At 50.8% G+C, this 57,671-nt stretch carries 49 protein-coding genes and 1 tRNA gene (1 of these 50 running past the window's edge); 42 read left to right on the forward strand and 8 right to left on the reverse strand.

What is annotated here, in order from left to right; all coding sequences use genetic code 11:
* From BUB68_RS09790 to BUB68_RS09815, 6 genes are all read left to right on the forward strand, one after another.
* Positions 1-146 (forward strand): zinc ribbon domain-containing protein (locus BUB68_RS09790; RefSeq protein WP_143188151.1); only part of this gene is annotated, 146 nt, incomplete at its 5' end.
* A 533-nt stretch (positions 147-679) separates the two neighbouring features.
* Entirely contained in the window at positions 680-1,171 is a 492-nt protein-coding gene (gene trmL, locus BUB68_RS09795; protein ID WP_073090743.1) for a tRNA (uridine(34)/cytosine(34)/5-carboxymethylaminomethyluridine(34)-2'-O)-methyltransferase TrmL, read from the forward strand.
* Positions 1,172-1,209: 38 nt separating this feature from the next.
* Complete coding sequence (gene murB, locus BUB68_RS09800; RefSeq protein ID WP_073090745.1) at positions 1,210-2,124, forward strand: UDP-N-acetylmuramate dehydrogenase; 915 nt, start codon at positions 1,210-1,212, stop codon at positions 2,122-2,124.
* Positions 2,125-2,375: 251 nt separating this feature from the next.
* Positions 2,376-3,905, forward strand: coding sequence for a methylmalonyl-CoA decarboxylase subunit alpha (gene mmdA / locus BUB68_RS09805; RefSeq protein WP_073090747.1), 1,530 nt, complete (start codon positions 2,376-2,378; stop codon positions 3,903-3,905).
* A gap of 27 nt (positions 3,906-3,932) precedes the next feature.
* A complete protein-coding gene (locus BUB68_RS09810; RefSeq protein ID WP_014424179.1) occupies positions 3,933-4,088 on the forward strand; it encodes a hypothetical protein in 156 nt (51 codons plus the stop codon).
* A 40-nt stretch (positions 4,089-4,128) separates the two neighbouring features.
* On the forward strand, positions 4,129-4,518 hold the full coding sequence (locus tag BUB68_RS09815) for a biotin/lipoyl-containing protein (RefSeq protein WP_014424180.1): 390 nt from the start codon (positions 4,129-4,131) through the stop codon (positions 4,516-4,518).
* A 484-nt stretch (positions 4,519-5,002) separates the two neighbouring features.
* Here BUB68_RS09815 and BUB68_RS09825 read toward each other — a convergent pair whose 3' ends face one another.
* Positions 5,003-6,118: a tyrosine-type recombinase/integrase gene (locus BUB68_RS09825; protein ID WP_073090750.1), complete on the reverse strand. Its 1,116-nt coding sequence runs from the start codon at positions 6,116-6,118 to the stop codon at positions 5,003-5,005.
* A gap of 48 nt (positions 6,119-6,166) precedes the next feature.
* A complete protein-coding gene (locus tag BUB68_RS09830) occupies positions 6,167-6,718 on the reverse strand; it encodes a helix-turn-helix domain-containing protein (RefSeq protein ID WP_073090753.1) in 552 nt (183 codons plus the stop codon).
* Positions 6,719-6,883: 165 nt separating this feature from the next.
* Between BUB68_RS09830 and BUB68_RS09835 the strand changes: the two genes are divergently transcribed.
* From BUB68_RS09835 to BUB68_RS09855, 4 genes are all read left to right on the forward strand, one after another.
* Complete coding sequence (locus BUB68_RS09835; protein WP_143188152.1) at positions 6,884-7,123, forward strand: hypothetical protein; 240 nt, start codon at positions 6,884-6,886, stop codon at positions 7,121-7,123.
* 14 nt (positions 7,124-7,137) lie between these two features.
* Positions 7,138-7,443, forward strand: a complete 306-nt coding sequence (locus BUB68_RS09840; RefSeq protein WP_073090758.1) for a hypothetical protein — start codon at positions 7,138-7,140, stop codon at positions 7,441-7,443.
* A 155-nt stretch (positions 7,444-7,598) separates the two neighbouring features.
* Positions 7,599-7,952: a hypothetical protein gene (locus BUB68_RS09845; RefSeq protein ID WP_073090761.1), complete on the forward strand. Its 354-nt coding sequence runs from the start codon at positions 7,599-7,601 to the stop codon at positions 7,950-7,952.
* A gap of 1,225 nt (positions 7,953-9,177) precedes the next feature.
* Positions 9,178-9,744 carry a recombinase family protein gene (locus BUB68_RS09855; RefSeq protein WP_073090890.1) on the forward strand — a complete coding sequence of 189 codons (567 nt, stop codon included), beginning with the start codon at positions 9,178-9,180 and terminating at the stop codon, positions 9,742-9,744.
* Positions 9,745-10,476: 732 nt separating this feature from the next.
* On the opposite strand, the gene BUB68_RS09860 is transcribed toward BUB68_RS09855, so the two are convergent.
* Positions 10,477-10,551: transfer RNA gene (locus BUB68_RS09860), tRNA-Arg, on the reverse strand.
* 165 nt (positions 10,552-10,716) lie between these two features.
* Between BUB68_RS09860 and hfq the strand changes: the two genes are divergently transcribed.
* From hfq to BUB68_RS09920, 12 genes are all read left to right on the forward strand, one after another.
* Positions 10,717-10,953: an RNA chaperone Hfq gene (gene hfq / locus BUB68_RS09865; RefSeq protein ID WP_073090767.1), complete on the forward strand. Its 237-nt coding sequence runs from the start codon at positions 10,717-10,719 to the stop codon at positions 10,951-10,953.
* Positions 10,954-11,017: 64 nt separating this feature from the next.
* Positions 11,018-11,476: a dUTP diphosphatase gene (gene dut, locus BUB68_RS09870; protein WP_073090893.1), complete on the forward strand. Its 459-nt coding sequence runs from the start codon at positions 11,018-11,020 to the stop codon at positions 11,474-11,476.
* A gap of 1 nt (position 11,477) precedes the next feature.
* Complete coding sequence (locus BUB68_RS09875; protein ID WP_081371953.1) at positions 11,478-12,827, forward strand: replication-associated recombination protein A; 1,350 nt, start codon at positions 11,478-11,480, stop codon at positions 12,825-12,827.
* A 12-nt stretch (positions 12,828-12,839) separates the two neighbouring features.
* A complete protein-coding gene (locus BUB68_RS09880; protein ID WP_073090772.1) occupies positions 12,840-14,189 on the forward strand; it encodes a PTS transporter subunit EIIC in 1,350 nt (449 codons plus the stop codon).
* Positions 14,190-14,196: 7 nt separating this feature from the next.
* Positions 14,197-15,105 carry an N-acetylmuramic acid 6-phosphate etherase gene (gene murQ / locus BUB68_RS09885; protein ID WP_073090774.1) on the forward strand — a complete coding sequence of 303 codons (909 nt, stop codon included), beginning with the start codon at positions 14,197-14,199 and terminating at the stop codon, positions 15,103-15,105.
* Positions 15,105-16,178, forward strand: coding sequence for a DUF871 domain-containing protein (locus tag BUB68_RS09890; protein WP_073090777.1), 1,074 nt, complete (start codon positions 15,105-15,107; stop codon positions 16,176-16,178). The genes murQ and BUB68_RS09890 overlap by 1 nt, the downstream gene beginning before the upstream one ends.
* 103 nt (positions 16,179-16,281) lie before the next feature.
* Positions 16,282-17,898 (forward strand): MBL fold metallo-hydrolase RNA specificity domain-containing protein, encoded by a 1,617-nt coding sequence (locus tag BUB68_RS09895; protein ID WP_073090780.1) that lies wholly within the window; start codon positions 16,282-16,284, stop codon positions 17,896-17,898.
* A 125-nt stretch (positions 17,899-18,023) separates the two neighbouring features.
* Positions 18,024-20,255 (forward strand): formate C-acetyltransferase, encoded by a 2,232-nt coding sequence (pflB, locus tag BUB68_RS09900; protein ID WP_073090783.1) that lies wholly within the window; start codon positions 18,024-18,026, stop codon positions 20,253-20,255.
* A gap of 1 nt (position 20,256) precedes the next feature.
* Complete coding sequence (gene pflA, locus BUB68_RS09905) at positions 20,257-20,991, forward strand: pyruvate formate-lyase-activating protein (RefSeq protein WP_073090786.1); 735 nt, start codon at positions 20,257-20,259, stop codon at positions 20,989-20,991.
* Between the two features lie 116 nt (positions 20,992-21,107).
* Positions 21,108-23,174, forward strand: a complete 2,067-nt coding sequence (recG, locus tag BUB68_RS09910) for an ATP-dependent DNA helicase RecG (RefSeq protein WP_073090789.1) — start codon at positions 21,108-21,110, stop codon at positions 23,172-23,174.
* 86 nt (positions 23,175-23,260) lie between these two features.
* Positions 23,261-24,055 carry a 4-hydroxy-tetrahydrodipicolinate reductase gene (gene dapB / locus BUB68_RS09915; protein ID WP_073090792.1) on the forward strand — a complete coding sequence of 265 codons (795 nt, stop codon included), beginning with the start codon at positions 23,261-23,263 and terminating at the stop codon, positions 24,053-24,055.
* Between the two features lie 41 nt (positions 24,056-24,096).
* A complete protein-coding gene (locus BUB68_RS09920; RefSeq protein WP_073090795.1) occupies positions 24,097-25,128 on the forward strand; it encodes an aspartate-semialdehyde dehydrogenase in 1,032 nt (343 codons plus the stop codon).
* Between the two features lie 65 nt (positions 25,129-25,193).
* Here the strand turns inward: BUB68_RS09920 and BUB68_RS09925 are convergent, their stop codons facing one another.
* Positions 25,194-26,537 (reverse strand): MFS transporter, encoded by a 1,344-nt coding sequence (locus BUB68_RS09925; RefSeq protein WP_073090798.1) that lies wholly within the window; start codon positions 26,535-26,537, stop codon positions 25,194-25,196.
* A 177-nt stretch (positions 26,538-26,714) separates the two neighbouring features.
* Between BUB68_RS09925 and BUB68_RS09930 the strand changes: the two genes are divergently transcribed.
* Both BUB68_RS09930 and BUB68_RS09935 read left to right on the forward strand, forming a co-directional pair.
* The gene (locus tag BUB68_RS09930) at positions 26,715-27,389 is read left to right on the forward strand and encodes a Crp/Fnr family transcriptional regulator (protein WP_073090801.1); all 675 of its coding nucleotides are present in this window, start codon (positions 26,715-26,717) and stop codon (positions 27,387-27,389) included.
* 108 nt (positions 27,390-27,497) lie between these two features.
* Positions 27,498-29,594 (forward strand): methyl-accepting chemotaxis protein, encoded by a 2,097-nt coding sequence (locus BUB68_RS09935; RefSeq protein WP_073090804.1) that lies wholly within the window; start codon positions 27,498-27,500, stop codon positions 29,592-29,594.
* Positions 29,595-29,674: 80 nt separating this feature from the next.
* Here the strand turns inward: BUB68_RS09935 and narI are convergent, their stop codons facing one another.
* The 4 genes from narI to BUB68_RS09955 are packed head-to-tail and all read right to left on the reverse strand — an operon-like array spanning position 29,675 to position 35,958.
* A complete protein-coding gene (narI, locus tag BUB68_RS09940) occupies positions 29,675-30,340 on the reverse strand; it encodes a respiratory nitrate reductase subunit gamma (RefSeq protein WP_073090807.1) in 666 nt (221 codons plus the stop codon).
* Positions 30,337-30,873 carry a nitrate reductase molybdenum cofactor assembly chaperone gene (narJ, locus tag BUB68_RS09945; protein WP_073090810.1) on the reverse strand — a complete coding sequence of 179 codons (537 nt, stop codon included), beginning with the start codon at positions 30,871-30,873 and terminating at the stop codon, positions 30,337-30,339. Before narJ ends, narI begins: the two co-directional genes overlap by 4 nt.
* Positions 30,873-32,291, reverse strand: a complete 1,419-nt coding sequence (gene narH, locus BUB68_RS09950) for a nitrate reductase subunit beta (protein WP_073090812.1) — start codon at positions 32,289-32,291, stop codon at positions 30,873-30,875. Before narH ends, narJ begins: the two co-directional genes overlap by 1 nt.
* Positions 32,281-35,958, reverse strand: coding sequence for a nitrate reductase subunit alpha (locus BUB68_RS09955; RefSeq protein WP_073090814.1), 3,678 nt, complete (start codon positions 35,956-35,958; stop codon positions 32,281-32,283). The genes narH and BUB68_RS09955 overlap by 11 nt, the downstream gene beginning before the upstream one ends.
* 335 nt (positions 35,959-36,293) lie before the next feature.
* Between BUB68_RS09955 and BUB68_RS09960 the strand changes: the two genes are divergently transcribed.
* The 18 genes from BUB68_RS09960 to BUB68_RS10045 form a co-directional block, all read left to right on the forward strand.
* Positions 36,294-37,076, forward strand: coding sequence for a formate dehydrogenase accessory sulfurtransferase FdhD (locus BUB68_RS09960; protein ID WP_073090817.1), 783 nt, complete (start codon positions 36,294-36,296; stop codon positions 37,074-37,076).
* A gap of 154 nt (positions 37,077-37,230) precedes the next feature.
* On the forward strand, positions 37,231-40,239 hold the full coding sequence (gene fdnG, locus BUB68_RS09965) for a formate dehydrogenase-N subunit alpha (protein ID WP_073090819.1): 3,009 nt from the start codon (positions 37,231-37,233) through the stop codon (positions 40,237-40,239).
* 10 nt (positions 40,240-40,249) lie between these two features.
* Positions 40,250-41,080, forward strand: a complete 831-nt coding sequence (locus BUB68_RS09970) for a formate dehydrogenase accessory protein FdhE (protein WP_073090821.1) — start codon at positions 40,250-40,252, stop codon at positions 41,078-41,080.
* An 18-nt stretch (positions 41,081-41,098) separates the two neighbouring features.
* Entirely contained in the window at positions 41,099-41,878 is a 780-nt protein-coding gene (locus tag BUB68_RS09975; RefSeq protein ID WP_073090824.1) for a 4Fe-4S dicluster domain-containing protein, read from the forward strand.
* A complete protein-coding gene (locus BUB68_RS09980) occupies positions 41,878-42,567 on the forward strand; it encodes a formate dehydrogenase subunit gamma (protein ID WP_073090826.1) in 690 nt (229 codons plus the stop codon). The genes BUB68_RS09975 and BUB68_RS09980 overlap by 1 nt, the downstream gene beginning before the upstream one ends.
* Positions 42,568-43,218: 651 nt before the next feature.
* Positions 43,219-43,533: a hypothetical protein gene (locus BUB68_RS09985; protein ID WP_073090828.1), complete on the forward strand. Its 315-nt coding sequence runs from the start codon at positions 43,219-43,221 to the stop codon at positions 43,531-43,533.
* Positions 43,530-45,092, forward strand: a complete 1,563-nt coding sequence (locus BUB68_RS09990) for a methyl-accepting chemotaxis protein (RefSeq protein ID WP_073090831.1) — start codon at positions 43,530-43,532, stop codon at positions 45,090-45,092. Before BUB68_RS09985 ends, BUB68_RS09990 begins: the two co-directional genes overlap by 4 nt.
* A gap of 224 nt (positions 45,093-45,316) precedes the next feature.
* Positions 45,317-46,108, forward strand: a complete 792-nt coding sequence (locus tag BUB68_RS09995) for an electron transfer flavoprotein subunit beta/FixA family protein (RefSeq protein WP_073090833.1) — start codon at positions 45,317-45,319, stop codon at positions 46,106-46,108.
* A gap of 19 nt (positions 46,109-46,127) precedes the next feature.
* The gene (locus BUB68_RS10000) at positions 46,128-47,321 is read left to right on the forward strand and encodes an electron transfer flavoprotein subunit alpha/FixB family protein (RefSeq protein WP_073090835.1); all 1,194 of its coding nucleotides are present in this window, start codon (positions 46,128-46,130) and stop codon (positions 47,319-47,321) included.
* Positions 47,318-48,721, forward strand: coding sequence for an FAD-binding oxidoreductase (locus BUB68_RS10005; protein ID WP_073090838.1), 1,404 nt, complete (start codon positions 47,318-47,320; stop codon positions 48,719-48,721). The genes BUB68_RS10000 and BUB68_RS10005 overlap by 4 nt, the downstream gene beginning before the upstream one ends.
* Before the next feature lie 195 nt (positions 48,722-48,916).
* Positions 48,917-50,764 carry an FAD-binding protein gene (locus BUB68_RS10010; protein WP_073090840.1) on the forward strand — a complete coding sequence of 616 codons (1,848 nt, stop codon included), beginning with the start codon at positions 48,917-48,919 and terminating at the stop codon, positions 50,762-50,764.
* A 2-nt stretch (positions 50,765-50,766) separates the two neighbouring features.
* A complete protein-coding gene (locus BUB68_RS10015) occupies positions 50,767-51,723 on the forward strand; it encodes a succinate dehydrogenase/fumarate reductase iron-sulfur subunit (RefSeq protein WP_073090842.1) in 957 nt (318 codons plus the stop codon).
* Between the two features lie 2 nt (positions 51,724-51,725).
* A complete protein-coding gene (locus tag BUB68_RS10020) occupies positions 51,726-52,592 on the forward strand; it encodes a CoB--CoM heterodisulfide reductase iron-sulfur subunit B family protein (RefSeq protein ID WP_073090844.1) in 867 nt (288 codons plus the stop codon).
* A gap of 246 nt (positions 52,593-52,838) precedes the next feature.
* The gene (locus tag BUB68_RS10025; protein WP_073090847.1) at positions 52,839-54,173 is read left to right on the forward strand and encodes a YkvI family membrane protein; all 1,335 of its coding nucleotides are present in this window, start codon (positions 52,839-52,841) and stop codon (positions 54,171-54,173) included.
* A 143-nt stretch (positions 54,174-54,316) separates the two neighbouring features.
* The gene (pepT, locus tag BUB68_RS10030) at positions 54,317-55,570 is read left to right on the forward strand and encodes a peptidase T (protein ID WP_073090849.1); all 1,254 of its coding nucleotides are present in this window, start codon (positions 54,317-54,319) and stop codon (positions 55,568-55,570) included.
* 9 nt (positions 55,571-55,579) lie between these two features.
* Complete coding sequence (gene def, locus BUB68_RS10035) at positions 55,580-56,047, forward strand: peptide deformylase (protein WP_073090852.1); 468 nt, start codon at positions 55,580-55,582, stop codon at positions 56,045-56,047.
* Positions 56,044-56,979, forward strand: a complete 936-nt coding sequence (gene fmt / locus BUB68_RS10040) for a methionyl-tRNA formyltransferase (protein ID WP_073090854.1) — start codon at positions 56,044-56,046, stop codon at positions 56,977-56,979. The genes def and fmt overlap by 4 nt, the downstream gene beginning before the upstream one ends.
* 42 nt (positions 56,980-57,021) lie before the next feature.
* Positions 57,022-57,671, forward strand: the 5' portion of a protein-coding gene (locus BUB68_RS10045) for a DUF116 domain-containing protein (protein WP_073090857.1). 166 nt of this gene lie beyond the right edge of the window; only the first 650 of its 816 coding nucleotides appear in the window; it begins with the start codon at positions 57,022-57,024; its stop codon lies off the right edge, out of view.

Below are 57,671 nucleotides of genomic sequence, written 5' to 3' on the forward strand. Positions count from 1 at the left end.
TGTGCCATGTTTGCGGCTACCAAAATAATGAAACCAGAGACTTATCAGTGCGGGAGTGGGATTGCCCTAAGTGTGGTAGTCACCATAACCGTGACAAGAACGCCGCAATAAACATTCGAGAAGAAGCTAGGCGAATATCTGCCTGACGTAACTCATAAAATACCGTGGGTCGCACGGGAATCTACGCCTGTGGAGAGAGTATAAGTCGCCGCAACTCTTCGGAGTATGCAGTGCTGTTCTCGTTGAAGCAGGAAGCTCCCGCCTCTATAGGCGGGGGTACGTTCACGCAGCGGCGGAAAAATTCGATATATAAATATAGAGGATTTTCCCTCTGGCTGGAGAATTATACCAATATAATTATTGGCAAAGGACTCTCAGGATGCCGACAGCAAGCAGCGTATGTGGTTTATGGTGGGAAAGGTTTTCTGACCATCCACGAATAAGGCTGAGAGAAAATAATTCAAATGGGCAGTTTGACTTGTCAAATGTTGACAAGTCAAGCTGCCTGTTTTTGCTTTTATCCCATAATGCGTATCCGATAGGTCAACCAGCGTCCATGGGGAGTGAGGTGCGTTAGCAATGGATTCGCTTTTTTTTGTGGGATTTGCAGAGTTTTATTGCCCTTTTGGTTATAATTCGCTATAATAGGGGCGTTGAAAAAAATTCGAGGTGTACGAGATTGCATATTGTATTGATAGAGCCGGAAATCCCCGGCAATACGGGCAATATTGCCCGACTTTGTGCCGCTACCGGCATTGAACTCCATCTGGTCAAGCCCTTGGGCTTTTCGACGGATGACAAGCATTTGAAACGAGCTGGCTTGGACTACTGGCATCTGGTCAAGGTTCATTACCATGAGAATTTTGCCGAAGTGTTGGAAAAGTATCCGGACCATAATTTCTACTACTGTTCCACGAAAGCGCCTCATGCCCATACAGAAGTCCAGTATACTTCTGAGGATATGCTGGTCTTTGGCAAGGAGTCGGCAGGAATCCCCGAGGAAATATTGAATGAGCATTGGGATTCCTGCGTGCGCATTCCCATGATTGAGGATGCCCGTTCACTGAACCTGTCCAATGCCGTGGCAGTGGTGGCCTATGAAGCCCTGCGGCAGTTGGATTTTGGCCAGCTGGCAGAAACCGGCCCGGGCCTGCGCATGTGGAAAAAGTAAGAACATCAAAGCAAAGAAGATAGGAAGAGAAAGCAATCATGATAAACGAAAAATTCCTGGCGGCATGCCGTGAATTCCTCCAGCCGGAACAAATCATGCTGGACGCTCCCATGAGCGAGCATACCACCTTTAAGATTGGCGGCCCTGCTGACTGCCTGCTGAAACCGGCCAGTCTGGAGGAAACGCAGAAGATTCTCCAGTTGGTCAAGAAATATGAACTGCCTCTGACTTTCGTGGGCAATGGTTCCAATATGCTCGTGCGGGACAAGGGCATCCGTGGGGTAGTGGTGAATTTTGCCGATACCATTGCGGACATCAAGGTGGAAGGCACGAAAATGACAGCAGGGGCCGGTGCTTTGCTGAAGGATGTAGCTGAGGCCGCTGCCCAGCACAGCCTTGCCGGCATGGAATTTGCCTGCGGCATTCCGGGAAGCATTGGCGGAGCAGTATTCATGAATGCCGGCGCCTATGGCGGTGAGACCAAGAGCGTGGTCAAGCTTGTCCACGCTGTTACCCGCGAGGGTGAGATCAAGACCTACACGCTGAATGAGCTGGAACTGGGTTATCGTCACAGCATTTTCCAGAGCAATGGTGAGGCGATTGTGGAAGTAGAACTGGAACTCACCCCCGGCAATGAGGCGGAAATCCGGGCCGGCATTGCTGATTATACCAACCGGCGGGAAAGCAAGCAGCCTTTGGAGATGCCCAGTGCTGGCAGCACCTTCAAACGTCCTGAAGGCTACTTTGCTGGGACGCTTATTGATCAGACAGGATTGAAGGGGTTAACCGTAGGTGGTGCCCAGGTATCCACCAAACATGCTGGTTTCGTGGTAAACAAAGGCGGCGCTACGGCAGCTGATGTGGTAAACCTCATCCATGAAGTGCAGAAGCGCGTCAAAGATGCCCATGGCGTAGAACTGCAGCCGGAAGTCCGGATGATTGGCGAAAAATAAAATAAACGTCGCGCGAAACTGTGAGAAAGCAACCGGCAGGAAACTTTTTCACAGTTTTTTATGCTCGTTGCCTTTTTTTACATGTTCCAGTAAGAATTTTGTGGATTTTTCGGTTGATTTTGTTGGATATCGTAAGGAAAAAAGGCTAAATAAAAAATATTTAACCTAAAATAGCTGGATTTTATAGTCGACATAGACTATAATATACTTTGTGACACGGTAGTGTAAAAAACCGTCATAGGAGGTATACAATGGCTACTGTTCAAGAGAAAATCGATTTAATGCATGCTAAGAAAGAACATATCATGCAGGGCGGCGGTGCGGCCCGCATTGAGAAGCAGCATGCCAAAGGTAAGCAGACGGCGCGTGAGCGTATCGCCAAGCTCTTTGATGAGGGCACCTTTGTGGAACTGGATATGTTCATGAAACATCGTTGCACCAACTTCGGCCAGGAAAAGAAAGAGCTCCCGGGCGAAGGCGTAGTAACCGGTTACGGCACGGTTGACGGCCGTCTGGTTTATGCTTATGCTCAGGATTTCACGGTTGAGGGTGGCTCCCTGGGTGAAAAGCATGCCCATAAGATTTGGAAGGTAATGGATTTGGCCATGAAGATGGGTGCTCCCTGCATCGGCATCAATGATTCCGGCGGTGCGCGTATTCAGGAAGCTGTAGATGCCCTGTCCGGTTATGGTGGTATTTTCTTCCGCAACACGGCGGCTTCCGGTGTAATTCCGCAGATTTCCGTTATCATGGGGCCATGCGCAGGCGGTGCTGTATATAGCCCAGCAATCACGGACTTCATTTACATGGTCAAGAACACCAGCCAAATGTTTATCACCGGTCCGGCGGTTATCAAATCCGTTACGGCTGAAGAAGTGACGGCAGAAGCTCTCGGCGGCGCAATGACGCACAACACTCGCAGTGGTGTAGCACATTTCGCAGCTGAAGATGAAGACGACTGCATCCAGCAGATTCGTTACCTGCTGTCCTTCCTGCCCTCCAATAACATGGAGGATGCACCGGTTGTGGAAACCGGTGACGATCCGGACCGTCAGGATGAAAGCCTGAACACGGTTATTCCGGACAATCCGAATGCGCCGTATGATATGAAGGACGTTATCCGTTCTATCGTTGATAATGGTGAATTCTATGAAGTGCATGAGCACTTTGCCACGAACATCATCTGCTGCTTTGCCCGTTTCGATGGCCGCAGCGTTGGTATCATCGCCAATCAGCCGAGTGTGATGGCTGGCTGTCTTGATGTTGATGCATCGGATAAATCTGCACGTTTCATCCGCTTCTGTGATGCGTTCAATATTCCTCTTGTCAACCTCGTTGATGTACCGGGCTTCCTGCCGGGCGTCGATCAGGAATACAATGGCATCATCCGTCACGGTGCTAAGATGCTTTACGCATACAGTGAGGCTACTGTACCTAAGGTTACGGTCATCACGCGTAAAGCGTATGGCGGTTCCTATATCGCTATGTGCTGCCGTGAACTCGGCGCTGACCAGGTTATGGCTTGGCCGACGTCCGAAATCGCAGTTATGGGTCCGGCTGGTGCAGCCAACATCATCTTCCGCAAGGATCCGGACAAGGATGCCAAGACGGCAGAATATGTGGACAACTTCGCTACGCCGTATGTAGCTGCTGAACGCGGTTATGTTGATATGGTCATTGAGCCGAAGGAAACGCGTCCTTACATCATTACGGCCCTGAATGCTCTTGCCAGCAAGCGTGAAGTTGGCCCGGCTAAGAAACACGGGTGCATTCCGCTCTAAGCTGTAATTTTTCGGAGGTCTTTTACCATGAAAACTGAAGCAAATGGCGCTTCGCCAGAAGTGGTAGCAGCTATTACCGCTGCTGTCCAGATGATGATGGGTAACAAGGTCATTGCTGTACGCATCAAGCGCAGTGATGTCTGGGCTCTGTCTGCCCGCGGCGGCCTGGCTCGCCCGTTCTGATGCTTGTTATCGCGACAAATCTACTATGGGGGAATAACGAATGAAAAAGTTCAATATCACGGTTAATGGTACGGCTTATGAAGTAGAAGTCGAAGAAGTGAAATCCGCTGTTGCAGCTCCGAAAGCTGCTCCGGCTGCACCGAAAGCAGCACCGGCTCCTGCAGCACCGGCTGCACCGGCAGCTCCGAAGAAGGCTGCTGTAGCCGCTGGCGCTGGTGAGCATTCCATCGATGCTCCGATGCCGGGCAAGATTGTGAAGCTCGTAGCTAGCGAAGGTCAGGCTGTCAAAGCTGGCGAAACGCTGCTGATTCTCGAAGCTATGAAGATGCAGAATGAAATCGCAGCAGATGCTGACGGCGTCGTCAAGAGCTTCAATGTGGCTGCTGGCCAGAGCGTAAAAGCTCATGAATCCTTGGTTATCCTGGGTTGATTGAATTAATGCATGAAAAAAAGAGGCTGGAATCAGCCTCTTTTTTGTTATAGAAGAAGATCATTTCTTTTTGCAGTGTGAGATAAGGTAGCATGGATCATATGTGTGAAAGAAACAAAAACACCCTCCGTCAAGAGGGTGTTTCTCATTCCTAAGTCAACTTTTGGTCAACCTGCTTTTTACTAAATATCGCATTTTATAAACCGTGACTGACTTTGACGAATCACGGGAAGATACAAAAATGGTGCGCTCGGCGGGAGTCGAACCCACGCTTTCAGCTCCGGAGGCTAACGTCCTATCCACTGGACTACAGCTCCGTTCACAGTCTACCTATGCTATACACGGTTCATTCTTTGGTGTCAAGCAATGTGGGCAGCTTTGATTGCAATTTACCGATAATGATAAGTTGTCATAAGCCCTATGTATGGATTAGCAATGCTTATACACCGTCTGACTTATGACAAAATCACAGGTCACATCTAGGTCACATCGAAAAAATTACCTTTTGCATGGCCTTAGTAGCGGCCTCATCGGTGCTATGTGCATAGACGTATAGCAATGTCTTTGGAGTGCTCCATCCGCCTAATCTTTGTACCGTTGGTATATCAACGCCCCCGGCGATTAGTTCCGTGGCGAACGTATGACGAACACAATGCAAGGTCAATTTTTCGTCAATGTTAGCTAATCGTCGAATAATGGCAAAAGCATTGTTGACACTTGATAGGGACACCCACGGCAGCTTTGAATATACTTTGGGCTTAAATACATAGCTGCTCGGTAAGGGCTTGTATTTATCGAAGTTTTCCTTTAGTACCTTTATTGCTTGGTCAGATATAGGAATAAGGCGAACACTCTCGGGCGTTTTCGTTTCCCCTACAAATTCCGTATACAGGCCGTTGTCATCCCCCCGGCAGATGGCTTTGTTAATGCTTATACGCTGGTTGAGAAAATCCACGTCCTCCCATTTTAGGGCTACAAGTTCGCCCCTACGGCATCCGGTTTGAAAATACATGAAAAACAAGAAGTACCATTTTTGAGAATAGCTTTTTGCCGCTGCAAGGAATTTCCTTTTCTCTGCCTGTGTAAACGCCCTGCGCTTGCTTATAGGTGTCTTATGCAGGTCTATGTGATATAACAGGGGATTTTCTTCTATTGCCCCCTGTTCTACGAAATAGGCATACATGGCACGAAACCGCCGTATCCCTGCCCGTATGTGTTCCTTGCTATTCTGCCGTTGTTCCTGTACCGACAATAAAACATCTTGCCATAACTGGTGGTCTATATGGTCAATCTGTACATTGCCCAATATACCGCCTATTTTTCGTGCAAACACTTGGAAGTTATAGAGGGTAGAGGGCTTAACCTTGGCTCTGTACCGCCGTTCTATGAATATCTCAACGGCTTCATTAAGGCGTGGCACATGGTCAAAATGTTCCGTTACCCTGCTCCTTGTTCTCTTTACAAGCAACATATTGCGGTAGCTTATGGCGGTTTCAAGGCTGACAAAAGATTTATACACCTTTTCCCCGTTTACCGTCATTCTAACCGCATAGAGCCTTTTTTCTTCCCTGTATGTAATGTATTTGTAATCTGTTTGCATTGTTTTTCCTTCCCTTCACATAGTAAGGGATTGAGTTTTACACGCCTGTTACTTTGGTTGAACCTCAAACGCTTCATAGTCTATATCCTCATTTGGGTTATACTCTACTTCCTCAAATTCTGGAATCTCTGGGGGCATAAGAACAGGGCTTTGGTTACGTTCATAGCACCCACGGGCATACAGGTTAATAAATGGCGGTTTTATGTCGTTGTGAAAATTCCTTGGCTCTTTTTCTGCCCCCTTGCAAAGTTCGACAAATTCTTCTCTGGTCATAATAACCGCCGGGGCAAATGGCGGGGAATCAAGAATATTAAGGGTTACTAAAACCTTACCGTGTTTACCCTCTTTGATAGTTCCTATACCGTCAACATTGAATTTCTTTACATAGTATTTGAACCAATCTATTTTTCTTCCTAAGAGTACATCAAAGGAAACATTAAGGGTTTCAGCTATTTTGTATAAATTTTCTTCACTTGTCCATGTGCCTTTGGTTTCATAGTTTACATAGGTCTGGTATGGAATCCCCGCAAGGGTAGCAAATTGCTTTGCCGTGTACCCTGTCGATTCCCTACACTTCTTCAAGTTATCCTTTAGGCTCATATCAAGGCCCCCTTTCTGTTTTTGATTATATCACGATAAAAGATTTATGTAAAATACTTATTGTCAGATATTGATTTTGTTGGCATGTAATGATATTATAATAATTGTCGGTTGGCGGAATATGATTTTAAAAGGACTGAAGGTATTGACAAAGAAGAACTAGAAGTGGTATCCCTGGTTGCTGACTGTATAGCCGTGGAGGGATACAAAGGCAAGCAAGGTGGACGATTAGTATGGCTTATGGATTGCCTAAACACCATAGCTATACAGATGAATGAGAGTGACGAAAAAGCCGCCGTGGAATCTATGACGGGTATCATGGGTAGCCTTAGTGACCGGGAGGACTTCGCTCTGCCCTTGCGCTTCATTGGTCACAGGTTGAACGATATAGCGGTGACTATGTAAAGGAGAAATGACACATGGGAAAAATTTATGATTTTGTAACACGCAATTTTACAAAAGAAACACCGATAACATTAAAAGCATTAGAAAAAGAGTTGCCCGAAGTAGCTAAGTTAGGAATTCTTTTTCCTGATAGGATGGAATATTCTTCATTTGAAGAAATGAATGAGAAGGTAAGTATTCCTAGATATGAATTTGATTATCTCACGGAAGCGCTTGATAAACTGGTGTGCTTAGCAAAGAGAGGTAATTTTATTGACGAGGAAACTTTTAAGGCTAATATTTTAATGTGCATGGGTATTACCGAAAAAATATATGGATAATACCGCTCGCCCCTGCTTCTGGTGGGGGCTTTGGTCTATCTATGAAAAAATGAACGTTCAGAATCGCCTGTAAGCGTTGTGTACCCATAAGGGTATACATGGTATAGGGCAAAGTAGAAAAAGCCCTTCTAGGGTCAATTAGGAGGTTTAACCGTATGACTAAATTCACAAAGTACACTGCACCTAAGGACATTATAAAAGCATTATCGCCGGGAGCCTGCAAAGTTCTGTTACTACTAATTCAAAATAATAATCTGCGCGGGAATAATGCAATAATGTTCCGCAATAACAGTAAGCCGGTGCCTCAATGCTATATAGCTGAAACATTGGGCGTGAGCAAAAGTCGCATTAGTAAAATATATTCAGAATTAGAAAATATAGGCGTTATAGCAAAAGGACAGACTAATGGTAAGCAATGTTATTATTTGAACCCTGCTATAGCCACCACCAAAGCAGAACTTACCATAGAGGACATGAAAAATATGCCCATATTCAAAGAAAAAGTTTAATATTAGGGTTGCAAAGGATAAAAGTTTCCTATGGGGAAAGTAAATAGTTTCTTATATGTAAACATTTTTAAGGAAAAGTTTCTTTTGAGTCAACCCAGAAAAACCGTCGAATCCCTTGTGCAAGTAAGGAAAGACGGTTATTTTTTATTACTTTGTCTATCTTATTTTATGGAGGGCAAACCCGAACATAAAACTTGTACATCGGTGGGTATAGGGATTACTATGGTTATTCTATGGAGTATCACAGGATAATACAAAGAAAAATACTTGCCGATAGGCAACAAAACACCGGTAGGTGTACCCCGTGAAGGGGGCAGGGGCATTGCTTTTCCTTGGTTGGGCGTTAGTATCACACGGTAGGGGCTATGGTATAACAATGTTTACCCTTCATTGAATTTCATAGAAAAACCGTACAGACCAACGGAAACCAAGCGACTAACAATGTTAGTCCCCCTCCCCCTCGCTTCGCTCGTTGCGCTGGGGCGCATATAACCGTGTGAAACCTTTTTCTTTTCCCTCCCTGGCTGGTGCTTTGGTTATCTATGTATTACTATGATGTGCCCAAAATTGGGCTCATGTCCCCCACAAGGCTATAACTAAGATACACTCAAAAATGAGTAAAAGTACCGTTTTGGTATCTTTGAAAAGCTGATGACTACAATGTAGTGGTCAGGTCTGACGGTGGACTTTTGGGGAATCCGTGAAAAGTTCCGTGGGGAACAATCTTCTCCACAGGTCAGTACATTGTTTCTTGTTTTCCCTATGGCACGATACCACGGAAACACCATATTTTAGTTGCGGTTATCAATCGTTATCCCTTGTCATTACTGGGGCAGGACTATTGATACACACATGGTACAACAACGCCCCCGTAACGCCCTGTAACGTACTTATGCAAGGCAGGGTATATACAAGGTATAGCACGGTAGCAAAAAAGGCTTACACAGGCTCACAGGCGGTCACAGGGCGTATAGGGCTTATTTTTTGTACGGTAAAGAAGTTTCGCAGGCGGCTCTGGTACAAAGATTGTTGGTATCAGGAGTATACAAATTTTCAGCAGCGAAAGACTGTGCATTGAAGTATACTTGAAAATACATATTTTGACATGGCCTCAACTATGTTTATCAAAGTCAAAAACAAAATAAATATACAAATGTTTCACGATGTTATTGACTTCAAAATACACATGTGGTATTATAAGGTCAAAGAAAAGGAGGTCATGGCAATGGCAAACATCGGTTATGTACGAGTATCAACCGCCGAACAAAACACAGGCAGACAGTTCGCAGACTTTTGCGAAAAAGGAATACACCTTGATAAAGTCTTTGAGGAACACATAAGCGGCAAAGACAGACAACGCCCTCAACTGGCTGCAATGATTGATTATGTACGAGAAGGGGACAAGGTATACATTGAGTCCTATTCAAGGCTTGCTAGGAACACAAGGGACTTATTGAACCTGGTTCACGAACTGGAAGAAAAGGGCGTGACCGTGGTAAGTCTTAAGGAAAACTTTGATACTTCGACACCGCAAGGGCGACTGATGGTTACATTCATGCAGGGCATAGCACAGTTTGAACGTGACATGATAAAGGAACGGCAAGCGGAGGGCATAGCAATAGCAAAGGCACAAGGCAAGTTTAGTAAGCCCATTACACCGAAGCCCGACAACTGGAAAGAATTGTATAACCAGTATAGGCAAAGGGAACTAACGGCGGTATCCTTGGCGAACAAATGCGGGATAAGCCGTTCCCTGCTTTATAAATGGATTAAAGAGGAAAAGGAGGGCTGACAATGATACATATTATTTGCGTTACAATCGGTGTATTCTGGTTGCTACTGAAACTTTGAACATACAAATTTACCCCCTGTCAATCACGGCAGGGGGCTTTGTTATGCTCTGGTAAAATATGAACGTCATAAACTGGCTACAAGGGCGTTATAGGTGCATGGGTATATAAAGTGTTGTACGGTGGTCTAAAATGGCTTGTACAGGCTTACAGGAGGTCACAGGGCGTATAGGGCTTATTTCTGTACATCACAGGGGCATGGGTGCGATTTTTTCTACCAATGGCGGGAACATTTATAGCTTTGGTGGGGGCATGGTTGACCGTGCGTAACGACGGTATATTGAAAGTTTTTGACGGCGGAAAATTCCGCTACGAACCTTAACGGTATTAAGGTTGGTAATACCCTTGGTATCGCCAATTTTGGCCACACCTTTTTGGTTGCTGAAAATTTAGCAGCGAAATTTTCCGTAGGTAACAATCTTACCCACGGCATCACATTCCCATTTTGGGATTGACTTTGCCCCTTTGGGTGGGAACATTGTTCCACACAAGTGTGGAAACTATTTTATACAATAAAAAACACCTGCATACTATGAAGTACACAGGTGTATAAAACTCAATCCCTTACAATTCACTGACTTCTTAGGTCACATTTAGGTCACATCGAATTTCAACAAAATATCGTATTTTATAAACCGTGACTGATTTTGACGAATCACGGGAAACCGCATAAATGGTGCGCTCGGCGGGAGTCGAACCCACGCTTTCAGCTCCGGAGGCTAACGTCCTATCCACTGGACTACGAGCGCAACAACAGGTATTATGATAGCATACATATTATTGATTTGTCAATACTAATGGACAAGTTTGCTTAAATTTTTTTGGAAATTCCTTTATTCGGGACAGATAAGGTGAGATATGATATAATGACAGGGGATACAGAATGAATCGTATATCACATGGAGGGGTTATTTATGCCAGTAAAAGCGATTAACTTACAAGACACATTCCTCAATCAGGTGCGGAAGGAAAATATTGAAGTAACCATTCACCTCGTCAATGGGTTTCAAATTAAAGGCAAAGTAAAAGGTTTTGATAATTTCACAGTAGTTCTCGACGTTTTAGGGAAGCAGCAGATGGTTTATAAGCATGCAATTTCTACCATTACGCCGGCCAAGCCTGTGAATTTTGCGGCAAAAGAAGAAGGTTGAGTTGAAAACGGGCCTTCCCCCCAGCGGGGAAGGCTTTTTCATTGATGGTTTGAGGGAGTTTTGCATGAAATTACGAGGTTTTGAGGTTGTCAGCAGTTGGCGGGAAAAGGATATCCATTTACCGCAGAGGAAGACTGCAGCCAGTGCTGGCTATGATATAGAGGCAGCGGAAGATATAACAATCAAGGCTGGCGGGACGGTTCTGGCAGCTACGGGGCTGAAAGCCTATATGCAGGCTGGCGAGGTTTTGACCCTTAACATCCGTTCCAGCATGGCCGTTAAGCATCAGTTGATCTTGAGCAACAGTGTGGGCATTATCGATGCGGATTATTATGACAATCCGGACAATGAAGGTCATATCATGGTGGCACTGACCAACCTGGGGCAGGCGGATTTCCAGATTCATAAGGGTGACCGGATTGCTCAGGGGATTTTCCTGTCTTATCTGACCATAGATGATGATACGGCAGGTGTCGGTGCGCAGCGTCAGGGCGGTTTTGGCTCTACGGGTACAGGTGATTGAGATGGCAGAGGAACTTGATTTATTTTCGGCCGCAGCGGCCAGCAACAGTGGCAGTGCCAGCGGGGCAGGGCAGCGGTTTGCACCCCTGGCCCAGCGGATGCGTCCGCGCAATTTCCAGGAGTTCATCGGTCAGCAGGAGGCAGTGGGCGGCGGCCGTTTCCTGCGGCAGATGATTGAGAAAGACCAGATTTCCTCCATGATTTTCTATGGGCCGCCGGGCACAGGGAAGACCACTTTGGCTCAGATGATTGCGGGCATGACAGGCAGTGAGTTCAAGAAGCTCAATGCGGTGGCCGCAGGCATCGGCGATATCCGGCAGATTGTCAAAGAAGCGGATGAGGCCCGGAAGTTTTATCAGAAGCGCACGATTGTGTTCATCGACGAAATCCATCGTTTCAACAAGAGCCAGCAGGATGTGCTGCTGCCCTATGTGGAGGATGGGCGGCTGATCCTGATTGGTGCCACTACGGAAAATCCGTTCTTTGAGGTCAATCATGCGCTGCTTTCGAGAGTGCGGATTGTACGGCTCTATCAGCTTACTGATGGGCAGTTGGTCAAGATCTTGCGGCAGGCATTGACGGATAAAGAGCGGGGACTGGGAACCCAGGCGATAACCGTCAGTGATGAGGTGATGCTGGCCATGGCACAGATGGCTGGCGGTGATGCCCGCATGGCGCTGAACATCCTTGAAGGCACGGCTTCCATGCTGCCGCTTACAGGCGGAGAAATCACGCTGGACATGGTGCAGGAGATTCTCGGCCAGCGGGTACAGCGCTATGATAAGACTGGAGACAACCATTACGATACGGTGTCGGCCTTCATCAAGAGCATGCGAGGGAGCGATCCGGATGCGGCACTGCATTATCTGGCACGGATGCTCGCTGCCGGGGAAGATGTGAAGTTCATTGCCCGCCGCGTGGTCATCTGTGCGTCGGAGGATGTGGGCAATGCCGATCCCATGGCGCTGGTGCTGGCTATGAATGCGGCCAATGCCGTACAGTTCGTGGGCATGCCGGAAGCCCGGATCATTCTGGGGCAGGCAGTGAGTTATATCGCTTCGGCACCCAAGAGCAATGCGGCTTATATGGCCATTGATGCGGCTCTGCAGGATGTGCGCAGCAGGAACTGTGGAGCGGTGCCCCTGCATCTGCGGGATGCGCATTATAAGGGAGCGGCCAAACTTGGTCATGGGACGGAGTATATCTATCCCCATGACTATCCGGGGCATTTTACGGAGCAGGTTTATTTGCCCAAGGAAATTCAAGGCGCCCATTACTATCAACCAAGTGACAACGGCCAGGAAAAGCGCATGGGGGATTATCTGCGCCAGTGCTGGCCCAAGCGGTTTTAGGGAGTGTAATGAATGAAGCATGACGAGTTGGGGAAAAAGTTATTTGCGATATTAGGCGGCCGGGAGAATATCACCCATGCCTATAATTGCATGACGCGGCTGCGGGTGCAGCTGAAGCAGAAGGACGAGGCACTGCTAGCGGCTGTCAAGAATGTGCCGGGGGTCATGGGAATCCATGATGCTGAGGAAGAACTGCATATCATCCTGGGGCCGGGAACGGCCACGCAGGTAACAGCTGTGGTCAATGAACTGCTGGGGGACAGCCCTAAACCGAAAATCGGTGACGGCAAGGAACTGCATCAGCAGATTCGGCAGCGCAATGCCACGCCGGCAAAATTGATGCTCAAAAAGATTGCTGGCATCTTTGTGCCGCTGATTCCGGGATTTATCGCCTGTGGTCTGCTCACTGGCATCTTGGGCGTTATGGCGAAAATCTCGCCAGAGGTAACGGCTTCGCCCATCTGGCAGCTGGCGGCAGTGGCAGGCAATGCGGTGTTCTGGGGCATGAACCTCTTCGTGGGTTATAATGCGGCCAAGGTCTTTGGCGGCACGCCCATCTTGGGCGGGGCACTTGCGGCCTTGATCAGCCATCCGGGGCTGGCCAATGTTACCATCGCCGGGGATAAACTGGTTCCTGGCCGGGGCGGCGTGATTGCCGTGATATTGGTGGCCTTTATTGGGGCCTGGCTCGAAAAGCATCTGCATCGTTTGGTGCCGACGATTTTTGACTTGTTCCTGACGCCGTTGCTTTCCTTCCTGTTAGCTGGCATGGCGGCGATTTTTGTCCTGCAGCCTTTAGGCGGCATGATTTCCACCGCTATCGGAACGGCGGCCACGGGAGCAGTGGGTTCCGGCGGTGCTGTGGTGGGCTTCATCTTGGCTGGGATGTGGCTGCCGCTGGTGATGATGGGCATACATCAGGCTCTGACGCCTATCCATGCGGATTTGATTGCCCAGTATGGCGTGACCATCCTGCTGCCAATCCTGGCCATGGCAGGGGCTGGTCAGGTAGGCGCGGCGGTAGCGGTCTATGTCAAGAGCAAGAATCAATTCCTCCGGAAAACCGTGGCCTCGGCTTTGCCCGTTGGTCTGATGGGTGTCGGTGAACCTTTGATTTATGGCGTTACCCTGCCTTTAGGACGTCCTTTCATTGGTGCTTGCATCGGTGGTGCCTTTGGCGGTGCTGTGCAGGCACATTTCATGGTCGGTGCTTCGGCTATGGGGATTTCCGGTTTGCCTTTGGCGGGGACGACCAATAACATTCCGATTTACTTATTGGGAATCCTGATTGCCTATATTGCTGGGTTTATCGCCACCTATCTGTTGGGGTTCGATGACCCCGCTGAAGAAAGGGAGTCGTAATCATTTCATGATAGATTTGCAGAAATTAAGTACAGAAAAACGCAATCCGGCCACGACCCATATCGATGAATTATCCACGTTAGCCATGCTGCAGGTTATCAATGAGGAAGATCAGAAGGTTGCATTGGCGGTGGAAAAAATCCTGCCGGAAATTGCCAGCGCCGTGGACGTGATAACGGACAGGCTATCCAAGGGCGGGCGGCTCTTTTATATGGGAGCTGGCACCTCCGGGCGGCTGGGCATTCTCGATGCTTCGGAATGCCCGCCCACCTACGGTGTGGAGCCGGAACTGGTGCAGGGGCTGATAGCTGGGGGAATCCCGGCTATCTTCAAGGCGCAGGAAGGGGCTGAAGACAGCCCGGAGCTGGCGCAGAAGGATTTGCAGGAAAGGGATTTTTCAGCTGAGGATGTACTGGTGGGAATCGCTGCTTCCGGGCGCACGCCTTATGTCATTGGCGGCCTGCAATATGCGCAGGAAACAGGTGCGGCGACGATTGCTCTGGCCTGTTCGCCAGAACCTGCCATCGGTGCCTTTGCCGATATCGTGCTGACGCCTGTTACCGGGGCGGAGGTGGTTACAGGTTCCACGCGCATGAAGGCGGGCACGGCACAGAAATTGGTGCTCAATATGCTGTCCACAGGTACCATGATCAAGTTGGGCAAGGTCTATGGCAATCTGATGGTGGATGTCAAAACCTCCAACAAGAAATTGGAGGAACGGGCACGGCGCATCGTGATGGAGGCCACGGGCTGCAGCCGGGAGGAGAGCATCGCGGCGCTTGCAGAAGCACAGGGCAATGCCAAATTGGCCATCTTTATCCATCTGACGGGGACGGATTTTGCCACGGGTCAGGCAGCTTTGGCCAAGGCTCAGGGCCATTTGGGTGCAGCTTTGCGGCAGAGGGGGTTAAGCTGATGGAAAATGGTATTTCGCTGTATCCGGGACTGGACAATACGCTGGCGGAGAATCTGCAGCTGTTGGAGACGGCGGCTGCCTGTGGCATTCGCCGAGTGTTCACATCCCTGCATATTCCCGAAACCGACACGGATGTGCTGAAAAAAGAACTGGCCACCATCTTGCAGGCCGCCAGAGAACACGATATGGAGATCATTTCCGATATTTCTCCGAGGACTTTGGATATGCTGGACATGCCGGAATTCAGTCTGGAGGCGTTCCAGAAGCTGGGGATTACTACCTTGCGGCTTGACTATGGTTATGAAGCCGGGCAGATTGCGGAGCTCAGCCATAATACGCTGGGTATCCGCTTGCAGCTCAACGCCAGTACTATTACCGAGGAGATACTAACGGATTTACAGGCGGCTGGGACGGATTTTTCCCATATCGATGCCCTGCATAATTTCTATCCCCGTCGGGGGACGGGGCTTAGCGAGTCGGCCCTGTGCAAGAAAAATACCATGCTCAAGCAGGCAGGAATAAAAGTGGGCGCCTTCGTGCCCAGTCACGGCAAGCAGCGTGGCCCTCTCTTTGAAGGCCTGTCCACGTTGGAGGCTCATCGCCTGTGGCAGACGGATAGGGCGGCCCGGCATATGGCGGCCTTGGGGATGGATTCGGTATTCCTGAGTGACAGTCTGCCCTTGCCATCAGAATTGCAGGCTCTGGGTAAATTGCGTGCCGATGAGGTGGCCGTAGAGGCTGTCTTCCTGACCGAAGACGAAGGGCAGCGGGAACTTCTGCGGCACACCTTTACGGCCCGGGAAGACGAAGCCCGGGATGCCATCCGTGCGCAGGAGAGCCGTGGCCTGTTGAAGGGGACGGTGGTAGAACCGGAAAATAACAAGGAGCGCCGGCGGGGAGCCATCACCATCGATAACAAGGATTATCTGCGCTATATGGGCGAACTGCAGATCATCAAAAAATCCCAGCCCCCCGATACACGGGTGAATGTAGTGGGCCGGGTGTCCGAATGTGAACTGTTCATGCTGAAATACATCACGCCAGGACGCAAGTTCTCTTTTGTATGGGGATAAAGCAGGATGAAAGGGTTTTCTGCAATCTGAGGAAGACAAAAGAAGGAAAAATCCACTTCTTTACGGAATTATTACTATATAAATCCGAAAGGAGTGGATTTTTATGCGTTTGGAATTTTTAGGCGCAGCTCATACCGTGACGGGGTCCTGCTATCTGTTGGAAACGCAGGAACGGCAATTTTTGGTAGATTGCGGGATGTTCCAAGGTTCAAAGCGGATCCGTGAGTTGAATTATGAGAATTTCCCTTTTAATCCGGCGGGGATTGAGGCCGTGATTTTGACACATGCCCATGTAGATCATTGCGGACTGATTCCCAAATTAGTAAAAGATGGTTTTAAGGGGACGGTGTATGCTACACAGGCTACTTGTGATTTAGCACAGATCATGCTTCCGGATTCTGCATTCATCCAGCAATCTGATGCGGAGTCCTTCAATCGCAAAAACCAGCGGCGGGGCGAAGAACCGGTGGAGCCGATCTATTCCTTGGAAGATGCGGCTGAGGCATTGAAGCATTTTGTTTCTGTACCCTATGAACAGGAATTCATGTTGGGGGATAATGTGAAAATAAAGTTCTTTGATGCGGGGCACATTATCGGTTCAGCCATTGTGGACTTGCAGATTACAGAGGGAGATAAGACAACCAAACTGGTCTTTTCAGGGGATTTGGGCCAGCCCAAGCAGCCTATCATCAAAGATCCTGCCATAATCAATGGAGCAGATTTTTTGGTGGTAGAATCCACTTATGGTGACAGGCAGCATAAACTCTATGACAAAGAGACCAAATTGTTGGAGATTGTCAATGACACTATGGACAGGGGCGGCAATGTGATTATCCCCTCCTTTGCAGTGGGTCGTACGCAAACCTTGTTGTATTATTTTCATAATCTTTGGAAACAAGGGCGGCTGGATGGTGATATTCCCATCATCCTGGATAGTCCCCTGGCTATCAATGCCACGCGCATTTTTATGAAGAATTTCCAGGACTTCGATGAAGAAGCGCTTCAGATGTTTGGTGATAATGGCGAAAGATTGACGGAATTCCCGCAGCTCAGGATCTGCAAGACGCCTGAGGAATCGAGAGCACTCAATAGTTCAGAAGGCTCGGCAATCATCATCTCCGCATCTGGCATGGCTGATGCAGGCCGTATCCTGCATCATCTGAAACACAACCTCTGGCGGCCGGAATCTACCATCTTGTTTGTAGGCTATCAGGCTGAAGGCAGCTTAGGACGCAGGTTGGTAGAAGGAATCAAGAGGGTCAGGGTTATGGGCGAGGAAGTGGCTGTAAAAGCCCAGATCCAGGTACTGAATGGTTTTTCGGCCCATGCGGATACCAATCAGCTGATGGAATGGATCGATAATTTCCAAAAGCCTAAACCAGCGAAGATTTTTATTGTCCATGGCGAAGCACAGGGACAGGAATTCTTGAAGAGCCGTATCCAGAAGGAGTATCAGGGAGAGGCTTATATTCCATTTCGGGGAGATGCAGTAGTGATCCATGGCCGGGCTTGTGAATTGCAGCCGTCCAATATTCCGGAAGTATCTGTGGAAGTGGAAATGGAGGAACAGCTTGCCATCTTTGATGCAGAGTATCGCAACCTACGTCATAAGGTCCTGCAACTGGCCGTTCGTCAGCCCAAGACAATGGAACCGCTGTTGAAGGCCATCACGAAAGGATTCAATTATCTCAAGAAACTTTTTGCACCATTCAATATATGAACGGCACATGAAAGCCCTATTTGTGCGATATCTTGTATAGGATATCGCACAAATAGGGCTTATTGACAGAGAAGAGGGGGATGCGTATAATTAGTAGCAGGTAATAAAACAGGAGGATTTTTTAAATGAACGAGATTTGGCAGGGATTCCGTCCCGGAAAGTGGCAGACAAAGATTGATGTGCGTGATTTCATCCAGAAGAACTACACGCCTTACGAAGGGGGAGCAGACTTCCTCGCCGCTGCTACGGACAACACTGCAGAAGTTTGGGAAACATGCAAGCAGCTGCTGGCTGAGGAACGCAAAAAGGGCGGCGTGCTGGATGTAGATACCGAGACGGTTTCCACCACCATTTCCCATGCACCGGGTTATATCGATAAGGAACATGAGACTATCGTTGGTTTGCAGCTGGATGCACCTTTGAAACGCGGTCTGATTGTCAACGGCGGCCTGCGCATGGCACAGCAGGCCGCAGCTGCCTATGGTTATAAGGTCAGTGATGAGATTACGGAAATCTATTCGAAACATGTGAAGACGCATAATGAAGCGGTATTTGAGCTCTATACGCCGGAGATGCGCAAGGCGCGTCATTTGGGCCTGCTCACTGGCCTGCCTGATGCTTATGGCCGCGGCCGTATCATCGGCGACTATCGCCGGGTAGCGCTCTATGGTGTAGACCGCTTGCTGGAGCAGAAGAAGCTGGACAAGGAAGAGATGTTCAGCGGTGCTATGGATGCGGAGAAGATGCGTGCCCGCAGCGAGCTTGCCCAGCAGATCAAGGCGCTTAATGACCTCAAGAACATGGCTGCCAGCTATGGTTTTGATATCAGCGTACCGGCGAAGAATGCAAAAGAAGCCGTGCAGTGGGTGTATTTCGGCTATCTGGCTTCGGTCAAGGAGCAGAATGGTGCAGCTATGTCCATCGGCCGCGTGTCCACGTTCCTGGATATCTATATGGAGCGTGATTTGGCAAATGGTGTCATTACAGAGGCTGAAGCGCAGGAACTTATGGATCAGCTGGTCATCAAGCTGCGTATGGTGCGCATGCTGCGTACACCGGAATACAATGAGCTCTTTGCTGGTGATCCCATCTGGGTTACGGAATCCGTGGGCGGCATGGGGGAAGATGGCCGTACATTGGTCACGAAGAACTCCTTCCGTATCCTGCATACGCTGGAAAACCTCGGTCCCTCTCCGGAACCGAACCTCACGGTGCTCTGGTCCAAGCGCCTGCCAGCTGGCTTCAAGAAATATGCGGCAGAGATTTCCATCAAGACCAGCGCTATCCAGTATGAGAATGATGAAGTGATGCGTCCGGCTTATGGCGATGACTACGGCATCACCTGTTGCGTATCCGCCATGAAGCTGGGCAAGATGATGCAGTTCTTCGGTGCCCGTGCCAACTTGGCAAAATCCCTGCTGCTGGCCATCAACGGCGGTAAGGATGAGAAGAGCAATGAACAGCTGGCTCCGGAAATCCCTCTGCCGACGGGCGAGGTGCTGGATTATGCAGAAGTCCGTCATAAGTATTCGCAGGTGTTGGCATGGCTGGCCAAGCTCTATGTGAATACCATGAATGTGATTCATTATTCCCATGACCTGCATGCTTATGAAGCTGGCCAGATGGCCCTCCATGACAGCAAGATCGAACGTCTGATGGCCTTTGGCGTGGCCGGCTTGTCCTGTGCTGTAGATTCCCTGTCGGCTATCAAGTATGCCAAGGTAACGCCCATCCGCAATGAATTTGGCGTAGCTACGGATTTCCAAGTGGAAGGTGACTTCCCGAAATTCGGCAATAACGATCCCCGCGTAGATGAGCTGGCTCATGAGCTGACGCATGAGTTCATCACAGAACTCAGAAAACATAAGGCATATCGCGGTGCGGAACACACCCTGTCCATCCTGACCATCACGTCTAATGTCATGTATGGCAAGAAGACCGGTACTACGCCGGATGGCCGCAAGCTCGGTGAGCCGCTGGCTCCGGGGGCGAACCCCATGCACGGCCGGGATAAGAGCGGGGCGCTGGCTGCGATGAAGTCCATTGCCCATCTGGATTATGCTGACTGCCGGGATGGTATCTCCTATACGTTCTCCATGATTCCCTCGGCTCTGGGCAAGACAGAGGAAATCCGCGTACAGAACCTTACGGCGATGTTGGATGGTTACAGCGGCTATGAAGCCCATCATATCAATATCAATGTGCTGGACAGAGCGGTATTGGAAGATGCTATGGAGCATCCGGAGAATTATCCGCAGCTGACCATCCGCGTGTCCGGTTATGCCGTGAACTTCATCAAGCTGGACCGTCCGCACCAGCTGGAAGTGATTCAGCGTACCTTCTACGAAGCAATGTAAGATGGTAAAGGGATTTTATCATTCTAAACTGAGCTTTGGCACGGTGGATGGCCCGGGAATCCGTTATGTGCTGTTTCTGGCCGGCTGTCAGATGGGCTGCGCATTTTGTCATAATCCTGACACCTGGGCGAAAGGACAGCAGTTGATTACGGCGGAGGAAGTATTGCAGGATGTGGAGGATTATCGCCAATTCTACGATTCTTCAGGGGGCGGTATCACCATTTCTGGTGGAGAGCCGCTTCTGCAGCCGGAGTTCGTGGCTGATCTGCTGGGCAGGGCCAAGGCCCGGGGGCTGCATACGGCCATTGATACCTGCGGTCTGGCCAGCAAAGAGGCCATCATGCAGGTGCTGCCGCACGTTGATCGGGTACTGTTTTCGCTGAAAGGCAGTACGGAGGGCAGCTATCAGGCTTTGACCAAGGCAGGATTGCAGGATATCCTGGGGAATCTGCGGCTGATTGCGGCCCGCAAGCCGGTGACTTTACGCTATGTGCTGATTCCTGGCTATACAGATGGCAAGGATAGTCTGTCCGCTCTGATTGGTATCGTGCGTGCTTTGCCGCAGACTGTGGAATTGGAAGTCTTGCCCTATCATACCATGGGCATTGCCAAGTGGGATGAACTCGGCTGGGATTATACGTTGCAAGATGTACCTGAACCAGCTAAGGGTGAGGTGGATGCTTTCCGTCAGTCCCTGCGTCAGGCTGGGATAAGGCTGGCCGCTACAGAAAACTGAGGAAATGAAGCGAAGCTGTCTCATTATGGGGCAGCTTTGTTTTATTTGCGGTGACAGAGGCAGACGTCTATAATAGTAAGGGAATACTATGTGAAAAGAATTTTGGATGTGATTATTTGCAACTGACGGATTCGATACAATATGTGAAGGGCGTGGGCCCGAAAAAAACAGCGGAGCTCAAGCGACTGGGATTACATACGGTGTACGATTTGCTGACGTATTTTCCCCGTACGTATGAAGATCAGAGTGTGCTGACGAAAATAGCGGATCTGCAAGCCGGAGAAACCGCTACCGTAGGGGGAACAATCACGAATGTTTCCGAACGGCAGGGCGGGCGCAGGGGAATGACAATATTGACAGCCTTGATTGGTGACGGCACTGGGATCCTGCAGGTTACGTGGTTCAACCAGAAATATCTGAAAAACAAGCTGAAAGTGGGCAGAAAGGTATTTGCGACCGGCAAAGCTGCCTATGCCTATGGCGGGCGGGGGCAGTTTGCCATGAGCCAGCTGCATAGCTTTGAGATCCTGGATGAAGAAGCAGAACCAGCCAGCCGGACGGGAATCGTGCCGGTTTACCCGGCGACGGAGAAGCTCAATCAGAAATTCTTCCGCAAGGTCATTGTCGGATTGTTCGAAGAGGAGCTGGCTATCCATGATCTGATTCCCCAGCGGGTGATGAGAGCTTATGGATTGCTGACGCGGCAACAGGCGCTGCAGGATATGCATTTTCCCGCAGATTTCACGGCATTGCAGGCGGCCCGGAAGCACTTGGCCTTTGAAGAACTCTATCTGATCCAATGCGGTCTGTTGCTGCTCAAACGACAGGCGCGGGAAAACAGCAAGGGCATCCGGCATCTGCTTAGCAGTGAGCTGGTTGCCAAGGTCAGGGGCGCCTTGCCGTTTCGGCTGACGGATGACCAGGCGCGTACCTGGCAGGAAATCCAGCGGGATATGGAAAGTCCGTTGCCTATGCGGCGGCTGGTGCAGGGCGATGTAGGCTCGGGTAAGACGGTCATTGCTATGCTGGCACTGGTCAAAACGGTAGAAAACGGCTATCAGGGTGCATTGATGGCTCCGACGGAAATCCTGGCCAGCCAGCATTATGAAGGTTTCCTCCGCCAACTGGAACCGTTGGGGATTCGCATCGGCTTTCTTTCGGGGAGACTCACGAAAAAGAAGCGAGAGGAAATGTATGCGCGGATTGTGGCGCAGGAGGTTGATATCGTAATCGGGACCCATGCATTGATACAGGAGGGCGTGTCATTTGCCAAACTCGGCCTTGTGGTGACCGACGAGCAGCATCGTTTCGGCATTGCCCAGCGGGCGGAGCTGGAGAAGAAGGGACATTTACTGCCGGATGTATTGGTCATGACAGCGACGCCGATTCCGCGTACGATGACCCTGACTGTTTATGGCGATCTGGATGTATCCCTGATCCAGCAACTGCCGCCGGGACGCCAGCCCATCCGCACTTTTGTCAGGAAGCCGGACCGGCGGGAACTCATATACGATTATGTTCATCAGCAACTCGCGGCCGGACGGCAGGCCTATGTGGTCTGTCCCCTGATTGAGATGAATGAGGAAAGTGATTTACCCTCAGCGGAGGAAGTTTATGATGAACTGCGCTACGGAATCTTCCGGGATATGCCCTGCGGTCTTGTCCATGGCAAGATGAAGGCGGCAGACAAGGAACAGGTGATGCAGGACTTCTACGAGGACAAGATAAAACTTTTGGTATCCACTACGGTAATCGAAGTGGGTGTCAACGTCCCTAATGCCAGCATCATGGTAGTGGAGCATGCGGAACGTTTTGGTCTGGCACAGCTGCATCAGCTGCGGGGACGCATTGGCCGCGGGCAGTATAAGTCCTATTGCATCCTCGTATCGGAGATGAAGACGGAAAACGCCCGGGAACGGCTCAAGATCATGGCAGAAACCAGTGATGGGTTCAAGCTGGCCGAAGAAGATTTAAGACTGCGGGGCCCGGGGCAGTTCTTTGGCTCCATGCAGCATGGCCTGCCTGATTTGAAGGTGGCGGATGTGCTGGGGGATATGGATATCCTTCTGAAAGCCCGGCAGGCAGCGCAGGAAACCGTGGCGAGCCGCGAGGAACGGCAGGACATCCTGCCCATCCTGGCACTGCAGTATAAAGAGCAGTTTGAAAATATCACGGACATTTGATGTATTTTTGTCAAGAACATCTTGACATAACACGTAGACATAGTATACAATATTTTCAGCTTAAACATGCATAGGAGGCGTGTATCTTGGTAACAGTATTGGTGAATGGTGCCTGTGGCCGTATGGGGCAGGCTGTATTGAAAGCTGTGCAGGAGGCAGAGGATTTGCAGCTGGTTGGCGCTGTGGATATTCACGGTGGGGCTGACTGTGGCGAATTGGTCGGTTTGCCGAAAAGCAATGTGACGGTGGAAACGGATCTCACCGCAGCGTTGGAACGGCTCAAGCCGGAAGTCATGATTGACTTCACTCGCCCGGATGTGGTTTTTGGCAATGTGATGACAGCACTCAAGGCAAAGGTCAGTCCGGTGGTAGGCACGACAGGGCTTAGCGAAGAACAGAAGGCAGAAATCCGCAATCTGGCAGAGGAAAACGGCACGCCGGCTTTCATTGCGCCGAATTTTGCCATCGGTGCGGTCCTGATGATGGTTATGGCCAAACAGGCAGCCAAATACATGCCTGAGGTGGAGATCATTGAACTCCATCATGACAATAAACTGGATGCTCCCTCAGGCACGGCTGTGCAGACGGCAGCGATGATTGCTGAGGTGCGGGCGGCACATAAGCAGGGTCATCCGGAGGAAAAGGAAAAGATCGCAGGTGCCCGTGGCGCAGACTTCGAGGGCATGCATATCCATAGCGTACGCCTGCCGGGCTATGTGGCACATCAGGAAGTCATCTTCGGCGGTCTGGGGCAGACACTTACGATCCGTCATGATTCCCTGAACCGGGAATCCTTCATGCCCGGTGTTGTGCTCGCAGCACAGAAGGTTCGCAATCTCAAGGGCTTGACTGTCGGTTTGGATAAACTCCTGGAGTTTTAAATAACACAAAAAAGGCATAAGCAGCGAAAGGATGAAGGCTAATGAAAAAGTATAATGTGGCAATCTTGGGGGCAACGGGTGCCGTTGGTCAGGAATTCCTGAACCTTATCGAGGAACGCAATTTCCCCTTTGCTGATTTGAAGATGCTGGCTTCCAAGCGCAGCGCTGGCAAGAAAATCCAGTTCATGGGCAAGGAATACACGGTAGAGGAAGCTACGGTGGATTCCTTCAAGGATGTGGATATCGCCCTGTTCGCAGGCGGCAGCGCCAGCAAGGAATTTGCGCCGGCAGCTGTAAAGGCTGGTGCCGTGGTCATCGACAACTCCAGCACGTTCCGTATGGACCCGGAAGTTCCTCTGGTTGTTCCTGAAGTCAACCCGGAAGCCATCGCCCAGCACAAGGGAATCATTGCCAATCCGAACTGCTCGACGATTATCATGGTAATGGCCTTGAAGCCGCTCTATGATATTTCCAAGATAAAGCGTGTGGTCGTTTCCACCTATCAGGCAGTATCTGGCGGCGGCAAAGAAGCAATGGCAGAACTTGAACAGCAGGTGGCCGATATCGTAGCGGGCAAGCCTGTTACGGCCAATATCCTGCCGGGTGCCGCACTCAAGAAACATTATCAGATTGCCTTCAACCTGCTGCCGCAGATCGACGTCTTCAAAGAGAATCTTTATACCAAAGAGGAAATGAAGATGATCGATGAAACCAAGAAGATCATGAGTGATGACGATATGCGCATCACAGCTACGACGATCCGCGTACCGGTATACCGCAGCCATGCGGAATCCGTCAATGTGGAATTCGCTGATGAAGTCAGCCTCGAAGCTGCCCGCAAGGCACTCGAAGCATTCCCGGGCGTAGAAGTTGTGGACAATCCGGATGAACAGCTTTATCCGCAGCCGCTGGAAACCTCCGGCAAGAATGATGTAGCTGTGGGCCGTCTGCGCAAGGACTATTCCATCGAGAATGGCCTCAACATGTGGATCTGCGGTGACCAGATCCGCAAGGGGGCAGCACTCAACGCCCTGCAGATTGCCGAATACATGATTGAACATGATATGGTGTGATTGGTAATCCTTGAATATGAAAACAGCCATCCTTATAAAAGGATGGCTGTTTTTTCATGGAAGTGTCAGCAATGCTGACCAGAATTCTTGCGGTCATAAAAATACCAGGTAATCAGGATGGTGATGGCAGTGAATGCAATCAAGATATAGAATGCAGGAGCAACACTTTGGTAGCTGGCGTAGGCCCAGCCAAAGATCTTAGGAATGAGGAAGGCCCCATAAGCGGCAATCGCGGCGGTAAAGCCTGTAACCAGCGAAGCGTGGAATGGATTGTTGAAAATATAGGGAATCATGCGGAAAGAGGCTCCATTGATGAATCCTGTGGTCAGGAATAATAGCAGGAAGGAAGCGAAGAACATGACGAAATTATGTGCCTGGATGCCCATAAGCGTCACAAGACTGGCTGCTAACATGACAAAGAGAGAAAGCAGGGTGACACGTGAGCCACTATTCATCTTGTCAGCCAGCCAGCCCCCGATAGGACGTACACCTGCGCCGATAAAGGGGCCCAGGAAGGCTGCCATGGAAAAAGATACTTCAGGGAATTCTTTCGCAACCAGCAGGCCGAGTGCGGCTGAAAAACCAATGAAGGAGCCAAAGCCGCAAGTGTAGATCCAACACATCAGCCAGGTGTGTTTATTCCCGAAGATGGACAGGATACTTTTGGGGTTCTGCTTTGGCAAGGGCAGATTATCCATAAACAGCCAGATCAGTGCCAGGGTGATCACCGTGGGAATCGCCCAGAAATAGCAGACATTTTGCAGATAGACCATACTGCCATTGCTGTTTACGAGACCATCTCCAAAGAGCGCGGACAAGTTCCAGCCCAGGAGCAGAGGCGCGGTCAGATAGATAAGAGATACGCCCAGGTTGCCGACCCCTGCATTGATGCCTAGTGCCAGGCCTTTATTGGCTTTGGGAAAGAAGAAGCCGATATTGGCCATGGAGGCCGAGAAGTTCGCTCCGGCAATACCGATAAAGGCGACCAGCAAAACAAACGTATCGTAGGAAGTGGAGGTATCCTGAAGTGCATGGCCTAAGCCGATGATTGGCAGCAGCAGCAAGGCTGTAGTGATGAAGGTGGAGGTCTTGCCGCCTAAGATTCCCGGCAGATACGTGTAGAAGAGACGTCCTGTGGCACCAACCAGTCCGGGAAGAGCTGCCAGGGTGAAGATCTGCTCATCACTGAAGTGGAAGCCAACGGTATTGAGCTTGGCTGCAATGGTGGCCCAGAGTGTCCAGACCACGAAGGATAATACCAAAGCCCAGGTGGAAACCGCTAGATTCTGATTGGCAATTTTCTTGCCATATTGCTGCCAAAAATCGGCGTTTTCCGGGTTCCAGTTCTGCAATATCTCTCGTCGAGAAGGATTTTCGCTTAAGATAGAGAAGTCTTTAGCTGTTGACATTTGTTAATCACCAGTCCTTTGTTAGCACAGTATTATTGATCTGTATTAAGTATAATTGAAAATTATCAATATGTAAGTAACAAAGCTTACTGAACCTGTAACAATTCTCACAGTTACAGAAGGGAATTTTTAGTATGCTAAGGGGAGTATACAGATAATAAGAGAGGTAATAAGGTCATGGAAACATTGGTTCGTCAGTTGTATGAGATTCCTGGCAAGGTGATTATGCTGCATGATGGTGAATATCTATTCCGCGAGGGCGATCCGGCAAAGTATTTTTATATTGTGCGGACGGGACAGATCTTTATCACAAAATATGCTTCCAGCGGGCGGGTTCTCTCCCTGAGGTTGGCTGCACGCAGCAGCATAATAGGGGAATTGCCCTTGTATGAAGAAAATCCTACCTATATCTTCAATGCGATTGCGCAAAGTGCAGCAGAGGTTTATGCGATTGAGTTTCCCACCTTGCAGGATTATTTGGAAAAGCGGCCGCATCTGGCTGTGAATATCCTGCAGATCATCAGCGCGCATATGCGTAAACAGCATACAAAATTTCGGGATCTATTGCTTTATGGCAAGAAGGGGGCACTCTATTCCACATTGATCCGGCTGGCAAACAGCTATGGCAAGGAGATGGATGACGGTATCCTGATTTCTGTCCCTTTGACCAATCAGGAGCTGGCTAATTATTCGGCTACTGCCCGGGAAAGTCTTAATCGCATGTTGGGAGAACTGAAGAAAGCAGATGTCATCGAATATAGAGGCCATCTTATTTTCATCAAGGACATAGATTATCTAAAAGAGGCCATACAATGTGAAAATTGTGGTCGTGAGGTATGTAACATTGAATAGATAAAAATATGAAATCATAAAATTATGAAAATACAGCAGGAAGTTTCACTTTTTCGTAGAAATATTTTGTAGAAATATTTAAACTGAAGACAACGAGGAGTGGGATTTATGTCGAATGAATTTACCGGAACATTTCACAGCGTAAAACTCAAGATGTGTCTTTCCCTGCTTCCTCCAATCATCATTGGTCTTACTGTCCTCACAGTCCTGGTGGGATACAGCAGCTATGACAGTATTGCCAATCTGACGGAGCAGAGCACGTATCAGACCATCAAGGCAAACGCCTTGGATATTCATGAACGGCTAACGCGCATGAGGATGGTTTGCGAGAATTTGGCAGGGAACATAGAGACCGACTGTTTGAAGAAAAACCAGGAGGAACTGGCTAAGGAGATGGCAGACGGTCTGAAAAATGAAGAGATGGCCAACGGCGGCGGGGTATGGTTTGAACCTTTTGCCCATACGCCGAATACGAAATATGTCTGCCCATTCATTTTCCGGGAAAATGGTACGTTCAAGGTTTCCTATGACTATGTGGCCGAAAGCGGTGATTACCTGCCTACTGACTGGTATAAAATGGGTAAAGCAGCACATCATGGCGAGGCAGCGATGACGGAACTGCCGTACTATGATCCATCAGCCAAGGTCATGATGGTTACGTATACGTCTCCGCTTTACACGAGCGGTAAAGATGGAAAGTTTATCGGTAATGTGACAGTTGACATTTCCTTGGCTTCAATTGCAGAGATGGTCAGTGGGATTACGATTGGCGGAAAGGGATACGCAATACTGACCGCGCCAGACGGGACTTATATTGCCGGTGTAAGCCAGGAAAAACTCAATGGCGAGACCAATGCCATACAGGATGAAAATGCTTCTTTTGCGGCAGCGATGAAGCAGATGGTTTCTTCACAGGAAGGGAAGACTCAGTTTGAGGACGAACATGGCGAAGAAATGTTTGTCTATTACCAGACGGTACCTGATCTTAACTGGCATTTCGGTGTTATCATTCCCCGGTCTGAGCTGTATGCGGATGCCAATCATCTGATTATGATGTTGGCGGGAATTGCGGTGCTGGTACTTTTCCTGCTTATGTTGATGGCTTATCGTACGGTTTCCAATTTTGCAGAACGCATCGGCATAGACCAGAAGTTTGCAGAAGACTTGGCAGAGGGCAATTATGCCCGTTCGGAGGCCGTGATCCAATCCAATGACGAAATCGGCCGTCTGGGCGATGCCATCAATCGTATGTTCCGGCAGACGAAAAAAGTACTCCATGCTATTTCTGACCATTCGAGCAATATGAATACCTCCAGCAGGACTTTGGAGGTATCAGCAGAGAAGCTGACGAAGGGGATAGATGAGATCCAGCACAAGATGACGTACATCAGCGATGCCATGATGAACGCCAGTTCCGCCACAGAGGAAGTCAATGCTTCTGTGGAAGATGTTGCCTCGGCGGTAAACCTGTTGTCGAATGAAGCTGCCAATGGGCTCAAGCAGGCGGAGGATGTCCGTCTCAGAGCAGAACAGGTAGAGAGAAACTCTGTTGAAGCCAGCCGCTCAGCAGAAAAGCTGGCCAAGGAATTCAGCGCTAACCTTGCTGCCTCGATTGACAAGGCAAGGACTGTAGAACAAATCGGCACGATGGCGGCAGCAATTTCCGGTATCGCCGAGCAAATCAATCTGCTCTCCCTGAATGCCTCTATTGAAGCGGCCAGAGCCGGTGAGTCTGGACGAGGCTTTACGGTCGTGGCTATGGAAGTGGGCAAGCTGGCCAAGGAGACAGCTGATACGGTGGAGGAAATCCAGCAGAATATCCACTCTGTACAGGAAGCTTTTGCCAGCCTTTCCGATGATGCCAAGGCAATCCTGGGCTTCTTGAACGATACGGTAGCTCCTCAATATGATGAATTCGTCGGCATTGCTGAACAGTATGGAGCTGATGCCGAAGTTTTCCGGACGGTTTCGCAGAAAATCGCGGAAACCAGCCGGAATGTCAATGATACGATGGAGCAGGTCAGCAAGGCCATGCTTCAGATTGCCAATTCTGCTGAAGAGACTGCGGCACTCTCTGTGGAGATTTCCGGTTCGGTCAGCAATGTATCGGAGTCCGTGAAAGATGTCGATACGATCAGTCAGCAGCAATCCTCCATTGCGGAGAGTTTGCTTGAAGCGGTCAAACATTTCAAATTGAAGCAGTGATTCGCACAAAAAGAGAACCTGTGTTATCTTGCCATGATGGCGGGATAACACAGGTTCTTTCTTTTTGGTAAGAACGAATATTATTTTTTACGGTAGATGATATTGCTCCTGAGCAGGTATTCCAAGGGGAAACTCAGGCAATGTACCAACCGGGTAAAGGGGAACAAGATAGCGGTCAGCATCCATGTCAGCATATGGACTTGGAAAACGAGGGGGACGTTTTCCATCAGGCTCACATCCGGCTGCAGCATAAGCAGTGAGCGAAACCAGGGGGATATGGTTTCGCGGTAATCAAAGCCGCCGGGAATATTGCTGACCGTACCAATCGTACCAGAGACGATAGTCAGCAGCAGTACGAGATAAAGCAGCTTGTCTATGCCGCTGGTATTCACCTTCATGCGGTCATTGCCGGCAAAACGCCGCTGGCAGAGCCACAGGAAACCGCCGAGGAAGAGTACCGCTGCCGGCAGGCCGCCTGCGAGGCTTATAAGATGATACATATGCTCATCCGTGCCTGCTGCCTCGGTCACGAACTTTGGCACAAGGATGCCGACGCAGTGGCCGCCAAGGGCCATCAGCAGGCCGATGTGGAAAATAGGGTTCGCCCATTTCAGGTCGCGTTTGGAGAGAAATTCACTGGATTTTGTCGTCCAGTTGCGTTCGTAGATGGTGTAGCGCATCATGGTGCCGCCCACGAAAATTGTCAGGGCGATATAGGGCAGCACTCCATACAAAAATTCATTCATGCGGTTGCTCCCTCCATTTCATCTGTTTCCGTCAAGATTACATCCAGCAGGAAAGTATGGGCAAGTCTTGCCTCAACAAACCGCTGGCGTAGCAGTTCAACCTTAGGCTGCATTCTGGCCAGTACCTTGCATGCCTCTGCAGCAGGCAGATGAGCAGCCAGTTCCAGCAGAGCAGGAAGGAAATCGGGCAGTTCCTTGTTCAGGTCATAGCCGTTATCCAAAAAGAGATTCTTGAATTCCAGCATTTCCCGGGCCTGCTTGCCGAAGTCCGTGCGGTCATGCATGGTCAGATAAAGATTGGTGTTATTGGAAAACTCGAAGGTGCGGACATAGAGTTCTTCGTATTCTTTATGCCCCATGACTTCGATATAGTCCAAAGTGTCCAGGATGATCTGCCTGTTCTGTGGGTTAGCAAGGCTGTCTGCTGTCTTACGGCAGTAAGGAAGATTGTCCCACCACTCATCATGGGGATAGGCAAAGAGATGGGCCACCAACGACAGCGTTTTCGGATATTCTGTTGCCTGGGTCATCATCAGCACCCCCCTGGACAGTTATAGCCGCAGGAGCCTTGCAGTTCCCGCAGTTTATCTTCCGCCTGTTCCTGCAAGCCCGCAGGGATGTTGAAGCGGTCTTTATACTTGGCAATGCCCATCAGGCGGTACATGGCTTCATAGGTCTCTACGTCATATTCCAGCTGGCGGGTGAGTTTTTCGCCGGTGTCCTTTGTGCGCATGACCATGCGCATATCCAGGAGCCGTTGCAATACGTTCTCCACCACGGTCACATTGCCTGCGGCAAAGAGCTCGGCAATATAGGAGAGGGGAATACGCATTTCCTGTATGTTCGGCAGGTAGACATCCGCTTCCGCCCGTCGGGTGATAGGGGAGAGCGGCGGTACATACCAGACCATGGGCAGGGTGCGGTATTCTGCATGCAGGGGCAGAGCCACCTGCCAATCCTTGATTAGCCTATAGACCGGGGACTCCTGGGCTGCCTTGAGCCAGTTGGCAGGAATGCCAGCTGCTTTCGCCGCCTTGATGACCTCCGGATCATGGGGGTCCTGGATGATATCCAGCATGCTGTGATAGATTTCACCTTTATCCGGCGTTGACGCCGCATCTTTGACTTTATCCATATCATAGAGCAGTACGCCCATATAGCGCAGGCGTCCTACACAGGTGTCGGCACAGACGGTCGGCAGGCCGTTTTCGAGGCGCGGGAAGCAGAAGATGCACTTCTCGGCCTTATTGGTCTTCCAGTTGAAATATACCTTCTTATAGGGGCAGGCCGGAATGCAGTGACGCCAGCCGCGGCAGCCGTCCTGAGAGACCAGAACCACGCCGTCTTCATCCCGCTTGTAGATGGCACCGGACGGGCACGCAGCCACGCAGGCGGGATTCAGGCAATGATTGCAGGTGCGCGGCAGGTACTTCATGAAGAGGTCATGGAATTCTAACGTGATATCTTCGGCGATATTCTTGAAATTGTAATCCTGTCGGGCGCTTTCGCCTGCAGCCAGATCGTCTTCCCAGTTCGGGCCCCATTTGATTTCCATGCGTTTTTGGGTAATCAGGGAGCGGGGACGGGCAATGGGCTGATGATTCTTGCGCTGGGAGGTGATCAGGGTTTCATAATCATAGGTCCAGGGCTCGTAATAATCATCCATTTCTGGCTGGTCGGGATGGTAGAAGAGCTTGGCAAGCCGTTCAACCTTATTGCCAGAACGAAGCTGCAGATGGCCGTTCTTGAGTTCCCAGCCGCCTTTCCATTTTTCCTGATTTTCCCATTGCTTGGGGTAGCCGATGCCGGGTTTTGTCTCCACATTGTTGAAGTACATGTATTCCGCACCAGGGCGGTTGGTCCAGACATTCTTGCAAGTGATGGAGCATGTATGACAGCCAATGCACTTGTCCAGATTCATGACCATGGAAATCTGTGCTTTAATCTTCAAGCCAATCTACCTCCTCCAGCTTGCGGGCCACCACATACATATCCCGCTGGTTGCCTGTGGGGCCATAATAATTGAATCCATAGCTTAATTGTCCATAGCCCCCGATCATATGGGTGGGCTTCATATGGATGCGCGTCGGCGTATTGTGTGTGCCGCCGCGGGTTCCGGAAATCTTGCTGCCCGGTACGTTGATATGACGGTCCTGGGCATGGTGCATATAGACCACGCCGCGGGGCAGGCGCGGGGAGACCACGGCTCTTGACGTCACCACGCCATTATGGTTGTAGAGTTCCACCCAGTCGTTGTCCTTGACGCCGATTTCAGCGGCATCCTTTTCATTGAACCAGACGGTCTGGCCGCCACGGAAAAGCGTCAGCAGCTGCTGGCTGTCAAAGTACATGGAATGGGTGCTCCATTTGTTATGGGGCGTCAGATACTTCAGGGTGATTTCCTTCGTGCCGCCCAATTTATTCTTGATGGGCAGATAATCGAGGATAGGCTTATAAGTAGCCATGGATTCACCCATCTCATGGATCATCTCATGGTCGAGGAAGAAGGACTGGCGCCCCGTGATGGTACGGAAGGGGACAAGTTCTTCTACGCTCGTGGTGAACGGCGTATAGCGCCGGCCCTGATTGCTGCCCGTAAAGGTCGGGGAGGTGATGGTTTCCCTTGGCTGCACGGCAACCTGTTCAAAGGTAAAGCGTTCATCTTCGCGGTCCTTGGCCAGCTTTGTGAGGTCATCAAGGCCGGTTTCCTTTTCCAGGGATTTCCAGGCCTTGACGGCGACTTTGCCGTTGGTGGTCGTGGAAAGGCCCAATACCGCATCAGCGGCCTGTTTGGCATCTTCAATGGAAGGCATGCCATAGGAGATATAATCCTTGTTCTGGATCGTGCCATTGCGCTGCCCGATTTCTGTGTATTCCGCAGAAGAATCCCAACTCATGGTCAGGCTGCCCATCTTTTCCGATACGCCGGGGCCAAGGGCAATCCACTTTTCGTAGACCTTGGTGAAATCCAGTTCCGTTTCAATGAGGTTCGGCATGGTCTTGCCGGGGATGGGGTCACATTCTCCCTTGCTCCAGTCGCGGATGCGGCCTTCGGCCTGTGCTGTTTCGCCTTCGCTGTCATGCTGGATAGGCATGGCCACTACATCATGGTAAGGTTTGACATTGGCTTCCTTAGCCACTTCCGAAACCTTTTTCGCTAAGGTCTTGAAGATTTCCCAGTCGGTTTTGGCCTCCCAAAGAGGATCGACTGCGGCCTGGAAAGGATGTACGAAGGGGTGCATATCCGTGGAGGACAAATCATCCTTCTCATACCAGGTGGCCGTGGGCAGTACCACATCGGCATAGAGGGCAGAGCTGGCCATGCGGAAGTCGAGGTCAATCAGCAGATCCAGTTTGCCGTTTGCGGCACCGTCCGGCCGATGGAGTTCCTCGTCTTCGCGCCATTTGATTTCCGCAGGACGCTGAGGGCATTCTTCTTCGGCGAACAGGCCGTTTTTCGTGCCCAAAAGATACTTCAGGAAGAATTCGTGGCCTTTGGCCGATGAACCAATCAGATTGTTGCGCCAGATAAAGAGATTGCGTGGGAAGTTGGCCGGATTATCCGGATCTTCCACGGCAAATTGCAGGCTCTTGTCCTTGAGGCTGTTGACGATATACTTTTTCACATCCATGCCGGCGGCTTTGGCCTCGTCATGGAGCTGCTGGCCGCCCTTGTTGAAGGTGGGGTAGGAGGGAAGCCAGCCCATGCGGGCCGCCAGCACGTTGTAGTCACCGGCATGGCGGTAACGGGGCTTTTGGCCTGCGGCTGTGAGGTCAGCTATGTCGACTTCCTCACTGCGCCACTGGTCGGTGGCAAAGTAATAGAATGATGTGCTGTTCTGCAGGCGGGGCGGTTTCTTCCAGTCAAGGCCTGTCATGATGCGCTGCCAGCCTTCTGCCGGACGCAGCTTCTCCTGACCGACATAATGAGCCCAGCCGCCGCCATTGCGGCCTTCGGCGCCGACAAAGAGGAGCAGGTTCAGGATGGTGCGGTAGACCACATCGGCATGGAACCAGTGATTGATGCCGCCGCCCATGATGACCATGGTACGGCCCTTGGTCTTGAGGCTGTTATCGGCAAATTCTCTGGCCGTATGGATAACCGTTTCCATAGGTACGCCCGTGTATTTTTCCTGCCATTTCGGCGTATAGGGAACATCATCCTCATAAGAGGTAGCTGTTTCGCCGCCAATTCCCCGGTCGATGGCATAGTTGGCCAGCGTCAAATCATAGACGGTGGTTACCAGGACTTCACCCTTGGCGGTTTTGATGCTCTTAGCGGGAACCGCTCTGCTCAGCAGCCGTTTTTCCCGTTCATTGCCGAAATAGGGCAGCTGGATTTCCACTACTTTATCCATGGAACCTAGGACGGAGAGCTGCGGCGTAATGGCATTGCCATTATCGCTGTTTTCTTCTTTGAGGTTCCATTTTTCCTTGCGGTCCCAACGATCACCCATGGTGCCATTAGGCACGACAAGCTTGCCTGTCTTTTCATCAATCACATAGTGCTTGAAATCGGCATGCTTATCCTTGCGGCCCATATCCTGACCATTCAGGAAGCGGGTTGCCTGATACTTGCCGTCCTTTTCTTCCAGACGCACGAGGAAGGGGAAGTCCGTATACTTGCGCGTGTATTCTACAAAGAACTCTGCCGGTTCGCCCCAATAATATTCATTGAGGATGACATGCCCCATGGCCATAGCCATCGCCGCATCACTGCCGACTTTCAAGGGAATCCATGTATCGGCAACGGTCGTGGATTCGGCATAGTCCGGGGCGATGGAAACGACTTTGGTTCCCTTGTAGCGGGCTTCCACTAAGAAATGAGCATCCGGTGTGCGCGTCAGGGGCACGTTGGAACCCCAGGTGATGATATAACCGGCATTATACCAGTCCGAAGACTCCGGCACATCGGTCTGATCGCCCCAGACCTGCGGGCTGGCGGGCGGCAGATCCGCATACCAGTCGTAGAAGGACAGGCCAGCACCGCCCATCAGCTGCATGAAGCGCAGGCCGCCGGCATAGGACAGCATGGATTTTGCCGGAATCACGGAGAAGCCGAAATTTCGGTCCGGGCCATATTTTACGGCAGCATGGATCATGGAAGCCGCTACGATTTCGGAGGCTTCTTCCCAGCTGGAACGCACAAAACCGCCGAGCCCACGAACTTCCTTGTACTTTTTCATCTTGGCCGGATCATTGGCGATACTTTGCCATGCTTCGAGCACCGTCTTGTGATTTTTCTTCGCTTCCCGCCAAAGCTCGGCCAGCTCACTGCGCAGGTATGGATACTTGATGCGGTGGGGACTGTAGAGATACCAGGAAAACGAAGCGCCACGAGGGCAGCCACGCGGTTCAAAATCCGGCATATCCGGCGCTGTTTCCGGATAATCGTGGATTTGATTTTCCCAGGCCACCAGACCATTCTTTACATAAATATTCCAGCTGCAGGAACCTGTGCAGTTCACACCGTGGGTGGAGTGCACACACTTGTCAAAAGACCAGCGGTCGCGGTAGGTATTCTCCCACTCACGGCCGCCTTCGCTCAGTTGTTGATGTCCATCGCCAGAATGCTCTTTCGGAATAAGATATTTGAACTTCTGAAAGATATTGCTCACGTTAACATCCCTCCCCAAAATTTAATAACACGATATAATGGTTATTATTTTATCGGATTGTTATTTTCTTTCATGTGACAAACATCACTCCTGGATATTTTGATACAAAACAAAAGTGAAATACGGTATAAATATCATTAAGTTTATGAATAAATTTTGATTATAATAGACATTTTTAGGCATAAATGGCAATCTTGCCATAGGGAATAATTTTTGTTAATATGGCGTTGTCAGATGATTATTGTTTTGTCCTGTGACATAAATCATCGATATGAATAAGAAATAATGAGATAATAGGCGCAATCTTGCGAATAATGTTACAGGGAGGGGTACTGATGGAGCCGCGCTGGGAAGAATGTGAATTTATGCCTGTCCGGCGTTATGCAGCAGGAAAGGGGAGATGGCTGGAGGATAGCAAGGCGACATCTGTTGAACAGGTGTTGCGGATTGAGCTGAATGGTGAGTCGGTTGCGGAAATCCTTTGCTCGCCAGGAGATCAGCTGGATCTGGTTGTCGGTTGGCTGGCACAGAAAGGAGTTTTGCAACGGAAAGCTGACATCAGCCGTTGGGGGATCTTTCATGGCACAGCCCGATTGGAAACCACCGATTTAGCGCAGGCACGGGTTGTTCATAGCCTGGCTGACCCTCGTTATTACAGCTTGTCCAGATTGCGAGCTTGGCAGCAGAAGCCTGTCATGCCGGATGATTTGCGTGTAAAGGCCATGAAGATGCTGCAGACAGCCAATACGCTTTTAGGTGAGTTGGCAGCTACGCACGAGCGTACCAATGGGGTACACAGTGGTGTGATCTATGATCCCGCTGCCGACAGGATACTCGTTTTTCGGGAGGATATTGGCCGGCATAATGTTTTTGACAAGCTTTGCGGCTGGGCAATCCGCAATGAGATATCTTTGCTGGATAAGGCCATAGTTTTCAGCGGCCGCTGTTCCACGGAAATGGTGCTGAAACTCTGGCGGATGGGCTGCAGGATGGTGCTGGCCAAGTCTGTACCTACGACACTTTCCCTGGAATTAGCAGAGAAACTTGGCATTACTTTGATGGCCAGACTGACAAAGGATGGGTTTTCAGTTTATACCCACCCGGAGAGAGTAGATTAAAAAAATTATCCTTTTCCGATACTTTTTTTACATAAAATCATAAATTATTTTTATATAGCTATGTAACAATGATTAGTTTTGCGAATAATAGGCTGTATAAAGATCCTATGATTTTGATAAATAAGCAATGATTACCATGAAGGAGGAAATTTTGATGGATTTAAGCAGACGCGACTTCTTGAAAGCCACGGGGCTTACCGGTGTGGGGGTGGCCCTGGCAAGTTTGGGGCTGGATATGCCCCGCGTGAAGGCTGCTGCCAAGGAATTTAGGCTCAAGGGGGCCCGGGAGTTTACCTCCATCTGCCATTTCTGCGCCTGCGGCTGTGGGGTGATTGGCTATGTGAAGGACGATAAGCTCATCAACCTCGAAGGAGCCAGCGACAATCCTGTGAACCGCGGCGCCCTTTGCTCCAAAGGGCTGGGCTATGGACAGATCCCCAATTCTGACCAGCGTGCGACCAAACCGTTGTACCGTGCACCGGGCAGTGACCATTGGGAGGAAATCAGCTGGGATGAGGCCATCGATAAGGCGGCTAGGGCCATGAAGAAGGCACGCGACGAGAACTGGAAGCAGACAGAAGTCATTGGCGGCGAGACGGTGGATGTGCACCGCACAGACGCTCTGGGCTTCATCGGTGGTTCCCAGATCAACAACGAGGAGTGCTATCAGAATATCAAGATGGCCCGCGCTCTCGGCGTGACCTATATCGACAACCAGACGCGCGTCTGTCATGCCACGACGCCGCCGGCCATGAACGCTGCCTTTGGCCGTGGTGCCATGACCAACCATTGGGGCGACCTCAAGCATGCCAAGCTCATCTGGATTGAGGGTTCTAATATCGCCGAATGTCATCCCATGGGCCTCAAGAATGTCATGAAGGCCAAGAATAACGGGGCGAAGATCGTGCATGTGGATGTGCGCTATACGAGAACCTCCAAGATTGCCGACCACTTCTTCCAGCTGCGTCCTGGCACAGATATTGCTTTTTTGGGCTATATCATCAGCCATATCATTGAGCACAAGAAGTATGATGAATCCTATATCCGCCGCAATACCAATGCTTATTGCATTTTGCGGGACGATTATCAGTTTGAGGATGGCATTTTCTCCGGCTATGATGCAGAAAAACACAAATACAACATGGAGACCTGGGGCTATGCCCTGGGGCCTGACGGCAAGCCGCAGAAGGCCAATGATCTCTTTGCGCCGAACACGGTCATGAGTCGTATGAAGGAGCATTTCTCCCGTTATACGCTCGATAAGGTGTCCGGCATCACGGGCATGAGCAAGGAAGATATCGAGCTGGCGGCCCAGATTTTCTGTGAGCATTCGCCGACGGTCATGATGTATGCGCTGGGCATGACGCAGCATACCGTGGGCGTGGAAAATATCCGTTGCTTTACGATCTTGCAGCTTCTGCGCGGCAATATTGGCGTGCCAGGCGGTGGCATCGATGCCATGCGCGGCCAGCCCAATGTGCAGGCTTCCACGGACTTTGGCATCATGTTCCAGTATTTCCCGGGCTATCTCTCCTTCCCGACGGAAAAGACCAATACGCTGGAAAAATGGACGAAGGCTTCGGGGACATTCCGCGCCAAATGGCTCAAGAATATGCTCAAGGCGTGGTTCGGCGATTATGCCACTCCGGAAAATGACTATGGCTTCAACCTGATTGGTGTGCGCAACAGCAGCCATAACGATTCCATCTACGGCCTGTTCGAGGATGCTTATCGCGGTACGGTCAAATGCCTCTATCTCTGCGGCCAGAACCCCCATGTGACCAATGCCAACGCCGGCATGGTGCACGATGGCCTCTGCAAGATGGACACGGTGATTGCGCAGGATATCTTCGTCAACGAAACGGCGGAATTCTGGAACCGTCCCGGCGATAATCCGGCCGATATAAAGACCGAGGTCATCTTCCTGCCGGCCTGCTCTTATCTGGAACGTCGCGGCACGATCACCAACTCCATGCGCATGATCCAGTGGCGCATGGAAGGGCCGAAGCCTTTGGGCGATTCCAAGCCGGACTACGAGATCAACAATCTCCTGTGGCGCAAGATTCGCGAGCTTTACCAGGATTCTACCGATCCGAAGGATGAAATCATCAAGCGTATGACCTGGAACTATTCCGATGATCAGACCGTGGAAGATATCCTCAAGGAAATCAATGGTTACGACCTGACCACGGGCAAGCTGGTGACCGGTATCGGCCAGCTCAAGGACGATGGCACGACAAGTTCCGGCATGTGGATCTATGCCGGTGTCTATGGCGATGGCGAGCACAAGGCACAGCGTCGTGGGCAGGAAGACGAGGGAGGCCTTGGCATCTATCCGAATTTCGGCTGGACGTGGCCCGATAATATCCATCTGCTCTATAACCGTGCTTCCTGCGATGAGAACGGCCAGCCTGTGGATCCCGACCATAAGATTGTCTGGTGGGATGCAGCCAAGGGCCGATGGGATGGCTATGATGTGCCTGATGTGGGCAATCGCAGCGCCGCACCGGGCACGCCGGATGGCAACAAGCCCTTCCGCATGACCGGTGAAGGCTATGGCCGTCTTTTTGCCGCCGAATACAGTGACCTCAACCCAGACGGCATGACGCGTGACCATTCCTATACGCCGGTGGATGGCCCGTTGCCGGAATTCTATGAGCCGGTGGAAAGCCCCACGAAGAATGCCCTGCATGAGGATACACGCGCGCAGTTCAACCCCTGTGTGGTCTATCCGCGCCTGCCGGAAAAACAGCGCATCGGTACGAAGGATGAATTCCCTTATGTGCTCTGCAGTTCCGGCATTGCCGAGCATTGGTGCTCCGGTACGGTCACGCGCAATATCCCGTGGCTCAATGAACTGGTCAAAGAACCGTTTGTGGAAATGAGCCACAAGTTAGCCGATAAATTAGGCGTCAAGATCGGTGATAAGGTCAAGGTCAGCTCGGCCCGCAGCGAAGTCACGGTCAAGGCCATGGTCACCGACCGTGCCCAGCCGCTGACCATCAACGGCGAGGAGACACATATGGTCTGGATGCCCTATAGCTGGGGCTTCAAGGGACTTTCCAAGGGCCCTTCCACCAACTATCTGACCATTGATGCCCTTGACCCCAATGTGCAGGAACAGGAATTCAAAGCCTGTCTGGTCAATATCACCAAGGCATGAGGAGAATGTTATGAACGCAATGGAAAAAAATATACATGCGCATCTGGAAAAGCACCCCTTTCTGGCAGAAACAGCTCTGCTGCATATGACAATGGCTGCCCGGGTAAGAGCGTTGGTAAAGCCGCTGGATTGGGAACTTACGGCAACAGAGGCAAAGACACTGCAAGAACCGCTCCTGCAGCAGGCAAAGTGGCAGCAGCCCATAGTTGAGGCGGCTGCTGCAGCCCTGCCAGCAGTGCTGCCCACGCTGGAGAATATCGGCTATCCTGCCCGTCTCGTGGAAGCCATTGCCGCCTTCAACACATGGGTGAAGCAGGCGGATAAAGATACGCGGAAAACATTTTTTGTCCACCTGCTGCAGGGCGGGGGAGCACTGCCGGAACTGAATCCTGCGCTGTTGGGCATTTTAGGCTGGCAGATACTGGAAGCGCTGATTCCCGCACCGCTGAAAGACCATGCATTCTGGCAGCAGGCGGGCTGGACGAAGAACGCCTGTCCCGTCTGTGGACGTCAGCCCGTGCTGGCCCATCTGCGCAAGGAAAAGGAAGGCCGGGCAAGATTCCTGACCTGCGATGGCTGTCATACGGAATGGCCCTTTGCCCGGATTGGCTGCGCTTATTGTGGCAATGAGGACCTTACGCAGATGCATATCTTAGAGCCTGAAGGCCTGCCGGCCATGCGTATCGACGTTTGCGATGCCTGCAGGAATTACCTCAAGACCTATAACGAGGAAGGGCAGGAAGATGTCTACCTTACGGACTGGGCCACCTTGCACCTCGATATGTTAGGGGAAGAAGCAGGATTTACGAAAAAAGGCAGCATTTTGCTGGAGAATAGTTAAGACGAGAGGAGAGCAACTATGGCTCAAGAAATAACGATGCTCCATGATGTGGCGCGCTGCAGTGCCTGCCGCGCCTGCATGGTGGCCTGTAAACAGTGGCATGACCTGCCCGCCGATATGTCCACGTCCTTTGAAGGGCAGTATCAGTCCCACAAGGATCTGACCTCCCATACCTGGAATCTGATTCAGATGCAGGAACGCATCGACAGCAAGGGGAGGTTCCATTGGGATTTCTTCAAGAAACAATGCATGCACTGCGGCGACCCTGCCTGTCTGAACGGTTGCCCCGAAGAGGCCATCGAGAAAAAGCCTTCGGGCGCAGTGGTCATCAACGAGGATAAATGCGTGGGCTGCGGCTACTGCACGACCAACTGTCCCTTCGGCATCCCCAAGGTTGATGCAGACCGGAACAAATCCACCAAATGCGACCTGTGTTTTGACCGCATCGAGCAGGGCATGCAGCCATCCTGCGCCAAGACCTGCACGGCAGATGCCATCCTCTTTGGTACACGGGAGGAAATGCTGCAAAAAGCTGAAGAGCGTTTGCGGATGGTCAAGGCAGATCATCCCGATGCCAACATCTACAATCCGCAGGGCGTGGGCGGCGTGCATATGATGTATGTATTGCCGGAAAAACCAGCGGTCTACGGTCTGCCCGAGACCCCCGCAACCCCGTCTTCCATCAGCATTTGGAAAGACTTCGTGCGCCCTGTAGGTCAGCTGGCCAGCGTGGGGGCTATCGCAGGCGTGTTAGGGCTGACGGCCCTGACTGCTATGCGCAGAAAGGGGGATAAATGATGCTTGTCAACAAGAAATATGTCAAACGCCATGCGAAAGGCTTCGTGTATCTGCATTGGATCAACGCCATCTGCTTCTTTATGCTGTTTTTGACGGCGTTGCCGCTCTATGCCGATACCTTCAGATTCCTCTATGATATGTTTGGTGCGAAAACCCTGCAGAATGCGCATCGCTTCTTTGCTGTTCTCTTCGTGCTGAATCCTGTTATCGGCCTGTTCACCGCCAGAGGCGGCATCTGGCGCATGTTCTCCGAAGTCTTTAAGTTCAACGGCAAGGATGTGACCTTCCTGGTCAAGTTTCCCCTGGAACTCATCGGCAAGCACCCCGAGGGCATTCCCAAGCAGGGCTTCTATAACGGCGGCGAACGCATGAACATCGCCCTGCAGCTGGCCACCTGGGCTGCCCTGGTTGTTTCCGGCGCTCTCCTGTGGTTTGGTGACGGCCTTATCGATAATAGCATCCGTGCCTGGATGATACCCATCCATAGCCTTTGCGCCGGCATCGGCTTTGCCGGCTCCATCGGCCATATCTACCTGGCCCTTGTCGCCAACCCCGACTCCGTTCACGGCATGCAGGACGGCACCATCAAAGTAGACTACGCCAGCGCCCACCACGGCGAATGGATTGACGATATGGTGAGGGAAGGGAAGATCCGGCAGAAAGACCTTGACGAAGTACTGAAACCATAAAAAGGAAAAATTGCAGTTTGTAGTTTAGTTCGTGCTGAAGGTATCCCGTTCATACGCAGCAGGGGTTCACGGGGGAGTGCTTTTTCTGTTTCCGCTAAACGACCCTCCCTGTAAGGTTAGAGCTGTTTAGCTGGATTGCGCCGGGCAGGCCAGCGGCGCGTTTTTCAGCGTGCTCTTTAGCTGCTGTCTGCGTCGGGCCGGTCTTCGCTGCGCTCAGACGGTCGCTTCCACAGAAAAAGCACTCCCCCGTTCGCCCCCCGTCACGATTTTGGCAATTGACACGAATTCGGTTCTCCTGTAACAAGAACATCGATGTGCTTGCACCTTACAGTCGGAACATAGCAATATACTCAAACGTAACGGTGGGTGGAGGTGGGGATGCTTTTTCGCCGACGGAACGACTGTCCGAACGAAGTGAGGACTGGCCCGCAAACAGTATATGCTTGACGCTTCGTTGACAGGAGCGCCGCCGGCCTGCCCGGCGCAGGTAGCTGGAAGATGCGTAATTCTGCTGGCGGGTCATTTAGTGGAGCGGCGAAAAAGTATTCCCACCGCCGCCCCACTGCTTTGTAACGAATTGTGTTCCAGCTCGCACCAACAAACTGCAATTTATGGTGCGGATAATTAGATAGTAAAAACAAAGAAGGCGTGTTGAGTGGAAATGACTCAATACGCCTTCTTTTTGAGCAGGTGCATGAATTCTGGCTTGCCGATAGCAGGATTTTGGGCGGCTTGTGCAGAATTAAAGCGGAAAGCAGCCGCACTCAGAGCCGCCAGCAGGGCGAGTCTTTCCAGATATATAGGAAAAACTCCTTCTTTTCCGAAATCATATTCTTAATTAGAAGGTGTTCTGGCGGTGAAAAGAGCCACGTCATGGTGGCCCGAAGGATGGTAGAATATTGGGACTGGGGAATTTTTGTGGGAAATGCTGAGGATGTTGTTACAGGGAAGGAAGTGTTAATGTGAATGAGCAAGAGACGATTGCCGGTTTGATCAAGAAACTGCTCAAGCAGATTTTCGTGATGGTGGTGGGGGTTGTGGCCATTGTGGGGGTCAGCCTGTTCCTGTTCACGAGTTATGTAGCTCTCGTCAATGACGCCGGCGTGGTGCGCGGCGGCAGCCAGCGCGTGGTGAAGCAGGTATTGGCCGGGGCGGATGCCTCTAAGACCACGGCCATGGTCGAAGGGCTGCTGACGGACATGAAGGGCCGCATGCATCTCGGCAGCTTCCCGAGCCGCCGGGATGAGGTCGAAGCTTATTGGCAGAGCGAGGTCAAGCCCGCCATTGCCGATTATCAAAAGACGAAGAATCCGGCCCATCTGCTGGAAGTCAGCGAGACGTATTTTGGCAAGACCAATGCCATGGTGGATGCAGCCCAGACCATGGTGGATGTGATGGCCGTGATTCTCTATCTTTTGCTGGCAGCATTTATCGGGGCCGTGTTTATCGTGCTGAAGCGCGTGACGGGGACTTTCGAGGAGCGGGTAGTCCAGCCGCTCTCTGCGCTGGAAGGCAGCGTGAATCAGCTGGCCAAGGGGCATATGTCCCAGAAGCTTGCTTATCCCCGCAAAGATGAGATTGGCGCGCTCTATGACCTGCTCAACGAGATGCGTCAGGAAATCTTAGGCTATGTGCAGGATATTGAAAAGAATCTCGATACCATGGCCAGCGGTGACCTTGTGAGCACCACGGACATGAAATACATCGGGGACTATGCGCCTATCCAGCAGAATATCAATCATATCCGCCAGACGCTCTGTCAGGAAATGCAGAGCATGGGCGAGATGGCCAGCATGGTGGCGGTGAGTGCCGGGGAAGTTTCCAAGGTTTCCCAGAGCCTGGCTGAAGGCGCCATGAGCCAGAACGAGACAGTGCAGGATCTGCAGACCAAGATTGGCGAGGCCATCGAGGAAAATGCCAAAGTGGACACGCTGGTGGACAATGCGCTGGCGGCCCGGATGCAGACCAAGGATGGCATTGCGGCTACGCAGGAGCAGATGGACAACGTGGTGACGGCCATGCAGGAAATCAGCGATGCTTCCAATGAAATCCGCTCTATCCTGGGGACGCTGGACGAAATCACGGGACAGACGGCACTCCTGTCCCTGAATGCCTCTATCGAAGCAGCGCGGGCGGGCGAAGCAGGCCGGGGCTTTGCCGTGGTTGCCGAAAATGTCCGCAAGCTTGCCGAGCAGTCTGCCGACTCCACCCAGAATATCCAGCAGCTCATCAGCCGTGCTTTGGCCGCTATCGACCGGGGGACCAAGGTGGTCAATACCGCCGCGGAAGCTCTGTCCAGCACGGGAAAGAATACGGAAGTGGTCGACGAAGCGTTCCGCAAGCTCAAGGAACAGAGTGCTGCCCAGCAGGTGAAGATGGAAGCGGTCAATTCCTTGTCCAGCGACATCCTGGGTGTGGTTACCGACAACAGTGCTGTATCTGAAGAATGTGCGGCATCCAGTACGGAGCTTTCGAATTTCTCCGATTCCTTGAAGGAAAGCGTGAACAAATTCCGTACATCATGATTCGATGCCAATCGGGTTGAAACGAGATATAGAAATAGATAGGCAGAAAACCAGCAGGGGAGACCTGCTGGTTTTTTGTTGTTTGGCTATGATTGTAGGAGCTGTTCGGGAGCATTCTTTATAGTTTGTTCTTTATTTCACAATATAAAGAAAATTTTATTCAATTTTTAGCAGGAAATAAAAATCATATGACGAATTCATATAGACAAGGAGGGTGAATAGCGATGAATATTCTTGTGTGTATCAAACAGGTTCCAGGTTCTAACAAAGTTGAGGTTGATCCCGTGACTGGTGTGTTGAAGCGTAATGGTGCGGATGCGAAAATGAATCCGTATGACCTTTACGCCTTGGAAACAGGCTTACGCCTCAAGGAGCAGTATGGTGGCACGCTTAGCGTATTGACGATGGGGCCGCCGCCGGCAAAAAAGATTCTTTATGAAGCCTTTGCAATGGGGGCGGATAAAGGCGCACTCATTACGGACCGTAAATTCGGTGGTGCTGATGTGTTGGCTACCAGCTATACTCTTTCTCAGGGAATCAAGCGCTTTGGTGATTTTGACCTGATTCTCTGTGGTTTGCAGACTACAGATGGTGATACCGCACAGGTTGGTCCGGAAGTTTCGGAACAGTTGGGGATTCCCTGTGTATGCAATGTGAAACAGGTAGAAAAGGTGGAAGGTGATGCCATCCTGGTTGATATGGAAATGTCCGAGGATGTGGAACGCCTGAAAGTAAACTTCCCATGCCTGCTGACTGTGCAGAAGGATATTTGCGAACCGCGTCTGCCTTCCTACAAAAAGTCCAAGGAGACAGCTGCCCGTGAGATTGAAACGTATACCTTGAATGACATGGCGGATGTAGATGAACATCATTATGGACTCAATGGATCACCTACACAGGTACAGCGTATTTTCCCGCCGGAAACACATAAGGCCCGGGAAACCTGGCAGGGAAATGGCGAGGAATTAGCTGATCGCATGTATGATCTGTTGAAGAGTCAGAAGTTTATTGCATAACACCGTGGGAGGTTTCATAATGGGTAAATTAGTTGTACATCAGGATAAAATTCAGGATATCAAGGCATTGATGGCAATTTGTCCTTTTGGTGCCATGACCGAAAACAATGGTAAAGTGGAAATCTCTGCTGCCTGCCGTTTATGCAAACTCTGCGTAAAGAAAGGCAATGGAGCCATGGAATTTGTGGAAGATGAGCCCAAGGTACAGATCGATAAAAGCAAGTGGCAGGGGATTGCCGTTTATATCGATCATGTAGATGGCCGTGTGCATCCTGTCTCTTATGAACTCCTGGGCAAGGCCCGGGAACTGGCGGATAAGATACACCAACAGGTTTATGCTCTTTTCATGGGGCATGACATCGGGAAGGCTGCTGAGGAAATACTTCATTATGATGTGGATAAGGTTTTTGTCTGCGATAAGGAATCCTTGGGACAATTCAATATGGAATCGTATGCCAAAGTCTTTGAGCATTTCATCAACCAGGTGAAGCCTGCGGCTATTCTCGTAGGTGCAACGCCGGTAGGCCGTCAGCTGGCTCCCCGTGTAGCGGCCCGTTTCCACACCGGACTCACTGCTGATTGCACGGTGCTGGATATCCATGAAAACTCAGATCTGGTACAGATCCGTCCCGCTTTTGGCGGCAATATCATGGCTGAGATCCTGACGCCGAACACGCGGCCGCAGATGGCTACGGTGCGTTATAAGATCATGGATGCACCACAACGCAGCGAGACGACGCACGGTGTGATCGAACACTTTGATCTGCCGGATGCTTCCTTGAAATCGCGTATTGCGGTGTTAGGAATTACCAAGAAGCCTAAGGAAAAGAGCATTGAACATGCAGATGTGCTGGTAGTGGCTGGCCGTGGCATCAAGAAAAAAGAAGATTTGGAACTGGTATATCAGCTGTCCGAAGCATTGGGCGGTGATTTTGCCTGCACCCGTCCGCTGATTGAAGCGGGCTGGATGGACCCGCGGCGGCAGATTGGTCTTTCCGGGCGTACGGTAAGACCGAAGCTGATTATAACTTGTGGTGTTTCTGGTGCCATCCAGTTTGTTGCCGGCATGGAGCATTCCGAAGAGATTTTTGCCATTAACAGTGATCCGAAAGCGGCGATTTTCAAGGTGGCCAATTATGCCGTAGTAGGAGATTTGTATGAGATTGTACCACAGCTGATTGCCGATATCCAGCAGGGGAGGAAGATCGCATGATGGAATATAAACAGATCAAGCAAGAGGATTTAGAGGTTATTGCCGGTTTTATCGATAGAGAACGTCTGTTGTTCGGTGAGGAAATCAACGAAGAATACAGTCATGACGAATTGGCCAGTGAGCGTTCCTATCCCTCTCTGGTGGCCCGGGTTATATCTACAGAAGAAGTATCGAAGCTGATGGCTTATGCCAATAAAAATCATATCGCTGTGACGCCCCGCGGGGCTGGCACGGGACTGGTGGGAGCATCCGTAGCCGTGGAACATGGCATTATGATCGATACGACCTTGATGAATCATGTGTTGGAACTCGATGAAGAAAATCTTACGTTGACTGTGGAACCGGGCGTGTTGTTGATGGAACTGCGGAATTTCGTGGAAGAACGGGGCTTTTATTATCCGCCTGATCCAGGCGAAAAGTCGGCAACCATTGGCGGCAATATCAGCACAAATGCGGGCGGCATGACGGCTGTGAAATATGGTGTTACCCGTGATTACGTGCGTGCACTGGAAGTCGTGCTGGCAGATGGTACCATCATGCAGCTTGGCGGCAAGGTAGTAAAGAACAGTTCCGGTTATGACCTCAAGGATATGGTGATTGGTTCAGAGGGTACATTGGCATTTGTCACGAAGGCCGTTCTGAAGCTCCTGCCGTTGCCGAAGAAGAATGTAACCCTGCTGGTTCCCTTTCCCACGCTGGAACAGGCCATTGGCACTGTACCGCTGATCATTCAGGCAAAATCCGTACCTACGGCCATTGAGTTTATGGAGAGAGAAGTCATTCTGGATGCAGAAGAATATCTGGGGCGGAAATTCCCGGACAATCAGGCGGATGCTTATCTGCTGTTGAAATTCGATGGCAATACGATGGAGGAAATCGCTTCCTATTATGATGAAACCGCGCAGATATGTCTCGATCAGGGAGCCATCGATATCCTTATTGCGGATACAGAAGAACGCAGCCTGCCCGTCTGGAAGACCAGAGGCGCCTTCCTGGAAGCAATCAAGGCTTCTACCAGCATGATGGATGAGGTGGATGTAGTCGTACCCAGGAATCGGGTCAATGACTTTGTGGAGTTTGTCCATCAGCTGCGGCAGGAAATTGGTATCCGGATCAAATCCTTTGGTCATGCGGGGGATGGGAACCTGCATGTTTATATCCTGCGGGATGATCTGCCGAATGAAAAATGGCAGGAGCTGTTGGGCATTGCCATGAATCGTATGTATGATAAGGCACGTGATTTGCGGGGGCAGGTCTCTGGTGAACATGGCATAGGGCTGGTAAAGAAACCGTATCTCAATGAGTCATTGCCTGAAGCCAGCCTGGTGCTGATGAGAGGAATCAAGAAGGTCTTTGATCCCAATAACATCTTGAATCCGCACAAGGTTTGCCAGGCTTAAAGAAACTTCAGATCAGCAATCAATGGAAGAGGAACGATGTGGTCATGGTTCCTCTTCTTTTATATTGGATTTTCTAATAAGGCGTATAAGAAGTATGTATTTTTCTTATAGCATTTATTTATATATAATAGATTTAGTTAATCTCGTTTGGGATGAATTGAGAAAGCCTATTTTATTTTAGGAGGGAAAAGAAATATGGCAACGGAAATTTCGCGCCGCACATTCATCAAAGGAGCGGCAGCGGCCGGTGTTGTACTGGCAGCAGGCTCGTACTTTGCCTGGGATGGTAAGAATATTCCGGAAAAAGTGAAGACGGGTGATGTAACCTATGATGTTCTGGTAATCGGCAGTGGTGGTGCCGGCATGCGTGCCGCTCTCGCTGCAGCTGAGCGCAAAGACCTGAAAGTGGCTGTGATGACGAAACTGGTTCCCACCCGTTCCGCATCCACTATGGCACAGGGCGGTATGAACGGCGTTACGGGTGTGAGCGACCCCACGGACACCGTCGAGTCTCATGTCTTTGATACCATCAAGGGCGGTGACTACCTTTGCGACCAGGATGCGGTGGAATATTTCGCTGAACATGCTGGCGAAAACATCTATGAGATGGATTATATGGGCTATCCTTATAACCGTCAGAAGGATGGTGCTTTCCATCAGCGCAAGATGGGCGGTCACAGCCATCCCCGCGCTTCCTACTTCGAAGACCGTGCTGGCCATGCGATGGTGCACACCCTCTTCGAGCAGTGCCTGGAAAACAATATCGACTTCATTTCCGAATGCCAGATGCTGGAAATCAGCATGGATGGCGATAAACTCAACGGTGTTATCGCCATGGATATGCGCAGCGGCAACCTGATTGGCGTGCCGGCAAAATCTATCATCATCGCCACCGGCGGCTATGGCCGTGTTTACTGGGTGCGTACTTCCAATCCGTACAGCTCCACTGGTGATGGTATCGTAGCTGGTATGAATGTAGGTATTCCGTTCAAAGATCCGGAAATGGTGCAGTTCCATCCCACGGGTCTGGCTGCCAACGGCGTACTGCTGTCCGAGTCCAGCCGTGCAGAAGGTGCTCTGCTGGTCAACAAGGACGGCGAGCGCTTCATGGCTAAATACGCACCGGAAAAGATGGAACTGGCTACCCGCGACATCGTAGCCCGTGGTATTGCCACGGAAATCGAACAGGGCCGTGGTGTAGGCGAAGGCATCCATGCTGGTGTATACCTTGATTTCACGAAGATTCCGGCTGAGCGCATCCATGAGCGTCTCGGTCAGGTTTATGATCTGTCCCGCCGCTTCGCTGGCGTTGATATCACCAAGGAACCCGTGCTGATCAGCCCGACTTGCCATTATTCCATGGGCGGCCTCGAAATGGCGGACTACAAGACTGGTGAAAGCCGTGTCAAAGGCATCTATGTAGCTGGTGAATGCAGCTGTGTATCCGTACATGGTGCGAACCGTCTGGGGGCAAACTCCCTGTCGGAAGTGCTGGTCTTCGGTCATACGGCTGGTGATGGCGCTGCTGAATTTGCCAAGGCCAACAAGTATGAGGGCAATCAGGACAGTCTGGCCAAGGCCTGCGAGAAGTGGAAAGAAAGATTCGATACGGCGACCAACCGTGGCAAGGAAGGCAACAAGACTGTGCCGGAAATCCGCGATGCCATGATCAATACCATGTGGTACAAGGCCGGTGTATTCCGCGAGGAAAGCCAGCTGCTGGCTGCTACTGCCGAGTTGGAAGCATTGGATAAAGAGTATGAGCATTGCTATGTAGGCGATAATTCTCATGTGTATAACACCGCTTTCGAGCAGTATGTAGAGCTGGGCAACCTGCTGCAGATCTCCCATGCCATCGTGCAGGGGGCCCTGGCCCGCAAGGAAAGCCGCGGTGGTCATTCCCGTCGTGACTTCCCGAAACGTGATGATGCAAACTTCCTGAAACACACCTTGATTTTCAAGGACAAGGATACGGGCAAATATCGTGCCGAGTATAAAGATGTCGTAATCACGAAATACCAGCCGAAAGAAAGGAAGTATTGATCATGGATGTGAAACTTAGAATCCATCGCTTCGTAGAAGGCAAGAAATGGGAACAGGACTACACCGTAACCATGAAAGTCGGCATGACCGTCCTTGAAGCCCTGATTGAAATCAAGGAAAAGCAGGATCCGACGCTGTCCTTTACGTGCTCCTGCCGTTCCAGTATCTGTGGTGCCTGCGCCGTTCGTGTAAACGGCAATGCAGAACTGGCCTGCGAGATTCTCGTGGAAAATCTCGTGAAGCGCTATGATACCAATGAACTCACCATTGAGCCGCTGGGCAACTTCAAGGTCATCCGCGACCTGATCGTGGACTGGGATCCGAAATATGCCCGCATCAAGAAGATCAAACCCGTGGTGCATCCGAAGGATGAGTTTTCCAAAGAAAAGGGCTGCAAGCAGTCGCCGGAGGACTTCAACAAGTATAAGAAGTATGCTGGTTGTATTCTCTGTGGCTCCTGTGTATCCGAATGCAACAAGAACACCCTGAACCAGGATGACTTCCTCGATCCGTTCGTGTTTGTCAAAGCAGAAAAGATCGTGGCCGACAGCCGCGACAAGAGTCCTGAGGAACACCTGAAGGCAGTTGTAGACGCCGGTCTCTGGCGCTGCTTCAACTGTCAGGAATGCACAGCGAAATGCCCGAAAGGGTTAGACCCTGCCGGCGCTATCGAAAAGCTCAAGGAAGCTACCTTCAAGAAAGGTCTCGATGATAATGTCGGTGCCCGCCATGCCAAAGCCATCTATGAGGATATCAGCGAATCCGGCACGCTGGATGAATCCAAGCTGAACATCAAGTCTGAAGGCTTCTTCATGGCCGGCCTCCGTGCGCCGATGGCTATCCGCCTCATGCGTGTCGGCAAAATGAACCCGCTGGACAAGCATCCAGTGAATCCCGAAATCGAAACCATCCGTAAGATTGTGAAAAATGCCGAAGCGGCAGCGAAGGAGGCTGAATGATTATGAAGTACGCATTATTTCCGGGCTGCGTGCTGGAAGGTGCAGCAGCTGAAGCCTACACTTCGCTGAAGAAGGTCTGTGAGAAGTTAGGCATTGAAGTCGAAGATATCCCCAACTGGACTTGCTGCGGTGCATCCCATGCCCAGGGCGTCAATGATTTTGCCGCGCTGGTGGTCAACGCCCGCAATATTTCCATTGCTGAGAACATGGGGCTGGATATCATGACGGTCTGCAACACCTGCACCCTGCAGCTGCGCACCGCCAAAGCCCGCCTTGATAAGGATGCCAAGCTCAAGGAAAAGGTCAACAAGGTCCTGAAAGAATCTGGCCATCCTTATGAGTACAAAGGCACCAGCAAGGTGACGCACTTCCTCTGGATTCTGGATGATCATCCGGAACTTCTGGATGGCAAGGTGGTCAATCCCCTTACCGGCGTCAAGATTGCCGGCTACTATGGCTGCCATATCCTGCGCCCGCAGGAAGTCATGAATCATGGTGACGGCAAGCACCCGGAATATCTGGAACGCCTGATCCGCAAGCTGGGCGCAGAACCGGTCTGGTTCGATGCCAGCCGCAAGTGCTGCGGTTTCCATGCCCAGCTGGCTGCTGAACATGATGTACTGACCGTGACTGGCCAGATCGTGGACAGCGCTGACCGAGCAGGGGCAATGGCCATTGCCACCCCGTGCCCGCTGTGCCAGATGCAGCTGGATATGTACGAGCCGGAAGGCCGTGAAGCGGTTCATTCCCAGGCTCAGGTACCCATCCTGCACTTGCAGCAGCTCGTAGGTTTTGCTCTCGGCATGACCAAGACGGATATGGGCTTTGACCGCCATGTATCCGCTCAGGAAAAACTGAAAATCGGCTGATATCGTCGAACAGCAAAATTAGCGAGGCCTGACCGGTCAATTGACTGGTCAGGCCTCATTTCTCGTTGCTTCATCCTGTCCTGTTATCTTTTTTGAAACTGTTTCTGGTTTTGCAAAATTCAATGCAGGATATTGTAGTTTTTTGCCGAATAGGCATATTAATTTAGTAAACTGATTTGTCATACTATATAAAATGTGTTATAATTTATTAATATAAATGCTGATTTTATTATAGGAGGCGATTGAATGAATCGATTGCATATAAGTAAGGAAGCATTGTCTATTGCTATGGCTTATGTAGGTGTTTTGGTAGGGGCAGGACTTTCTTCTGGTCAGGATCTGCTGCAATATTTCCTGTGTTTTGGTGAGATGGGGCTGGTCGGGGTAGTGCTTTTGGGAATCCTGAATGTGATTTTTGGCCGGATCATCGTGACACTGGGTTCACATTATCAATCGACTAATCATCAGGAAGTGCTGGAACAGATTGCTCATCCAATCATCAACCGTATCATTGATATAACGTTGGTGATTTCCTGCTTTGTGGTGGGGTTCGTGATGGTGGCCGGTGCCGGAGCCAATCTGCAGCAGCAATTCGGCCTGCCCAGCTGGTTGGGAGCGCTCCTTTGTTCTGTGTTGGTGGCTGTCATTGCGTTTTTGGATTTTGATAAGATTACCCGGGTCTTGGGGGTGTTCACACCTGTTATCGTTGTGATGATCCTGGTGGTAGCTGGTGTTACGTTCTGGGGCAAGTCCTATGATTTTGAGGCTCTGGATATGGCTGCTGCGACCATAAAGCCTGCAATGCCCAATGTATGGCTGTCCGTGGTGAATTATTTCGCGCTTTGTGCGATGAATGGTGTATCGATGGCGTTGGTATTGGGAGGCTCTGTCGTTCGTATCGGTGATGCGGAAAAAGGCGGTGCTTTGGGGGGAATCATCATTGGCTTGATCGTAAGCTGTGCAGCATTGGCCTTATTTGCCCATCTGGACACGGTCAAAGATGCCGAGATCCCCATGTTGATGATCGTCAATCATATTCATCCGGCGTTTGCTTTCGTCTATGCGCTGGTTATCTTCGCCTTGATTTTCAATACAGCCTTCAGTCTGTATTACGCTACCGCCTGCCGGTTCGGCGGTGATGATATGAAGAAGAAGCGCCGTCTGTTGATTGGGATTGTGGCTGCTGGTTATGTCTGCAGTTTCGGTGGTTTTACCACGCTGGTGTCTTATATGTATCCTCTGCTGGGATATATGGGGATCCTGCTGCTGGTGGTGCTGTCCGTAGCTTGGGTTGAAGAACGGGAAAATATCATCAAGGAAAAATTCCTGCGCCGCAAGATGATGCGTCTGCTGTTCCGTAAATATGATGATGATTATGAATTTACGGCAAAGCACAAGAAAACCTTTCAGAAACTGGGAGAAATGTCTGCTGCGGATACGGAGACATTGAAGGAAGATATCAAGGCCTATGTAGAAGAGGTGGTGGAAAACCATGATGACCTGCAGGCCTATGCCAAGGAACATCTTTCTATGGAAGGTTCGCCATTGAAAAAAGAATTGGAACCGAAGGACAAGAAATAATAAATAAGATGAAAAGCTGCTGACAGGGCGGCTTTTTTTCTGGGCAAATGGCAGAAGCATAAGGAAGGTCTTTTTTACTATAGACAGTTATGTTATAATAAAACGTTGTATGATAGAACAAAATTTATTTCGAGGTGTTTTTCATGGAATTAAGCATGGATATTTTGGTGAAACGGTTCAAGGATTATGTAAGCTTTGATACCCAGTCTGATGAGGACAACGACAAGGCTTGCCCCAGTACGCCGGGACAGCTGGTGCTGGCAAAGCACTTGGCCGAGGAGCTGAAGGAAATCGGGCTTAGCGAAGTGGAACTCGATAATCATGGCTATGTGATGGCCACCCTGCCTGCCAATGGTATGGAAGAAGCGCCAGTGGTAGGTTTTATCGCGCATGTAGACACCAGCCCGTCGGCTTCCGGCAAGGATATCAAGCCGCAGATCGTCAGAGATTATGATGGTAAGGATATCGTGCTCAATCCGGAACAGAACATTGTGTTCTCTACGAAGGCTTTTCCAGAAGTGCTGAAATATAAAGGGCAGGACATCATGTTCACCGATGGTACGACGCTTTTGGGGGCCGATGATAAGGCTGGCGTGACGGCTATTGTCAGTGCTATGGAATATTTGGTACAGCATCCGGAAGTGAAACATGGTAAGATTCGTATTGGCTTTACGCCTGATGAAGAAACGGGCCGTAGTGCTGACCTCTTTGATGTGGAAAAATTTGCCGCTGACTTTGCTTATACCATTGATGGTGGTGAGCTGGGCGGCCTGGAGTATGAGAACTTCAATGCGGCCAACCCTGTGATCACCTTCCATGGTGTCAGTGTCCATACCGGTGATGCCAAGGACAAGATGATCAACGCCCTGACCATGGCCTGCGAATGGCAGCAGATGCTGCCGGCTGGTGAGAAGCCGGAGTATACGGAAGGCCACGAGGGCTTCTTCCATGTCTATAAGATGAGCGGTGATGTGGAAACCTGCACCATGAGCATGCTGATCCGCGACCATGATAAGGAGAAGTTTGAGCAGCGCAAGGCTTATCTCGACCAGATGGCAGCTTTCTTCAATCAGAAGTATGGCGAAGGCCGCGTGGAAGTGAAGCATCATGATGTGTACTTCAACATGCTGGAAAAGATTGAAGATGGCAATATGTATGTGGTAGAATTGGCCAAAGAAGCGATGAGAGCTGCCGGTATTGAACCGGATGTACAGCCTATCCGCGGTGGCACGGATGGTGCACGCCTGTCCTTCATGGGGCTGCCCTGCCCGAATATCTTCACGGGCGGCGCCAACTTCCATGGCCGCTTTGAATACCTGCCGCTGGAATCCCTGAAGAAAGCCGGGGAGACGGTATTGCAGATTGCCGTAGGCGCAGGCAGATTAAATAAGAAGTAAGGAGTATGTATGGCTTTATTAGAAGTGTTGAAGGCGGGCAATCCCGTCCTGAAGCGGGTATCGGAACCCGTAGAACGTATCGATAAGAAGTTGAAGAAACTCATGGATGATATGGCCGAGACCATGTATGAGAATGACGGTGTTGGCTTGGCCGCACCGCAGATTGGCCAGAATATCCGCCTCGTGGTCATTGACTGCCAGGATGAGCATGGGCTTCTGGAACTGATAAATCCCGTGATTACCTTCAAGGAAGGCGAAGAAGTGGATACGGAAGGTTGCCTGTCCGTACCGGAGATCTATGGTGAGGTCAAGCGCGCTGCCAAGGTCAAGGTAGAATTCACCAACCGACGGGGCAAGCGTCAGCATCTGACGGCAACAGGCCTGCTGGCCCGCTGCATCCAGCATGAGCTGGATCATCTCGAAGGTCAGTTGTTCATTGATATTGCGACCAGCGTCCATAGGGGGAATAAGTCGTGAAGAAATTCCGTGTAGTTTTCATGGGCACGCCGGAATTTGCCGTACCGTGCCTGGCAGCCCTGCACGAACAGTGTGAGGTCATTGCCGTTATCACCCAGCCGGATAAACCCAGAGGGCGCGGCCAGAAGATGCTGCCGTCGCCGGTCAAGGCCTGGGCAGTGGAACACGACCTGCCGGTCTATCAGCCGGAGAAGATCAAGACGGAAGAGTTTACCGCCAAATTGGAAGAAATGAAGCCGGATTTGATGGTGGTCGTGGCATTTGGCCAGATCCTGTCCCAGCGTATTCTGGATATCCCCGAATACGGATGCATCAATGTCCATGCCTCCCTGCTGCCCCGCTACCGCGGTGCGGCGCCCATGCAGTGGTGTGTGATCAACGGTGAGGAAAAGACCGGTGTGACCACCATGTTTATGGATGCAGGTCTGGATACGGGCGATATGCTCCTCAAGGCGGAATTCCCTATTGGCGAGGATACGACCTTGGAGGAAGTCCATGACGGGCTCATGGGCATGGGAGCCAAGGTGCTGATGGATACATTGGCACAGTTGTCTGACGGTACTTTGCAGCGCACGCCGCAGCCGGAGGAATCCAATTATGCCCCGATGCTGACGAAAACCACTGGTCAGATCGACTGGTCCAAAACGGCACAGGAAGTGCATAATCTGGTACGCGGCCTGAATTCCTGGCCCGGTGCCTATACCAGCCTTGATGGTGCCAAGTATAAGATCTGGCGCACCCGCCGTACGGGTGAGCAGGCAACGGCACCTGCTGGTACGATCGTGAAAGCCGACAAGAAAGCCGGCCTCTTTGTGGCTGCTGGGGATGAACTGCTGGAGATCCTGGAGTTGCAGGCGCCTGGCAAGAAGAAGATGCGGGCGGCTGATTACCTGAATGGCCACGGCTTTGCCGATGGTGCTTGCTTCAATTGAGCGTGTTATGGAAGGCAAGGGGGAGAGTTGTTGGAGGTTTTAATGACAGATTCTACCCAGAAACATAAAATGGAAAACTTCAAATTGTCGGGCAGACATAAGAAAAGACTCTTCATTGGCATCCTGCTGTTGACTACGGTTTTGACCGCGATGCTGCTTGGTGGCATCTGGTATATTGCCCGGTTAGGACTGGCAGAGATCGCTGAGCCTTTGCCGTTGATCGTAGGCGGGCTTTTTGCTTTCATCAGCGGGGGGGCCTTGCTGGCAATCCTCAACATGGTATTGGCAGTAAAAGGCTGGCCTTATCTGCCTTTCCTGCAACGGCAAAACTATGAGCTGATCAACCTGCTCTTTCCCATAGCGGTCTATGTGGCGAAAATCTTTGGCATCGGCAAGCGGCAGCTGGAGGGTTCTTTCATTGTCACGAGCAATCTGATGTTCAATCGCATGGGCATAAGAGTACCGGCGGATAAACTGCTGGTGGTGACGCCTCATTGCCTGCAATTGGCCACTTGTCCCCATAAGATTACCCGTGACCCGCATAATTGCAAGCGCTGCGGCGGCTGTGATATCGGTTCGCTGGTGACACTGGCCGATGAGATGGGGTTCCATTTCTTTGTGGCTACAGGTGGTACGCTGGCCCGGCAGGTTGTCTACAATACCCGGCCCAAGGCCGTACTGGCCATCGCTTG

Source organism: Pseudoselenomonas ruminantium (genome assembly GCF_900142515.1).
Classification (GTDB): Bacteria; Bacillota; Negativicutes; order Selenomonadales; family Selenomonadaceae; genus Selenomonas_A; species Selenomonas_A ruminantium_D.

Excerpts from the sequence above, each read along its gene's own strand:
- murB (WP_073090745.1), top strand. The coding sequence starts at position 1,210 with ATGATAAACGAAAAATTCCTGGCGGCATGCCGTGAATTCCTCCAGCCG.
- mmdA (WP_073090747.1), top strand. The coding sequence starts at position 2,376 with ATGGCTACTGTTCAAGAGAAAATCGATTTAATGCATGCTAAGAAAGAA.
- BUB68_RS09810 (WP_014424179.1), top strand. The coding sequence starts at position 3,933 with ATGAAAACTGAAGCAAATGGCGCTTCGCCAGAAGTGGTAGCAGCTATT.
- BUB68_RS09815 (WP_014424180.1), top strand. The coding sequence starts at position 4,129 with ATGAAAAAGTTCAATATCACGGTTAATGGTACGGCTTATGAAGTAGAA.
- BUB68_RS09825 (WP_073090750.1), bottom strand. The coding sequence starts at position 6,118 with ATGCAAACAGATTACAAATACATTACATACAGGGAAGAAAAAAGGCTC.
- BUB68_RS09830 (WP_073090753.1), bottom strand. The coding sequence starts at position 6,718 with ATGAGCCTAAAGGATAACTTGAAGAAGTGTAGGGAATCGACAGGGTAC.
- BUB68_RS09840 (WP_073090758.1), top strand. The coding sequence starts at position 7,138 with ATGGGAAAAATTTATGATTTTGTAACACGCAATTTTACAAAAGAAACA.
- BUB68_RS09845 (WP_073090761.1), top strand. The coding sequence starts at position 7,599 with ATGACTAAATTCACAAAGTACACTGCACCTAAGGACATTATAAAAGCA.
- BUB68_RS09855 (WP_073090890.1), top strand. The coding sequence starts at position 9,178 with ATGGCAAACATCGGTTATGTACGAGTATCAACCGCCGAACAAAACACA.
- hfq (WP_073090767.1), top strand. The coding sequence starts at position 10,717 with ATGCCAGTAAAAGCGATTAACTTACAAGACACATTCCTCAATCAGGTG.
- dut (WP_073090893.1), top strand. The coding sequence starts at position 11,018 with ATGAAATTACGAGGTTTTGAGGTTGTCAGCAGTTGGCGGGAAAAGGAT.
- BUB68_RS09875 (WP_081371953.1), top strand. The coding sequence starts at position 11,478 with ATGGCAGAGGAACTTGATTTATTTTCGGCCGCAGCGGCCAGCAACAGT.
- BUB68_RS09880 (WP_073090772.1), top strand. The coding sequence starts at position 12,840 with ATGAAGCATGACGAGTTGGGGAAAAAGTTATTTGCGATATTAGGCGGC.
- murQ (WP_073090774.1), top strand. The coding sequence starts at position 14,197 with ATGATAGATTTGCAGAAATTAAGTACAGAAAAACGCAATCCGGCCACG.
- BUB68_RS09890 (WP_073090777.1), top strand. The coding sequence starts at position 15,105 with ATGGAAAATGGTATTTCGCTGTATCCGGGACTGGACAATACGCTGGCG.
- BUB68_RS09895 (WP_073090780.1), top strand. The coding sequence starts at position 16,282 with ATGCGTTTGGAATTTTTAGGCGCAGCTCATACCGTGACGGGGTCCTGC.
- pflB (WP_073090783.1), top strand. The coding sequence starts at position 18,024 with ATGAACGAGATTTGGCAGGGATTCCGTCCCGGAAAGTGGCAGACAAAG.
- pflA (WP_073090786.1), top strand. The coding sequence starts at position 20,257 with ATGGTAAAGGGATTTTATCATTCTAAACTGAGCTTTGGCACGGTGGAT.
- BUB68_RS09920 (WP_073090795.1), top strand. The coding sequence starts at position 24,097 with ATGAAAAAGTATAATGTGGCAATCTTGGGGGCAACGGGTGCCGTTGGT.
- BUB68_RS09925 (WP_073090798.1), bottom strand. The coding sequence starts at position 26,537 with ATGTCAACAGCTAAAGACTTCTCTATCTTAAGCGAAAATCCTTCTCGA.
- BUB68_RS09930 (WP_073090801.1), top strand. The coding sequence starts at position 26,715 with ATGGAAACATTGGTTCGTCAGTTGTATGAGATTCCTGGCAAGGTGATT.
- BUB68_RS09935 (WP_073090804.1), top strand. The coding sequence starts at position 27,498 with ATGTCGAATGAATTTACCGGAACATTTCACAGCGTAAAACTCAAGATG.
- narI (WP_073090807.1), bottom strand. The coding sequence starts at position 30,340 with ATGAATGAATTTTTGTATGGAGTGCTGCCCTATATCGCCCTGACAATT.
- narJ (WP_073090810.1), bottom strand. The coding sequence starts at position 30,873 with ATGATGACCCAGGCAACAGAATATCCGAAAACGCTGTCGTTGGTGGCC.
- BUB68_RS09960 (WP_073090817.1), top strand. The coding sequence starts at position 36,294 with ATGGAGCCGCGCTGGGAAGAATGTGAATTTATGCCTGTCCGGCGTTAT.
- fdnG (WP_073090819.1), top strand. The coding sequence starts at position 37,231 with ATGGATTTAAGCAGACGCGACTTCTTGAAAGCCACGGGGCTTACCGGT.
- BUB68_RS09970 (WP_073090821.1), top strand. The coding sequence starts at position 40,250 with ATGAACGCAATGGAAAAAAATATACATGCGCATCTGGAAAAGCACCCC.
- BUB68_RS09975 (WP_073090824.1), top strand. The coding sequence starts at position 41,099 with ATGGCTCAAGAAATAACGATGCTCCATGATGTGGCGCGCTGCAGTGCC.
- BUB68_RS09980 (WP_073090826.1), top strand. The coding sequence starts at position 41,878 with ATGCTTGTCAACAAGAAATATGTCAAACGCCATGCGAAAGGCTTCGTG.
- BUB68_RS09995 (WP_073090833.1), top strand. The coding sequence starts at position 45,317 with ATGAATATTCTTGTGTGTATCAAACAGGTTCCAGGTTCTAACAAAGTT.
- BUB68_RS10000 (WP_073090835.1), top strand. The coding sequence starts at position 46,128 with ATGGGTAAATTAGTTGTACATCAGGATAAAATTCAGGATATCAAGGCA.
- BUB68_RS10005 (WP_073090838.1), top strand. The coding sequence starts at position 47,318 with ATGATGGAATATAAACAGATCAAGCAAGAGGATTTAGAGGTTATTGCC.
- BUB68_RS10010 (WP_073090840.1), top strand. The coding sequence starts at position 48,917 with ATGGCAACGGAAATTTCGCGCCGCACATTCATCAAAGGAGCGGCAGCG.
- BUB68_RS10015 (WP_073090842.1), top strand. The coding sequence starts at position 50,767 with ATGGATGTGAAACTTAGAATCCATCGCTTCGTAGAAGGCAAGAAATGG.
- BUB68_RS10020 (WP_073090844.1), top strand. The coding sequence starts at position 51,726 with ATGAAGTACGCATTATTTCCGGGCTGCGTGCTGGAAGGTGCAGCAGCT.
- BUB68_RS10025 (WP_073090847.1), top strand. The coding sequence starts at position 52,839 with ATGAATCGATTGCATATAAGTAAGGAAGCATTGTCTATTGCTATGGCT.
- pepT (WP_073090849.1), top strand. The coding sequence starts at position 54,317 with ATGGAATTAAGCATGGATATTTTGGTGAAACGGTTCAAGGATTATGTA.
- def (WP_073090852.1), top strand. The coding sequence starts at position 55,580 with ATGGCTTTATTAGAAGTGTTGAAGGCGGGCAATCCCGTCCTGAAGCGG.